This is a genomic window from Anaerococcus vaginalis ATCC 51170, from assembly GCF_000163295.1.
Lineage (GTDB): Bacteria > Bacillota > Clostridia > Tissierellales > Peptoniphilaceae > Anaerococcus > Anaerococcus vaginalis.
Genome location: NZ_GG700527.1, coordinates 948,348 through 1,006,018 on the forward strand (window position 1 = coordinate 948,348; position 57,671 = coordinate 1,006,018).

The 57,671-nt window shown below is 27.5% G+C and carries 58 protein-coding genes, 2 tRNA genes, 1 other RNA gene and 2 riboswitches (1 of these 63 only partly in view); of the genes, 14 read left to right on the forward strand and 47 right to left on the reverse strand.

Going from position 1 to position 57,671, the window contains the following annotated elements; genetic code table 11:
* The first annotated feature begins 124 nt into the window (after window positions 1-124).
* Window positions 125-200, forward strand: a tRNA-Thr gene (locus HMPREF0078_RS04515).
* Window positions 201-400: 200 nt separating this feature from the next.
* On the opposite strand, the gene uraA is transcribed toward HMPREF0078_RS04515, so the two are convergent.
* From uraA to HMPREF0078_RS04550, 7 genes are all read right to left on the reverse strand, one after another.
* Window positions 401-1,666, reverse strand: a complete 1,266-nt coding sequence (gene uraA / locus HMPREF0078_RS04520; protein WP_004838949.1) for a uracil permease — start codon at window positions 1,664-1,666, stop codon at window positions 401-403.
* A 152-nt stretch (window positions 1,667-1,818) separates the two neighbouring features.
* Window positions 1,819-1,995, reverse strand: a complete 177-nt coding sequence (locus HMPREF0078_RS04525) for an indolepyruvate ferredoxin oxidoreductase subunit alpha (protein ID WP_004813856.1) — start codon at window positions 1,993-1,995, stop codon at window positions 1,819-1,821.
* A gap of 95 nt (window positions 1,996-2,090) precedes the next feature.
* Window positions 2,091-2,909 carry a PSP1 domain-containing protein gene (locus HMPREF0078_RS04530; protein ID WP_004838950.1) on the reverse strand — a complete coding sequence of 273 codons (819 nt, stop codon included), beginning with the start codon at window positions 2,907-2,909 and terminating at the stop codon, window positions 2,091-2,093.
* A complete protein-coding gene (locus HMPREF0078_RS04535; protein ID WP_004838951.1) occupies window positions 2,884-3,714 on the reverse strand; it encodes a hypothetical protein in 831 nt (276 codons plus the stop codon). The genes HMPREF0078_RS04530 and HMPREF0078_RS04535 overlap by 26 nt, the downstream gene beginning before the upstream one ends.
* Window position 3,715: 1 nt before the next feature.
* On the reverse strand, window positions 3,716-4,045 hold the full coding sequence (locus HMPREF0078_RS04540; RefSeq protein WP_004838952.1) for a cyclic-di-AMP receptor: 330 nt from the start codon (window positions 4,043-4,045) through the stop codon (window positions 3,716-3,718).
* Window positions 4,042-4,671, reverse strand: a complete 630-nt coding sequence (tmk, locus tag HMPREF0078_RS04545) for a dTMP kinase (RefSeq protein ID WP_004838953.1) — start codon at window positions 4,669-4,671, stop codon at window positions 4,042-4,044. Before tmk ends, HMPREF0078_RS04540 begins: the two co-directional genes overlap by 4 nt.
* 196 nt (window positions 4,672-4,867) lie before the next feature.
* Complete coding sequence (locus HMPREF0078_RS04550) at window positions 4,868-5,515, reverse strand: 50S ribosomal protein L25 (protein ID WP_004838954.1); 648 nt, start codon at window positions 5,513-5,515, stop codon at window positions 4,868-4,870.
* 154 nt (window positions 5,516-5,669) lie between these two features.
* Here HMPREF0078_RS04550 and tpx point away from each other — a divergent pair, with 154 nt between their 5' ends.
* Window positions 5,670-6,182 carry a thiol peroxidase gene (gene tpx / locus HMPREF0078_RS04555; RefSeq protein ID WP_004838955.1) on the forward strand — a complete coding sequence of 171 codons (513 nt, stop codon included), beginning with the start codon at window positions 5,670-5,672 and terminating at the stop codon, window positions 6,180-6,182.
* 200 nt (window positions 6,183-6,382) lie between these two features.
* Here the strand turns inward: tpx and HMPREF0078_RS04560 are convergent, their stop codons facing one another.
* The 10 genes from HMPREF0078_RS04560 to pfkB all read right to left on the reverse strand — a co-directional run bounded on the left by HMPREF0078_RS04560 (window position 6,383) and on the right by pfkB (window position 18,276).
* Window positions 6,383-7,585: a carboxylate--amine ligase gene (locus tag HMPREF0078_RS04560; protein ID WP_004838956.1), complete on the reverse strand. Its 1,203-nt coding sequence runs from the start codon at window positions 7,583-7,585 to the stop codon at window positions 6,383-6,385.
* 75 nt (window positions 7,586-7,660) lie between these two features.
* On the reverse strand, window positions 7,661-8,452 hold the full coding sequence (locus HMPREF0078_RS04565) for a bifunctional 5,10-methylenetetrahydrofolate dehydrogenase/5,10-methenyltetrahydrofolate cyclohydrolase (RefSeq protein ID WP_004838957.1): 792 nt from the start codon (window positions 8,450-8,452) through the stop codon (window positions 7,661-7,663).
* A gap of 48 nt (window positions 8,453-8,500) precedes the next feature.
* On the reverse strand, window positions 8,501-10,129 hold the full coding sequence (locus HMPREF0078_RS04570) for a C40 family peptidase (protein ID WP_004838958.1): 1,629 nt from the start codon (window positions 10,127-10,129) through the stop codon (window positions 8,501-8,503).
* Between the two features lie 289 nt (window positions 10,130-10,418).
* An RNA gene (rnpB, locus tag HMPREF0078_RS08895) (RNase P RNA component class A) lies at window positions 10,419-10,754 on the reverse strand.
* Window positions 10,755-10,791: 37 nt separating this feature from the next.
* Window positions 10,792-11,559 carry a Nif3-like dinuclear metal center hexameric protein gene (locus HMPREF0078_RS04575; protein ID WP_004838959.1) on the reverse strand — a complete coding sequence of 256 codons (768 nt, stop codon included), beginning with the start codon at window positions 11,557-11,559 and terminating at the stop codon, window positions 10,792-10,794.
* Entirely contained in the window at window positions 11,537-12,232 is a 696-nt protein-coding gene (locus tag HMPREF0078_RS04580; protein WP_004838960.1) for a tRNA (adenine(22)-N(1))-methyltransferase, read from the reverse strand. Before HMPREF0078_RS04580 ends, HMPREF0078_RS04575 begins: the two co-directional genes overlap by 23 nt.
* On the reverse strand, window positions 12,233-14,077 hold the full coding sequence (gene rpoD, locus HMPREF0078_RS04585) for an RNA polymerase sigma factor RpoD (RefSeq protein ID WP_004838961.1): 1,845 nt from the start codon (window positions 14,075-14,077) through the stop codon (window positions 12,233-12,235). It lies immediately after the preceding gene.
* A gap of 26 nt (window positions 14,078-14,103) precedes the next feature.
* Entirely contained in the window at window positions 14,104-15,777 is a 1,674-nt protein-coding gene (dnaG, locus tag HMPREF0078_RS04590; protein ID WP_004838962.1) for a DNA primase, read from the reverse strand.
* Window positions 15,778-15,878: 101 nt separating this feature from the next.
* On the reverse strand, window positions 15,879-17,252 hold the full coding sequence (locus tag HMPREF0078_RS04595) for an aldehyde dehydrogenase family protein (RefSeq protein ID WP_004838963.1): 1,374 nt from the start codon (window positions 17,250-17,252) through the stop codon (window positions 15,879-15,881).
* A gap of 109 nt (window positions 17,253-17,361) precedes the next feature.
* Window positions 17,362-18,276 (reverse strand): 1-phosphofructokinase, encoded by a 915-nt coding sequence (pfkB, locus tag HMPREF0078_RS04600; RefSeq protein ID WP_004838964.1) that lies wholly within the window; start codon window positions 18,274-18,276, stop codon window positions 17,362-17,364.
* 207 nt (window positions 18,277-18,483) lie between these two features.
* Between pfkB and HMPREF0078_RS04605 the strand changes: the two genes are divergently transcribed.
* Window positions 18,484-18,825 (forward strand): phage holin family protein, encoded by a 342-nt coding sequence (locus tag HMPREF0078_RS04605; RefSeq protein WP_004838965.1) that lies wholly within the window; start codon window positions 18,484-18,486, stop codon window positions 18,823-18,825.
* Between the two features lie 45 nt (window positions 18,826-18,870).
* Here the strand turns inward: HMPREF0078_RS04605 and HMPREF0078_RS04610 are convergent, their stop codons facing one another.
* Window positions 18,871-19,137 carry an acylphosphatase gene (locus HMPREF0078_RS04610; protein WP_004838966.1) on the reverse strand — a complete coding sequence of 89 codons (267 nt, stop codon included), beginning with the start codon at window positions 19,135-19,137 and terminating at the stop codon, window positions 18,871-18,873.
* 115 nt (window positions 19,138-19,252) lie between these two features.
* On the opposite strand from HMPREF0078_RS04610, the gene HMPREF0078_RS04615 reads away from it, so the two are divergent.
* From HMPREF0078_RS04615 to HMPREF0078_RS04625, 3 genes are all read left to right on the forward strand, one after another.
* Window positions 19,253-21,790, forward strand: coding sequence for a heavy metal translocating P-type ATPase (locus tag HMPREF0078_RS04615; protein WP_004838967.1), 2,538 nt, complete (start codon window positions 19,253-19,255; stop codon window positions 21,788-21,790).
* Window positions 21,790-22,059 (forward strand): metal-sensing transcriptional repressor, encoded by a 270-nt coding sequence (locus HMPREF0078_RS04620; RefSeq protein ID WP_004838968.1) that lies wholly within the window; start codon window positions 21,790-21,792, stop codon window positions 22,057-22,059. The genes HMPREF0078_RS04615 and HMPREF0078_RS04620 overlap by 1 nt, the downstream gene beginning before the upstream one ends.
* A gap of 96 nt (window positions 22,060-22,155) precedes the next feature.
* Complete coding sequence (locus tag HMPREF0078_RS04625) at window positions 22,156-22,575, forward strand: Asp23/Gls24 family envelope stress response protein (RefSeq protein ID WP_004838969.1); 420 nt, start codon at window positions 22,156-22,158, stop codon at window positions 22,573-22,575.
* A 67-nt stretch (window positions 22,576-22,642) separates the two neighbouring features.
* On the opposite strand, the gene HMPREF0078_RS04630 is transcribed toward HMPREF0078_RS04625, so the two are convergent.
* Window positions 22,643-23,143, reverse strand: coding sequence for a QueT transporter family protein (locus HMPREF0078_RS04630; RefSeq protein WP_004838970.1), 501 nt, complete (start codon window positions 23,141-23,143; stop codon window positions 22,643-22,645).
* Window positions 23,144-23,318: 175 nt separating this feature from the next.
* Between HMPREF0078_RS04630 and HMPREF0078_RS04635 the strand changes: the two genes are divergently transcribed.
* Together HMPREF0078_RS04635 and HMPREF0078_RS04640 are read left to right on the forward strand one after the other, a co-directional pair.
* Window positions 23,319-23,394: transfer RNA gene (locus tag HMPREF0078_RS04635), tRNA-Lys, on the forward strand.
* A gap of 175 nt (window positions 23,395-23,569) precedes the next feature.
* The gene (locus HMPREF0078_RS04640; RefSeq protein WP_004838971.1) at window positions 23,570-24,304 is read left to right on the forward strand and encodes an ECF transporter S component; all 735 of its coding nucleotides are present in this window, start codon (window positions 23,570-23,572) and stop codon (window positions 24,302-24,304) included.
* Window positions 24,305-24,381: 77 nt separating this feature from the next.
* Here the strand turns inward: HMPREF0078_RS04640 and HMPREF0078_RS04645 are convergent, their stop codons facing one another.
* The 20 genes from HMPREF0078_RS04645 to HMPREF0078_RS04740 form a co-directional block, all read right to left on the reverse strand.
* Window positions 24,382-24,687, reverse strand: a complete 306-nt coding sequence (locus tag HMPREF0078_RS04645) for a DUF4298 domain-containing protein (protein WP_004838972.1) — start codon at window positions 24,685-24,687, stop codon at window positions 24,382-24,384.
* Window positions 24,688-24,805: 118 nt separating this feature from the next.
* The gene (locus HMPREF0078_RS04650; protein ID WP_004838973.1) at window positions 24,806-25,744 is read right to left on the reverse strand and encodes an L-lactate dehydrogenase; all 939 of its coding nucleotides are present in this window, start codon (window positions 25,742-25,744) and stop codon (window positions 24,806-24,808) included.
* Window positions 25,745-25,839: 95 nt separating this feature from the next.
* Window positions 25,840-26,367 carry an NUDIX hydrolase gene (locus HMPREF0078_RS04655; RefSeq protein ID WP_004838974.1) on the reverse strand — a complete coding sequence of 176 codons (528 nt, stop codon included), beginning with the start codon at window positions 26,365-26,367 and terminating at the stop codon, window positions 25,840-25,842.
* 87 nt (window positions 26,368-26,454) lie between these two features.
* Window positions 26,455-26,730, reverse strand: coding sequence for a DUF1294 domain-containing protein (locus tag HMPREF0078_RS04660; RefSeq protein ID WP_004838975.1), 276 nt, complete (start codon window positions 26,728-26,730; stop codon window positions 26,455-26,457).
* Window positions 26,720-27,616 carry an alpha/beta fold hydrolase gene (locus HMPREF0078_RS04665; RefSeq protein WP_004838976.1) on the reverse strand — a complete coding sequence of 299 codons (897 nt, stop codon included), beginning with the start codon at window positions 27,614-27,616 and terminating at the stop codon, window positions 26,720-26,722. Before HMPREF0078_RS04665 ends, HMPREF0078_RS04660 begins: the two co-directional genes overlap by 11 nt.
* A 37-nt stretch (window positions 27,617-27,653) precedes the next feature.
* Window positions 27,654-28,859, reverse strand: coding sequence for a cation:proton antiporter (locus HMPREF0078_RS04670; protein ID WP_039920518.1), 1,206 nt, complete (start codon window positions 28,857-28,859; stop codon window positions 27,654-27,656).
* 46 nt (window positions 28,860-28,905) lie between these two features.
* Window positions 28,906-28,978: riboswitch (Fluoride riboswitch) on the reverse strand.
* Window positions 28,979-29,001: 23 nt separating this feature from the next.
* Window positions 29,002-29,688, reverse strand: a complete 687-nt coding sequence (gene gloB / locus HMPREF0078_RS04675; protein WP_004838978.1) for a hydroxyacylglutathione hydrolase — start codon at window positions 29,686-29,688, stop codon at window positions 29,002-29,004.
* Between the two features lie 260 nt (window positions 29,689-29,948).
* On the reverse strand, window positions 29,949-30,848 hold the full coding sequence (sdaAA, locus tag HMPREF0078_RS04680; protein ID WP_004838979.1) for an L-serine ammonia-lyase, iron-sulfur-dependent, subunit alpha: 900 nt from the start codon (window positions 30,846-30,848) through the stop codon (window positions 29,949-29,951).
* Window positions 30,848-31,513: an L-serine ammonia-lyase, iron-sulfur-dependent subunit beta gene (gene sdaAB / locus HMPREF0078_RS04685; RefSeq protein WP_004838980.1), complete on the reverse strand. Its 666-nt coding sequence runs from the start codon at window positions 31,511-31,513 to the stop codon at window positions 30,848-30,850. Before sdaAB ends, sdaAA begins: the two co-directional genes overlap by 1 nt.
* A gap of 130 nt (window positions 31,514-31,643) precedes the next feature.
* On the reverse strand, window positions 31,644-32,381 hold the full coding sequence (locus HMPREF0078_RS04690) for a YwaF family protein (protein WP_004838981.1): 738 nt from the start codon (window positions 32,379-32,381) through the stop codon (window positions 31,644-31,646).
* A gap of 142 nt (window positions 32,382-32,523) precedes the next feature.
* Window positions 32,524-33,558, reverse strand: a complete 1,035-nt coding sequence (locus HMPREF0078_RS04695; protein ID WP_004838982.1) for a serine hydrolase — start codon at window positions 33,556-33,558, stop codon at window positions 32,524-32,526.
* Between the two features lie 155 nt (window positions 33,559-33,713).
* Window positions 33,714-34,409 (reverse strand): LemA family protein, encoded by a 696-nt coding sequence (locus HMPREF0078_RS04700; RefSeq protein ID WP_004838983.1) that lies wholly within the window; start codon window positions 34,407-34,409, stop codon window positions 33,714-33,716.
* A 238-nt stretch (window positions 34,410-34,647) separates the two neighbouring features.
* A complete protein-coding gene (locus tag HMPREF0078_RS04705) occupies window positions 34,648-35,031 on the reverse strand; it encodes a hypothetical protein (RefSeq protein WP_004838984.1) in 384 nt (127 codons plus the stop codon).
* 473 nt (window positions 35,032-35,504) lie between these two features.
* Window positions 35,505-35,684 (reverse strand): 30S ribosomal protein S21, encoded by a 180-nt coding sequence (rpsU, locus tag HMPREF0078_RS04710; protein ID WP_004838985.1) that lies wholly within the window; start codon window positions 35,682-35,684, stop codon window positions 35,505-35,507.
* A 39-nt stretch (window positions 35,685-35,723) separates the two neighbouring features.
* Window positions 35,724-36,065: a histidine triad nucleotide-binding protein gene (locus tag HMPREF0078_RS04715; protein WP_004838986.1), complete on the reverse strand. Its 342-nt coding sequence runs from the start codon at window positions 36,063-36,065 to the stop codon at window positions 35,724-35,726.
* A gap of 64 nt (window positions 36,066-36,129) precedes the next feature.
* Entirely contained in the window at window positions 36,130-37,494 is a 1,365-nt protein-coding gene (gene brnQ / locus HMPREF0078_RS04720) for a branched-chain amino acid transport system II carrier protein (RefSeq protein ID WP_004838987.1), read from the reverse strand.
* Between the two features lie 198 nt (window positions 37,495-37,692).
* Complete coding sequence (locus HMPREF0078_RS04725; RefSeq protein ID WP_039920521.1) at window positions 37,693-38,964, reverse strand: ClC family H(+)/Cl(-) exchange transporter; 1,272 nt, start codon at window positions 38,962-38,964, stop codon at window positions 37,693-37,695.
* 11 nt (window positions 38,965-38,975) lie between these two features.
* Entirely contained in the window at window positions 38,976-39,782 is an 807-nt protein-coding gene (locus HMPREF0078_RS04730; RefSeq protein WP_004838989.1) for a C39 family peptidase, read from the reverse strand.
* A 186-nt stretch (window positions 39,783-39,968) separates the two neighbouring features.
* Entirely contained in the window at window positions 39,969-40,865 is an 897-nt protein-coding gene (locus HMPREF0078_RS04735) for a diacylglycerol/lipid kinase family protein (RefSeq protein ID WP_004838990.1), read from the reverse strand.
* Window positions 40,866-41,006: 141 nt separating this feature from the next.
* The gene (locus tag HMPREF0078_RS04740; RefSeq protein WP_004838991.1) at window positions 41,007-41,834 is read right to left on the reverse strand and encodes an exodeoxyribonuclease III; all 828 of its coding nucleotides are present in this window, start codon (window positions 41,832-41,834) and stop codon (window positions 41,007-41,009) included.
* A 133-nt stretch (window positions 41,835-41,967) separates the two neighbouring features.
* Between HMPREF0078_RS04740 and ypfJ the strand changes: the two genes are divergently transcribed.
* Window positions 41,968-42,825 (forward strand): KPN_02809 family neutral zinc metallopeptidase, encoded by an 858-nt coding sequence (gene ypfJ, locus HMPREF0078_RS04745; protein WP_004838992.1) that lies wholly within the window; start codon window positions 41,968-41,970, stop codon window positions 42,823-42,825.
* A gap of 90 nt (window positions 42,826-42,915) precedes the next feature.
* Here the strand turns inward: ypfJ and HMPREF0078_RS04750 are convergent, their stop codons facing one another.
* The gene (locus HMPREF0078_RS04750; protein ID WP_004838993.1) at window positions 42,916-43,251 is read right to left on the reverse strand and encodes an ArsR/SmtB family transcription factor; all 336 of its coding nucleotides are present in this window, start codon (window positions 43,249-43,251) and stop codon (window positions 42,916-42,918) included.
* Between the two features lie 146 nt (window positions 43,252-43,397).
* Between HMPREF0078_RS04750 and HMPREF0078_RS04755 the strand changes: the two genes are divergently transcribed.
* The 3 genes from HMPREF0078_RS04755 to HMPREF0078_RS04765 are packed head-to-tail and all read left to right on the forward strand — an operon-like array spanning window position 43,398 to window position 46,185.
* Window positions 43,398-43,616 (forward strand): hypothetical protein, encoded by a 219-nt coding sequence (locus HMPREF0078_RS04755; protein ID WP_004838994.1) that lies wholly within the window; start codon window positions 43,398-43,400, stop codon window positions 43,614-43,616.
* Between the two features lie 9 nt (window positions 43,617-43,625).
* Window positions 43,626-45,509 carry a heavy metal translocating P-type ATPase gene (locus tag HMPREF0078_RS04760; protein WP_004838995.1) on the forward strand — a complete coding sequence of 628 codons (1,884 nt, stop codon included), beginning with the start codon at window positions 43,626-43,628 and terminating at the stop codon, window positions 45,507-45,509.
* A gap of 4 nt (window positions 45,510-45,513) precedes the next feature.
* On the forward strand, window positions 45,514-46,185 hold the full coding sequence (locus HMPREF0078_RS04765; protein ID WP_004838996.1) for a YjjG family noncanonical pyrimidine nucleotidase: 672 nt from the start codon (window positions 45,514-45,516) through the stop codon (window positions 46,183-46,185).
* A gap of 35 nt (window positions 46,186-46,220) precedes the next feature.
* Here the strand turns inward: HMPREF0078_RS04765 and thiC are convergent, their stop codons facing one another.
* The 7 genes from thiC to HMPREF0078_RS04800 form a co-directional block, all read right to left on the reverse strand.
* Complete coding sequence (gene thiC, locus HMPREF0078_RS04770) at window positions 46,221-47,516, reverse strand: phosphomethylpyrimidine synthase ThiC (protein WP_004838997.1); 1,296 nt, start codon at window positions 47,514-47,516, stop codon at window positions 46,221-46,223.
* Window positions 47,517-47,743: 227 nt separating this feature from the next.
* Window positions 47,744-48,076, reverse strand: a complete 333-nt coding sequence (locus tag HMPREF0078_RS04775; protein WP_004838998.1) for a hypothetical protein — start codon at window positions 48,074-48,076, stop codon at window positions 47,744-47,746.
* Window positions 48,069-49,025, reverse strand: a complete 957-nt coding sequence (locus HMPREF0078_RS04780) for an L-lactate dehydrogenase (RefSeq protein WP_039920522.1) — start codon at window positions 49,023-49,025, stop codon at window positions 48,069-48,071. Before HMPREF0078_RS04780 ends, HMPREF0078_RS04775 begins: the two co-directional genes overlap by 8 nt.
* Before the next feature lie 154 nt (window positions 49,026-49,179).
* Window positions 49,180-50,592, reverse strand: a complete 1,413-nt coding sequence (locus HMPREF0078_RS04785) for an alanine/glycine:cation symporter family protein (protein WP_004839000.1) — start codon at window positions 50,590-50,592, stop codon at window positions 49,180-49,182.
* A gap of 251 nt (window positions 50,593-50,843) precedes the next feature.
* Window positions 50,844-52,436 carry a Na+/H+ antiporter NhaC family protein gene (locus HMPREF0078_RS04790; RefSeq protein ID WP_004839001.1) on the reverse strand — a complete coding sequence of 531 codons (1,593 nt, stop codon included), beginning with the start codon at window positions 52,434-52,436 and terminating at the stop codon, window positions 50,844-50,846.
* A gap of 85 nt (window positions 52,437-52,521) precedes the next feature.
* Window positions 52,522-52,691, reverse strand: a riboswitch (Lysine riboswitch).
* Window positions 52,692-52,790: 99 nt separating this feature from the next.
* On the reverse strand, window positions 52,791-54,203 hold the full coding sequence (locus HMPREF0078_RS04795; protein ID WP_004839002.1) for an alanine/glycine:cation symporter family protein: 1,413 nt from the start codon (window positions 54,201-54,203) through the stop codon (window positions 52,791-52,793).
* 163 nt (window positions 54,204-54,366) lie between these two features.
* Window positions 54,367-54,828, reverse strand: a complete 462-nt coding sequence (locus HMPREF0078_RS04800; RefSeq protein WP_004839003.1) for a GNAT family N-acetyltransferase — start codon at window positions 54,826-54,828, stop codon at window positions 54,367-54,369.
* Window positions 54,829-54,910: 82 nt separating this feature from the next.
* On the opposite strand from HMPREF0078_RS04800, the gene HMPREF0078_RS04805 reads away from it, so the two are divergent.
* Window positions 54,911-56,458 (forward strand): NAD(P)/FAD-dependent oxidoreductase, encoded by a 1,548-nt coding sequence (locus HMPREF0078_RS04805; RefSeq protein WP_004839004.1) that lies wholly within the window; start codon window positions 54,911-54,913, stop codon window positions 56,456-56,458.
* Window positions 56,459-56,620: 162 nt separating this feature from the next.
* On the forward strand, window positions 56,621-57,671 hold the 5' portion of the coding sequence (locus HMPREF0078_RS04810; protein ID WP_004839005.1) for an ATP-binding cassette domain-containing protein. 710 nt of this gene lie beyond the right edge of the window; the window shows 1,051 of its 1,761 coding nt (coding positions 1-1,051); its start codon is at window positions 56,621-56,623; the stop codon falls past the right edge of the window.

A 57,671-nucleotide genomic window follows, 5' to 3' on the forward strand; every position in this document is an offset into this window, starting at 1 on the left:
TATTATAAGTTTACTATACCATAAATTTCATAAATTTACTACAATTACCCCTATTATACCGTTTTTATTGTATAATTTAAAATTATTTGCAAAAATATTTTTTCTATGGTATATTACATTATGTGCCACTTTAGCTCAGTAGGTAGAGCGCATCCATGGTAAGGATGAGGTCCTCAGTTCGATCCTGGGAAGTGGCTCCATTTTTTTGCCCATTTTTAATTTTAAAATTTTAAATTTTATAATTTTTACATTATTAAATAAATTTATTTCTTTTTTTGTTTATCCAATTTTAATAAAGAGACTTTTAAAAAATAAATTTATTTCATTTTTTATTAGTCTCTTTTTGAATTTTTATTACTAAAAAAATCAAGCCATAAATTTACAGCTTGATTTTTATTTTTTATTGATTTATTAAATTTAATTTTCTAAGCAAGGTCATAAAAGCTGATAAGAGGACTGCTACTACTGAAGCTAGTACCATACCTTGTAATTGAATTGAACCAAATTTTATTGATAGGCCTGATAATCCTGCTATAAATATTGTTGATGTTAGGATTAAATTTATTGATTTTGAATAGTCTACTTTTTGATCTACTAATAATCTTATACCGCTTGTTCCTATCATTCCATATAACAAGAAGGTTACTCCTCCTATTACATCTCCTGGTATTGTTTGAATTAAGGCTGCAAGTGGTCCAACAAAGGCCATTAATATTGATATAACTGCTGCAGCTCCTATTACTTGAACTGAATATACTCCTGTTATTGCCATAACTCCTATATTTTCTCCATAGGTTGTTGTTGGTACTCCTCCTACTAATCCTGAAAGGGCTGATGAAAAGTTGTCTGCAAATATTGACCTGTGTAGACCTGGATCTTCTAATAAATTTCTTCCTATAATATTACTTGTTACAACTTGGTGGGAGATGTGTTCGCTTGTTATTACTAATATTACTGGTAGCATTGATAAAATTGCTTCTATTGAAAATTTTGGTGCTGAAAAGTTTGGTAGGGTAAATAATTTTGCTTCTAAGACTGGTGTAAAATCTACCATTCCAAAAAATACTGAACAAATATATCCTACTACTATTGCTATTAGGATTGGAATTGTTGATAAAAATCCTTTGAATGATACTGAACCGATTATGGCTGTAAAAAGTGTAATTCCAAATATTATAAAATCTTTATAACTTGCTGTATCTGTCATCAAGTTTGCTCCGATTGAACCGCCTGTTACTGTATTTCCTGCAAGCTCAAATCCTATTAGGGCAACGACTGAACCCATAGCTGCTGGTGGCAATACTACATCTATCCATCCTATTCCAAATTTATAAATTATATATGCCAAAAAACATCCTAGAGTTCCGACCACAATAAAAGCACCTTGCGCATATTGAAATCCTTGACTTGCAATAATAGCTGTTCCTGGTGCTAAAAATGCAAATGATGATCCCAAATAAGCAGGTGCTTTCTTTTTGGTAATTAATATAAATAATAATGTTCCGATACCATTCATAAAAAGTACTATTCCTGGATTTATTTTAAATAAAATAGGGACCAAGACACTAGCTCCAAACATTGCGAATGTGTGTTGGATTGAAAGTGGTAACAATAATTTAAATGGTAACTTATCTTCTACGTGGTAAATTTTTTTAGAATTTTTCATAATGCCTCCTTGTTTACATCAAAAGATATATTAGCAAAAAATGTAAAAATTGTCAATTATTTTTGTAATTATTAATTTTGTCATTTTTAAAGATTTTAAGCAATATAAAAGACTCAGTATAAACTGAGCCTTACTTTTTATATGTATATATCTTATTCTGCTGGTGAGATTGCTTCTACTGGACATACAGCTGCACATGATCCACAATCGATGCAAGCATCTTCGTCGATTTCGTATGCTGCGTCTCCTTGTTCAATTGCTTGAACTGGACATTCACCTTCGCATGATCCACATGATATACATGTATTTTCATCTATTCTATAAGCCATAATTTTACCTCCTAATTTGTTATATTAATATTATAGTAGTTAAATTAACTAATGTCAAATGATAGTAAATCTCAATATTTTCTCATTTTTATCAATTATTTGTCAACTATTCTTCTTATATCCTTTGGGCAATAAGATTTTTCGATTTCTGTATCGTCTTCTTCTATTCTTACTCTAATTTTACATTTTTCTTTTACATAGTTGTTTTCTACAACAACGCCAATTCCATCTTCTGTTTGAATTTTTTCGCCTACTTTTGGCATTGATTTTTTTGCTATTTTATAGCTTTCATTTTCGTAAGATAGACAACACATTAGCCTTCCACACAAACCTGAAATTTTATTTGGATCTAGGGTTATATCTTGTTCTTTTGCCATTTTTATTGATAAGGGTTGAAAATCGCTCAAAAATCTTGCACAACAACATTTTTGTCCACAAATTCCTACGCTTGAAACCAATTTTGCATGGTCTCTTACTCCGATTTGTCTAAGTTCAATTCTATTTCTATAAATTGATGCAAGTTCTTTTACAAGTTTTCTAAAATCCACTCTATTATTTGATGAAAAATAAATGAGTAATTTTTTTCTATCGAAAGTAAATTCTGCTTCAATAGCATGAAGATTAAGTCCAAGATTGTCTGCCTTTTCTTGGCATATTTCTACAGCCTCCAAGGCATCTTTTCTATTTCTTTCTTCTTCAACTAGATCCTCTTTACTGGCTTTTCTAATAATTTCATTTAATTCACGGTCAAAATCGCTTTTATTTATTTCTTTAATTGGCGTTTTAACTATTCCCATTTCAAGACATGAATTAGAATCAACTATGACCATATCTCCAATATGTAAATCAAAATCTAGTGGATTAAAATAATATATTTTTCCTGCTTTTTTAAAGCTTATCCCTACTACTTTCAATATTTCTCCCCTCTCTATATATAAAAATAAGGAAATTTTCAACTGCCATGTCGAAATTTACATTATTTTTAAATCCTTTTGTTATTTGTTCGGCTTTTCTTATTATCCTATCAATAGAATCAAAAGGTAAATTTTCTATTTTTCTCAAGTAAAATAAAACTTTCTTGTTCTCTTTTGCATTATTCTTGTAATATTTTAATTTTATCAAATTATTGAAAAAATTTAAAATTTCTACAAATAATTCTTCCTTATAATCTTTTGCCTTTGAAAAGAAATCTTTATTTTTGTAATAAAAAGAAAAATTTCCAGAAATTATTTCACTCAATATATAGGATAGTTTTTCCCTATCTACAAATTCATTTTCTATTTGACTTTTAAAACTTATGATTTGACATCTTGATCTTATGGTTTTTAAAAGACTATAAGCATTATTAGTTGTAAAAATTAAAATTATATAATCTTTTGCCTCTTCTATGCTTTTTAAAAGGGCATTTGAACTTTCAATGCTCAAATTTTCGCTATCTTTAATTATATAAATTTTAATTTTACCATTACTAGGTCTTAGATACATATCTTTTATCAAAATTCTAATGGTCTTTATGCTTATATTTTTTTCCTTGTCATCTTTTTTTATTATTTCAAAATCAGGATTTTCTTCAAGCTTGGTACTTATACCAAAATTATTAAAAACGCTCTTAGAAAATTCCAATGCCTTATCTAGATTATAAGAAGAATTTTTTGATTCAAAGATATAGGCATTGGAAAGTTTATCATTTTTTATTTGATTTTCTAAAATTTCTATCATTTCAGATTCTTATATATTGGTCAACATCCAAAATAAATACAGTAGCTCCACCAACATTCACATCAACTGGTGCGCTTGTTGCCAAAAGTGGAGAATCTGCCGTCGGATTAATTACTGATGATTGAGTTGTTCTTTTTTTACAATTATCTTCAATAATTTGCTTTACTTCATCAAGATTTTCCTCTTCAATACCAATAAGAAGAGTAGTATTTCCTTCTCTCAAAAACCCACCTGTTGTTGCAAGCTTTGTTACCCTATATCTTTTGTCTGTCAAAGAATCCATCAAAAAATTTGCATCCGCATCTTGAACTATAGCTATTAAAAGTTTCATTTTTTCTCCTTTAAATATGTTTTTATAGTAGCCAAACAATTATCTACAACCGTATCTATACTTTTGTTAGCATCGATTGAAATAATTTCATCCTTAAACCTTTTGGATAATTCTATATAGCCATCATAAGTTTTTTTGTGAAAAGAATCATCTTCGTTTTCCAAACGATCAGAAATGAAATTTTTCCTTTTTCTATCAATGGCAGTTTTATAGTCAATATTCAAAAACAAAGTTAAATCCGCCCTAATTTCTCCGATGGCAAAATCATTAATATTTTTAACTTCGTCTACACCAAGACCTCTTCCAATTCCTTGATAAAGCATAGAACTAAGAACAAATCTATCACAAAGAATTATTGAACCTTTTTCCAACAAAGGTCTAAGCTTCTCACCTACCAATTGAGCCCTACTTGCTGCATACAACAAGGCCTCACACCTTGGATTCATTTCTATATTTTCATTATCCAAAATAATTTCTCTAATTTTTTCTGAAATATCAGTTCCACCAGGTTCCCTAAACTTATATATATCATACCCATCTTCCAAAAGCTTATTATAAACTTTTTCCAAGACAGTAGTTTTTCCAGAACCATCAGGACCTTCAAATACAATTAATAATCCATTCATAATATTATTATATCAAATACTTCAAACATTTAATAGTTTTATAAAACATTCCTTGATTAAAAAATTTTTATAAATTCAAAAACAAAATTCGTAAGAAAATTTCAAATTTTTTTAAAAAATTCTAATAGAAAAATTTAAAATCAAAAATAATTTTTTGCAAAAAAAAAAGACCAGTAAAGGTCTTTGTTTCTTAGACTTATTCTTCGTCTTCTTTTTCTTCAGTTTCATTAACAGTTGGTACATCAGCTGCAGATTCACCTTCGCCATCTTCATCAACAACAACTTCTTCTTGAGGTTCTTGAAGTGAACAAACAACTTCATCTTCTTCAAGTAGAATATTGATATTTTCATCTTTTGCAATATCAAAATCAGCTACTGTGAAAGAATCACCAATTTGCATATCAGTAACTTCCAATTCTGCATATTGTGGAATATACATTGGTAAACATTCAACTTCAACTGAATCAATATTTTGAACTAATACAGAAGGTTCAACCCTAATGTCATCTCTTCCATTTAAGTAAACTGGAACAGTTACTCTGATAGCTTCCTTAGCATTGATTGCTTGGAAATCTACATGGAAAAATTGAGATTTAAATGGGTGCATTTGATAATCTTTAATAAGTACTGGTACCTTTTCTCCATCAATATCTAAGTCAATAATTGTAGTTGTACCTGCTTGAGACAAAACTTTTTCAAAATCTCTAGAAGTAAATTGTACATTTATATTTTCTTTATCTTTAGCATATACAACACCTGGTACAATAGCTTGTTGTCTAAGTTTATTAACTTTATTTTTTCCGACAGCTTCTCTTTTTTCTGAATTTAAAACTATATCTGCCATTGCTTCCTCCTTATTTTCTAACTTTCATACTGATTAATTATACCTTATTTAAAAGCATTTGACAATAATAATCTAATTATTTAAAATTTCTCCTACAAAATAAAAAAAATGGGTATATTAATATAGAAACAATTATACATTTTAGGAGGTATAAATGACAGAAAGAAAGAAAAAATTCGGTGAAGAAGAAATCACAGTAATAGGCGAAGAACTAAAAGTTGGAGATAGCGCTCCAAACTTTAAGGCAATAAATAACGACTTGTCAGAATATGATTTTTATAAAGAAGAAGAAGGAAAAATAAAAATTATATCAGTAGTACCATCACTTGATACATCAGTTTGCGAAATACAAACAACAAAATTCAACAAGGCTGCTGCAGATATAAGCCCTGATGTTTCAATCGTAACAATATCAAACGACCTACCATTTGCCCAAGCAAGATTTTGCTCAGCAAAAGGAATAGATCAAGTAAAAACAGTATCAGATTACAATTTCTTAGATTTTGCAGACAAATACGCAACCCTAATCAAAGAATTAAAACTACAAAACAGAGCAGTTTTTGTTGTAGATAAAGAAAATAAATTAGTTCATGTTGAATATTTAGAACAAAACACAGAATTACCTGATTATAAAGCTGCATTAGAAGCTGCAAAAAAATTAGTATAAAAATAAAATCTTTAAAATCACAAAAATAGCTAGAGGAATCTAGCTATTTTTTATGTAAAATAAAAAAGCAAACTCAAATTTGAATTTGCCTTTAAAAATAAATTTACAATTATATAATTACAAAAAATTATTTTATACTCTTAATCTAAAAATTTAAAATAAAATTATGCATACCTACATTAAAATCATATGCAATTTATTTAATTAGAAAATTTTTTATAGTATTTAATAGTTGAAAATCTTCTTCTCATATAATTAAGAAATCTTTTAAAATTTTTGTCATTTTTATACCAAGTTGTAAAAACATAGCCTTTTTTTAACATTTTTAAAGCCAAGTCTTTATCTTTTCTATTAACATATTTTTTCAAAACTGATGGATCAACATACAACCATAATCCATTTTCATATTCATAATAGCATGGTTCATCTTTATTAAAAATTAAATCATCTACAAGATATTTAATAAAATTATTATTGGCTGCATTCATATAAAAACTTGACCTGCCTTGTCTTATATTTATTTCGAATACCTTATACTTTCCATCTCTCTTATCATATTTTAAATCAAAATTTGCATAACCTGTATAAGAAATTTCTTCCAAAAATTTCTTATATTGCTTATATATATTGTCATCTCCCATTGTTACCAAAGCATTATAATTTCCGATATTTAAAGGTAAGACTTCATCTAACAAACACTTTCCAAGGCTCATCATTTTTACTTGTGAACTTGTATTTACATAAGCATTTAAAACATACATATCAGAGCTATCTCCCGGAATAAAATCTTGTGCTATCATTTTTCCAGTATATCCAGCATTATAAATTTGATTTAAAGTTTTCACTAATTCTTCATTATTGTGAATTTTATAAGCTTTTTTCTTCCCCTCAAAATGAGTATTATAAAATTCAATTGAATCATTTGCCTTTAATGCTATAGGATAAGACAATTCTGATTCAATTTTTTTAATTGATTCATCTGTATTGTCATTTGTAATAACTGTGTCAGGATAATCTAGACCATATTTTTCGCAAATTTCATAAAAATCAATTTTATTTTCTAATTTCTCTTGCATATATTTATCAACGTAATTAAATAAATAATAGTCTTTTAATTTTTCTTTATTATTAACAAGTAAGGATGAATAACCATCAGAACAAGAAATCAGAATCAATTCATAATCTTTATATTTTTTCTTTAATTTTATCAGCTCTTCTACAAAAACATTATCATCTTCAAAATTTTCATTTGTATGTACTTCACATATTTTAGAATCTCTTGTATCCCTTAAATTTTTTATTCCCATACATATAGATTTTATTCCATAAAGCTCATGCGCACTTCTTGCAACACCATAAGCATTTAAATCTGTACCTAAAATTACTAATTTAAATTTTTTCATATACTTCGCCTTTTATTAAATTTTTGCCATTTTAAATCACTTTATAATTATACCATAAAGAAAAATAAATGCTTTTCAACTATATAAAAGACTTTCTAATAACGATAAGGTTGTAATAGAGCCTACTCCATTTTTACAAGTAACAATTTTTATATCTAAATCTTTTATATATTCATAATCAATATCGCCGTACATATTTCCATCTACAAAACTTACTCCTGCATCAATTATTATTTGTCCATTTCTAAAATAATCTTTATTATAATAATTTGCTTTTCCAATTGCAGATATAAATATATCACAATTCTTAATTTTTTCTTTTTGATTTTTTGTTTTTGAATTAAAGAGTGTTACTGAAGCTTTTTTATAATTTAAATACATAGCTAATGGTTTTCCAATAATATTAGTTGAATTAGCTATTATTATATCCTTTCCCTCCAAGTCTAAATTCATATAATTAATAAATTTTATAATAGACTTTACTGTTTGTGGTAAATTCTCAAATTTTTTACTCATTATTTTTCCTAAAGAATCATACTTAAAGCCATCTAAATCATTAAAAGGAATATTTTCTCTTAAATAATCTAGATCTGTCGACTCTAAGAGAGGTTGGAGAACTATAAAACCATCAATATTTTTTAAATTATTACAATAATTTATTATATCTAAATGATTATCTTCTTTACTAAATTCTTTATCAATATAATCAATATTAAATTCATTACATCTTCTTATAATTGCATTTTTATATTGATTTACAGCTAAATCATTATTTTGAGATATTATTAATAAGCTTTTCTTTTTATTGCAATATTTTATATTTTTTAATATATCATTTTTTATTTCATTTGACTTAATAATCTTCATAATTTAATCCTAAAAAAACACCCCTAAGGGTGTTTTTAATTTATTTAATTAAAATATTCTTCTTGCTCCTGCAAATACTCTTTGACTCCATGAATTATAGATATTTCCAATTTGAACTCCAACTCCTGGACTTACTGCATGAACATAATTACCATTATAATCAACAATCATTCCTACATGGTCTATAGATCCACTTTGATTAAAGAATACAAGATCTCCTGGTTGCAAATTATTGATACCTACTGAATATCCATTAGAGAATTGTGCAGCAGAATTTCTATTTAAATTAACTCCAATTTGTTTATAAGCATAATAAACTAAACCTGAACAATCAAATCCACTTGGAGATGCTCCTCCCCACACGTAAGGATAACCAACAAATTGTCTAGCAATATTTGCAGCAGCTTGCCCACTTGCTGAAGCTTGAGGTGTTTGAGTTGCGGTTTGTTGTCCAATTGCATTATTATTTGATTTATTATTTTCTACAACTTGTTGTGGTTTAGCAACTTCTTTGCTTGAAAGTAGATTTGCACTTATATATCCACTTCTTCCATTATAGTTTACTTTCAACCATCCATTAGCTAATTGTCCACTAACTTTATCTCCCATAGTATAAGAGCCTATTATACTGTATGATGTTGATGCACCTGATCTAACATTTAATGCAGCTGTATTTACCCAACCTGTATAAGCTTGAGATTGAACTGTATTTTCTTGTTTTGCTGGTGTATTATTTTCTTGTTTTTTCTCAACAACTGGCTTTTTAACTTCTGTATTTGATAAACAGTTTGCAGATATATAAGCAACTTGTCCATTATAACTAATTTTTAACCAACCATTTTGAAGTGTTCCTGAAACTTTATCTCCTGTTGACAATGATCCAATAATGCTAGAACTTGTTCCTGCTCCACTTCTTACATTTAATGCACTAACATTTACCCAGCCAGTATAACTTGTTGCTTGGCTAGCTTGTGCTTTTTTAGCTTCTTCAGCTTTTCTTGCTTCCTCAGCTTTTCTTGCTTCTTCAGCTTTTTTAGCTTCCTCAGCTTTTCTTGCCTCTTCTTGGGCTATTAAATCTTCTTGGTTAGTATCTTCTACAGCTTGATCAGATAAAAAGTCTAATTTTATGTATCCTTTATCAGTTTTTAACCAACCATCTTCAACTTGTCCACTTACTTTAGTATTTTTATTTAATACGTCTATTACGTTATTTTCTTGATCATTTTTTGAAGATCTAACATTTAATGATTCTACAGCTACAAACTTTTCAACTACAGGGCTTTGTTCTAAAGCTTGTTCAACTGTATTTTGATTTTTATTTTGATCTTCTTCTTTATTTTCTTGAATTTTTTCATCTACAGCTTTAACTATAGCATCTTCACTTGATGATTCAAAAAGTGTAGGATCAGCCAAATTTCTTGTTTTAGATAATTTTGCATCTTTTTTTGTATCTGTTTTTTCTGCAAATTTAGTATTTTTAACTTCGTTAGAATAATCTTTTTTTACAGAATTAACTTTGGATGCATATTCTTTTTCAATATAAGATACATTATTTTCTAATACCTTTTTTGATTGATCTTCTTTATCTAAATTATTAATCGTAGAAGCATAAGCAGAAGCACCTATTGTAACTGCGGCTAACACTCCTATTGTCGATCCTATATTTTTCTTACTCATTGTTTCCTCCGTTTAAAATTTGTTTTTTTATCTGTTATGAAATCTAGAATTATAATATAACTTTTTAACAAAATAGTCAATAAGAAGTTACAAAAAAATTACACTTTTTGACATATTTTTTATGTTTATTTGTGAAAACACTTGTACAAACCCAATTTATTTAAAATATTTGAAAAATTATTTTTATTTCGTAACTTTTTCTATATTTTTTTCTTATTTGTTACAATTTATTTTTAAATTTTCCAATAAAAAAACTACCCTTTTATATTAGGATAGTTAAATTTAATAAAAATAGAGTAAATCTATAAGCCGTGTTCTGTTAAAAATAATCATCTATCTAGGCTAATTGTCACCAATTAGCTCAAGCGAACTACCATACTGGACTGTTTCGAGTAGAAATCCTAATGTCCCTTTTGTTCTTGCACCGGATGGGGTTTACACAGCATAATTATCACTAATTATCTGGTGAGCTCTTACCTCACCGTTCCACCCTTACCAAAAATTTTTGGCGGTATACTTTCTTTTGCACTTGCCTGAAGGTCACCCTTACTAGACGTTATCTAGCATCCTTACTCTGTGGTGCACGGACTTTCCTCGTCATTGACGCGATTATTCAATTTACTCCGTTATTTATTTTATCATAATTTTTTTATTTGTAAAGATTATATAAATTCTCTATATGAATCTTTTTTTGCGCATGCGTATATTCCTGTTGCAAAATTTTTTTCTAATAAATCTTTTATCATATAAATAATATGATTTTCGCTTGCGAAATGTCCTGGATCGACTATATTTATTTTTTTACAATTATCTATAGCCTCATGATATTTTACATCACTTGTTACAATAAGATCGCAATTTTTATCAATTGCATCATTTATAAAATCACTGCCAGCTCCTCCACAAAGAGCAACTTTTTCTATTTTTTTATCCTTATCTCCATAAAGTATAAGTCCTTTACAATTTAATTTTTCTTTTATATATTTTGAAAAATCATAAGCTGTTATTTCATCTGTATATCCAAATCTTGCCATAGGATTTTCATTATTTGTATCTAAATTTGAAATATCTCTAAGCTCTAAAAGTTTTGCTAAATTATCATTTACTCCGCCTTTACCTATATCAAGATTGGTATGCATGGCAAAAACTGTAATATCATTTTTAATTAAATCTTTAATTATCTTTCCCTTTTCTTCGTTTAAGTCTATTGATTTAATTGAAGAAAATAAAAATGGATGATGATTTATAATCAAATTACAAGATTTCTCTTTTGCTTTTTGTATTGTTTGTTCATCAAGATCCAAAGAAATCATTATGTTTGTTAGGTCATTTTCTATATTTCCAATTTGAAGTCCAGAATTGTCCCAATCTTCTTGTAGTGAAAGTGGAAATCTTTCTTCCAAAAATTTAATTACATCTTTTATTTTCATAATTTTTAACCTCTTCTATAGCTTTTAATCTTTCTTCAATAAGGTCTAATCCTTGTTTATTTTCTGAAAATTTTTCTATATTTTCTTTAAATTTTATATTTTTCTTATAAATTTGATCAAGTCTTTTTTTTAATAATGGATTGATATCTTGGTAGATAAATTTACCAAAATAAATTTCTCCCAAAGAAAGTTTTCTATCTTTTCCATTCTTAAATCTAATTATATCGTAATGTTTTCTACCATCTTTAATAAGAAAATCCTTATCAATAAAAAAATTATTTTCATTTAAAAATTTTCTTAATTTTTCATTTCCTATATTTCCTTCACCAATTACATAATCAAGTTTTCTTATCTTTTCTATATTATTAGAAATAATTTCAATTATAGTAACTGCACCCATTCCTGCAATTATGGCTATTTGATTGTCTTTTATTTCTATATCATTTAGTCCGTCACAAACTTTTGTTTTTATTATTTTTTTTAAATTATCATCTAGCTTTTCTTCTAGTTTTTGAAGGCTTTTTTTTGAAATGTCTGTTGCAAGAATTTCTTTTGATATTTCATTTTTTGCTAAATATAAAGGGACTAATCCATGATCAGTCCCAATATCAATTACTTTTTTACCTTCATCAACTAGCTTTGCTATTTTTTCTAGTCGTTTAGTAATTTTCATTTATAAAAAGTCTTTCAATAATTCACTCTTATTAGGCGATTTTAATTTTCTTAGCGCCTTTGCTTCTATTTGTCTAATTCTCTCGCGTGTAACATCAAATTCTTTGCCAACTTCTTCTAATGTTCTTGGAGTTCCATCTATAAGTCCAAATCTTAATTGTAAAACTCTTTTTTCTCTTGCTCCAAGACAAGATAAGACATCATTTAGTTGATCTCTAAGCATTGAATAATTTGCTGCATCATCAGGATTTATAGCTGTATCATCTTCTATAAAATCTCCCAAATGGCTGTCTTCTTCTTCGCCTATTGGCGTTTCCAAACTAACAGGTTCTTGGGCAATTTTTCTTATCTCTTGAACTTTTTCAACTTCAATTCCCATTTGCTCAGCAATTTCTTCGTTTGATGGATCACGACCTAAATCTTGAACTAATTGTCTTTGAATTCTAACTAATTTATTTATTGTTTCAACCATGTGAACAGGAATTCTAATTGTTCTAGCTTGGTCGGCAATAGCACGAGTTATAGCTTGTCTTATCCACCAAGTTGCATAAGTGGAAAATTTAAATCCTCTGTTGTAATCATACTTATCAACTGCTTTCATAAGTCCCATATTTCCTTCTTGAATCAAATCCAAAAAGCTCATTCCACGACCTACATATTTTTTTGCAATTGATACAACAAGCCTTAAATTTGTCTCTGCTAATTTTTGTTTTGCCCTATTTGCATCAAATATTGCCCTATTCAATCTTTTTACATCGTCTGCATCAAATCCTTGATCTTCAAAAATTTTCTTGCACAGATTTTTGGTTTTTGTAAATCTTTCCAAATCTTTTATACTTGATTCTGAAAGCGGCTTATATTCATAAACTTGCCTGGCTTTGTTTGAAAAATTTATTAAATCGTTAATTATCAGCCTATCATTGGTTTTTAAAATTTCATTTTCAGCTCCCTTTTTGTAAAGGTCTGAAAAAGCTAAATAAATTAGTGAAACTATATCGTCAGATTCTTTTGTTGCAACTAATTTTCCAAAATTATCAAATAAATCACACAAAATATTTGCTTCTTTTTCGCTTAATTCTTTGTCTGCTATAGATTTTTGTGCAATATTGCAAATTAGTATTTTAGATTTTATGGCTTCCAATTGCTCATCTGTTAATTCTTGGTTTAACATATTTTCAAACTGATTTCCAATTTCAATCAATGACTCAAGATTTGTTTTTGTTTCATCATCTAATTCTTTATTTTCTAAAATTGATTGATTTGCACCAAGTATAGTTAATGAAAGATCTCCATAAAATATATCTAAAGCAAGTTTTACTTTATTTTGTTTGGTAAGTTTTTTGCCACTTTTACTCCTGAAAGCAATATCTCCTAGCTCCATTTTTTTCGCCAAAAATATTTCTTCGTGAGCATCTAATAGCTTAACTTTTCCAATTTCTTTTAAATACATTTTTACAGGGTCATCCAACTTTATACCAGTGATAGCTTCATCTTGCATAAACTTTTTTTCTAACTTTTGCTTATTAGAAACTTTTTTCATGTGATCTTCAAGTTTTTCATCTGAAAAATCTTCATCGTCATCATTATCAAGATCTTCTCTGATTTCTTCGTCATCTTCATCTTCGTCCAAAACAGTTCTTTGTTCTTCAACAATCTCTATTCCATTGGATATAATTTGGCCTATAACATATTTTTTGCTTTCATCTTCCATTTCTTTAAAGGTCTCAAAAGTGTAAACTTGTTTGTAAGTTACAACCCCATCTTGAGATTCACTAATAGATTTAAATTCATCTATTATTTCCCTTAGAAGATCATCTTCTAGCATCTTTTCGTTATCACTAGTCATAAGTCTCCCCTCCAGCTTTGAAGTGATTAGTCTCTATTTCTTAACTTTTTTAAAAGTTTTTTTCTATTTTCTAAATTTATTTTTTCTATTAATTCTTTTCCTACAATCTTATTGGACTTATCTTTGATGTAATCTATAATAAATTGGTAGTCATTCGAAAAATTTTCGCTTATCTTATCAAAACCATTTTTGTCAATATATTCTTTTATTTCAAGCAATTTTTCATCCACTATTACTTGATCAAAAAACTCTTTATTTTCATCATACTCATCTTTTTGATTAAGATATAATCTTAATGCTTCAAGCTCATTTGTGGAAACAGAATATTTTTTTCTTTCAATAATTGTGTTTTGATTGGCGTTAAAATTTTTAAAATCATTTTTATTATAAAAACTATCTTTATTTTGATTTTTGTAAGTCTTTTTGTAGTTATCATTATACTTTAAGACAGATTCTTTTAAAGTAGATTTATCTATATCAAAAAGTTTGCTTACATTATTTATGAAAATTTCTCTAGTAAGATCTGATTTTATTGAAGATAAAAATTCTATAAATAAATTTAATTTTTCAAATTTTTCATTGTCCTTACTATCTGCATATAAGTCGAGAATTTTATTATACTTGTAATTGTAAACATCACTAGCCTCATCCATTTTTTTAATAAAAGCATCTCTGCCATATTTTTTTACAAAATCATCTGGATCAAGACCTTTTTCAAGGCTAATTATATTAGGTTTTATTCCTTCATCTAATAAAATTTCAATTGCCCTATCTGTAGCTTTTATTCCAGCATTATCTTCGTCGTAGCAAATATAAACATTTTTCGCATATCTTTTTAAAAGTTTTGCCTGATCATTTGTAAGAGATGTCCCAAGACTTGCAACAGCTTGGTCAATGCCTTGATTATTTAAACCAATTACATCCATATATCCTTCAACCAAGATAATATCTTTATTAGATTGTTTTTTGAAAATATTTAAACCATAGAGGTTGTATCTTTTTTTAAAAACTTGGCTTTCTGGTGAATTTAAATATTTTGGCATAGTAGAATCAATACTTCTTCCACCAAATCCAATAACTTTTCCATAGTGATTTATAATTGGAAAAATCAATCTATTTCTGTACTTATCATAATATTTTCCATTTTGAGATTTTTTAATTAAACCCAAATTTTCAATATCATCCAAAAGATAATCTTTATTTTTTACATAATTTAATAAATCATCCCAAGAATTTTTTGCAAAACCCAGCATAAAAGTATTTACAATATTTGATCTAAATCCTCTGTTTTTTAAATAAATTTGTCCCGCCTTATCAGTCAACAAATTTTTGTAAAAATACATCATTATATCTTTATTAATATCGTAATATCTATTTAAAATTTTATTTTCTTTAGAAGATTTTGTATCATCAAGTTTTATACCAGCTTTTTTAGCCAAATATTTCATAGAATCAATATAGGAAAGTCCTTCTTTGTGCATAATAAAAGAAACAACATCTCCACCTTCGCCACAACCGAAGCAATGAAATAATTGTTTCCTGTCATCAACTGTAAAGGATGGTGTCTTTTCGTTGTGAAAAGGACACAAACCCTTATAAGAGTTTCCAGATTTTTTTAAATCTACATAATCTCCAATAATTGCTACAATATCTGAATTTTCTAAAATTTCATTTTTCTTTTCATCAGATATAAACACCATTAAACCACCCCTTGATATAAAAGCTATTATACTTTTGTAATTTTTTTATTCAATAAATTAAAATAAAATAAAAAATAAGAATCCTAGATAAATTAGGATTCTTATTTGAAAATTTTTTTAATTATTTTTTCTTGACCTTTTGAATATGGTGGATATTTTATTTTTATATCAATATTGTTCGACCTAATCATTATAGATTTTCTGTTTGAAAAATTCATAAAACCAAATTTCCCATGATAACCACCCATTCCACTTTCTCCAACTCCTCCAAATTCTAAATTAGGATTTGTCAAATGCATTATTGTATCATTTATACAAACTCCACCAGATGACAAATCATAAGTTAGTCTATCAATATGTTCTTGGTCTTCACTAAAAATATACATTGAAAGAGGTTTATCCATAAATTTTAATTTTTCTATTACTTTAAAAATATCATCATATTCTATTACTGGAAGAATTGGTCCAAAAATTTCTTCTTGCATAATTTTATTTACAAAATCTACATCATCAATTATTGTAGGCTCAATTTTTAAAGTTTTTGAATTATACAAACCACCAGTGTAAATATTTTGACCTTCCATCAAATTAATTAGTCTTTCAAAAGAATTTTTGTCAATTATTCTTGGATAATCAGGATTTTCCAATGCTCTGTCGCCATAAAATTCTAATATTGTTTGTTTCATCAATCTCAAAAGTTCTTTTTTAACATCTTTATGAACCAACAAATAATCTGGAGCAACGCAAGTTTGTCCGCTGTTTAAAAGCTTTCCCCAAATAATTCTTTTTGCGGCAAATTTTAAATTTGCACTTTCATCAACTATACAAGGAGATTTGCCACCAAGCTCAAGAGTAACTTTTGTCAAATTTTCACTTGCTTTTTTCATAATAATTTTTCCAACTTTTTGAGAGCCAGTAAAAAATATATGGTCGTATTTGTAAGATAAAAGTTCATCATGACTTACTTTTTCATTATCAACGCAATAAATAAACGCCCTATCAAAACTTTCATCCAATAATTTTTTTATTATTTTTGATGTATAAGAAGATTTTTTTGAAGTTTTTAAAATTACAGTATTACCACTTGAAATTGCATTTACAATTGGATTTATTGCAAGCAAAAACGGATAATTCCATGGAGAAATAATTAAAGTCACACCCAAAGGTTCATATCTTGTAAAAGATTTTGCAGGCATTGCCTCCATATTTGTAATCTCTCTTGTATCTTTCATCCAATCTGATAAATTTTTTAAGGAAAAATCTATTTCTGCATAGGCACTTGCAATTTCTGAAATATAAGATTCTGTGCTTGATTTATTTAAATCCATTTTTAAGGCATAAATAATTTCTTCCTTATACTTATCAATAGAATTTTTTAAAGTTATTAAAGCTTTTTTTCTAAAATCTTCTGTATTGGTTAAGCCAGTTCTAAAAAATATTTTTTGTTCATTTATAATTTTTTCTAATTCTTTCATATCTTACCTCGCTTACTTTACCTATACCCAATTTTAAACAATAAAAAAACACCAGCTTAAATTATTAAGCTAGTGAAAAATTATTTTTTTGATTTTTAATCATATAGCTTTATTTCCATTCTTCAACATCAACTTTTTTAAAAATGTCATCTATAAGTTTTTTTTCAGCAATATCAGGACTAAAGGCTGTTGCACTTCCACAAGAGACTGCAAGTTTATATGAATCAAGTTTTGAAAATCCTTTCATATAGCCAAAAATATATCCTGCAACCATGCTATCTCCACTTCCAACAGAATTAATTAATTTTCCTTCAATAGGTCTTGCTTTATAAACTATATTACTATCAATAAACATTGAGCCATCTTTACCAAGTGAAACAATTACATTTTCAGCTCCTTGGTCAATTAATTTTCTTGCATATTTTACAATTTTTTCATCACTATCAATTTTATCTTCAAAAATTTCAGAAAGTTCATCCTTATTTGGCTTTACTAAAAATGGTTTATAAGATGAGAGTTTATATAATTTTTTACCAGAAGTATCTAGAGCAAATCTTACATTATCCATTTCAAGTAAATTTACAATAAACCTATAAAAATCATCTCCCAAAGATTTTGGAATTGAACCAGATATTATTACAAAATCATCTTCTTGTAATTGGTCTAAATAATTTAAAAATTCTTCAATTTCTTCTTCTTTAATTTGAGGACCTTGGGCATTAATTTCAGTTTCCGTTTCATATTTTAATTTCACATTTATTCTAGAATCATCTTCTATTCTCGTAAAATCTTCCTCGATTCCCAACTCATTTAATTTTTTTCTAATAAAATCTCCTGTAAATCCTCCAAGAAAACCAATATTTATTGAATTTTCTCCAAGATTTTTCAAAAGTTTAGAAACCATAATTCCTTTTCCACCAGGATATTTTTCTTCTGCATTACTTCTTAAAGTTTCTCCATCAGAAAACTGATCTATTTTTAAAACATAATCAATAGATGGATTTAAAGTAAGTGTATAAATCATTTCTTCTCCTCAATAATTTCATTTCTTTTTTATTTATTTTAGAAAATAAATATTTTTAATTTAATATCAACTCTTATCCAAAATAATGAGTCAAGATTATTATAGTACATTTCACATAGAAATGGAGCTTTTTACTTTAAATATTGATTTTTTTATTTCAACTTGTAAAGTCATTGTATAATAACTTATTGAATCGAGGTGAAAATAATGACATTTTTAATTCAATGGATTGCAAACGCAATTAGTCTTTATCTTCTTGATATTTTATTTGATGGAATAACTTTTACAGAAAATAAAGCAATAATAATTACTGCTTTAATATTAATGTTTGTAAATGCAATTATAAAACCAATTTTAAAATTATTATCTCTTCCATTAACAATTGTAACTTTTGGTTTATTTTCTTTTATAGTAAACGCAATTGTTTTACAAATTACATTTAATCTTGCAAGTGGTGCAAGCATAAATTCATTTGGAACTGCTTTAATTGCATCAATAATTCTTGCAATAATAAATCCTGCAATAAGCAATTTTTTCGACAAAAAATAAGACTCTTGTATTTTTGCAAGAGCCTTTTTTGTTACAATTTAATTTTTAAGACAATTTAAATTTTTCCTCATTATTTATTAATTCTTTTTCTTTAATTTCTATATCATCAATTCTTATAAATCTATCCATAGCCAATTTTTCCAAAAATAAATCTATTTTTTCTCTATCTCCTTGAATATTTAATTCAACATCTCCATCATATAAATTATTTACATCTCCAGTTAAGCCAAGTTCATTTGCAAGCAAATAAGATTTATATCTAAATCCAACTCCTTGTACTCTCCCTTTAAAAATCATATTATATCTTTTCATTTTTTACTCCTTATTTATTTTCTACCCATCAAAATTAAAAAATATTTCTTTACAAAAATTATTATAAGCATATAATAAAAATAACACCCCCACACGGTGTTAGTTAGGAGGTAAAATGAAAGAACGCTTTGATGTTAGTGGAATGACTTGTGCATCTTGTCAGGCAAATGTTCAAAAAGCTGTCGAAAAACTCGGCGTTGATTTTGTAAATGTAAATCTTATTTCGGAAACCATGACTGTTTCTTATGATGATGGAAAAATTTCTGAAAATGATATTATAAAAGCTGTTGAAAAAATTGGCTATGGAGCAAAGCCAAAAAATAAAAAAAATTTAAAAGAAAATAATAAAACTTTTGATGAAGAAAAAATTGTCAAAAACAGATTAATTATTTCTTTTATATTTTTGATTCCACTTATGTATGTTTCTATGGGACACATGATAAATCTTCCACTTCCTCATTTTTTAATGGGAGCGCGTGGCAGTGTAAACTTTGCTTTTTTGCAATTTTTATTAACCTTGCCAATAGTTTTTGTAAATAGAATTTTTTATATTTCCGGTTTTAAAGCTCTTTTTAACAAAGCATCTAATATGGATACTTTAGTAGGACTTGGATCTTTTGCCGCATTGATTTATGGAATATTTGCCATAATGAGAATGGCTTATGGTCTTGGCTTTGAAAAATTTGAAATTGTAGAAAATTATAGGCATAACCTATATTTTGAATCATCAGCAATGATTTTGACTTTGATTACTTTGGGAAAATATTTCGAAAAAAAATCTAAAGGTCAAACAAAAAAATCTTTGGAATCTTTGATGGATCTTGCTCCAAAAAAAGCTAGAATTTTAAAAGATAAAAATGAAGTAGAAATCTTGGTTGAAGATTTGAAAAAAGGAGATTTGATTTTAGTTAGACCAGGAGAGGCAATTCCTGTTGATGGAATTGTAAAAGAAGGTTCATCTCTTGTTGATGAATCTGCAATAACCGGCGAATCAATTCCTGTAAATAAAAATATTGGAGATGAAGTTATTTCTGCAACTTTAAATAAACAAGGCTCTTTTATATTTGAAGCTACAAAAGTTGGAGAAGATACTACGCTTTCAAAAATAATTGAACTTGTAAATCAAGCAAATGAAACAAAAGCACCGATAGCAAAACTTGCCGATAAAATTTCTGCAATTTTTGTACCAACTGTAATGATAATTTCTTTATTTACTTTTGTAATTTGGATGATTTTAGGATATGGATTCGAATTTTCTTTAAATTTTGCAATTTCTGTTTTAGTAATTTCTTGTCCATGCGCCTTGGGACTTGCAACTCCAATGGCAATTATGGTTGCTACAGGAAAAAGTGCCCAATTTGGACTCTTATTTAAAAATGCAGAAAGCTTAGAAAATCTTCACAAAGTTGATACAATTTTACTAGATAAAACTGGAACCATAACTGAAGGAAAACCACAAGTTACTTATATAATTTCAGAAATTGATGAAAATGAATTTATAAAAATTGCAAGCTCAATCGAAAATAATAGCGAGCATCCCCTATCACACGCCATAAGCGAATATGCAAAAGCTAAAAATATTCAAGCAAAAAATATAGAAGACTTTGAGGCGATTTCTGGTAAAGGAATAAAAGCAAAATATGAAAACAAAATTTATTATGGTGGAAATATTTCCTTGATGAAAGAAAAAAATATAGATTTAAAATCCTATGAGAAAAAAGCTGATAAATTTTCAAATGAGGGAAAAACCTCTATGTATTTTGCTGATGAAAAAAATGTAATCGGAATAATAGCCGTTCAAGATAAACCAAAAAATTTATCAAAAATTGCAATTGATGAAATGAAAAAAATGGGCTATGAAGTTAGGATGATTACAGGCGATAATGAAAAAACTGCTGAGGCAATAAAAAACGCCTTAAATATTGACGAAAAATACGCAGAAGTTTTGCCCCAAGACAAGGAAAAAGAAATTAAAAATTTGCAAAAACTAGGAAAAAAAGTCTTGATGGTTGGAGATGGAATTAATGATGCGCCAGCACTTGCAAGAAGTGATGTGTCAATGGCAATAGGTAATGGAACTGATGTAGCCATAGAATCTGCCGATATTATTTTAATAAACAATAATATTTTGGATATTGTATCAGCATTAAAACTTTCAAAATCAACCATAAAAATCATTAAAGAAAATCTTTTTTGGGCGTTTTTCTATAATATAATTGGAATCCCACTTGCAGCAGGTCTTCTCTATCCTGCTTTTGGGTTAAAACTTTCCCCAATGTTTGGAGCTTTTGCCATGAGTTTTTCATCAATATTTGTCTGTTTAAACTCACTAAGGCTTAGAAAATTTAAAGCAAATTTTGAAAACGAAGAAAAAATAAAAGAAGAAATTCAAAAAGAAAAAAATAAAAATATAAAGGAGAAAAAAATGAACGAATTAAACAAAATGATAGTAAAAGTAAATCAAATGAGCTGTAACCACTGCAAAAATCGTGTAGAAGAAATTCTTAAAAATATTTCTGGAATTGAAAATGCCGAAGTTAATTTAGATGAAAAACTAGCAGAAGTCGATTACTTTGGAGCTATTGATGAAAACGAAATAAAAGAAAAAATAAATGACGCTGGATATGAATTTGTTGGCATAGAGTATAAATAATGCAAGCTGACAAAGATAAAACCCTAAGAAAATTAAAAACAGTCAGAGGACAGTTAGACGGACTTATAAAAATGGTTGAAGATGACAGATATTGTATAGATATTTCAAATCAAATAATGGCATCAATTTCAATTTTGAAAAATATAAATTCCGACGTCCTCTCCTCCCATCTTGAACATTGCGTCTACAAGGCACTTGATAAAAACAATGAAGATGGAATAGAAAAAATCGAAGAAATCGAAAAAATAATAAAAAAATTATCCAAATAATTTTAAATCTTTGTTAAAAATTGTTTATTTTGAAAAACTTCGGGTAAAAATATAAGGTAAACAAGTTAATAAGTTGAATTTTAAAAGGAGAAAATTATGGATAGAATTGAAAACAAAGAAATTCAAGCAGAATACGCAAACGAAGTAAGTGAATATACAATTAACGACAATGTAATAGCAAAAATCGCAAAAAAAGTTTTAACAAAAACAGACGGAATTTTAGAATTGAAAAAAAATGTATTTTCATCAATAGCTGATAACTTTACAGACGGAGAAAATACATCAGGAATTTCAATCGACGTTGACGATGCAAAAAATGCTGTAGTTCACACAAAAATAATTCTTGAATATGGCAAAAAAGCTCAAGAAGTATTCGCCTCATTAGATAGAAATATCAAAAAAGAAGTTTATAGCCTAACAGGAATAAACGTACAAGCAGTTAAAGCAGAAATAGTTGATGTTTTAACAAAAGAAGAATACGAAGAAAAAAATTCAAAAGATAAAGAAGATAAATAAGTAAAAATATTTAAGGGACTGTTGTAGAATTATGATTATTCATAATTTTCGCAACAGTCCCTTTTTCTTAGAAATTTTTAATCATATTCATAAAAGCAGAATTATTTTCTAAAATTTTAAAAATAAAAATGCCAATTACAGATACAACAATAAATTCACTCATCATAAATTGTCCAAGCATAATAATGAAAGCAGTTGATGAATCTAACAAAATATAAGTTCCAATAGCTGGAATAACCATAGATAAAACTGGAAATAAAGATGCTATGAACAAATTTTTTTGTCTAATTATCATCATAAAAGCCAAAAAAGATGCGAAAGTTCCAAAAATCACATCAAATACAGCAATATCAGACGCAAAATTAGCCAAAAAACATCCCAATAAAAGTCCCGGAATGAATCTTTTGTTATAAAAGACCAAAAGAACTAAAATTTCACTAAAACGTAATTGGATAGGTCCGTACGCAAGAGATGGGAACATTAAAGTGATTATTGCATACAAAGCCGCGATCGCAGCTGACTTAACTAAAAAATTTGTATCCTTAAAATTATATCCTTGACTAGACATAAATACCTCCTTGATTTTTTTCGGATGGGTCCCAAGTAAACATCCTTTTCACATTATAGCATATACAAACTTAATAATGAAATTAAAACAAAAAGATTTATAATTTCACTATTAAAAATTTCCCCTTGTTGACAAAAAAATTATAAGATGGTATTATTAATAAGTCAGCAAGTTAGTGCCATTAGCTCAGTTGGTAGAGCACCTGACTCTTAATCAGGGTGTCCAGGGTTCGAATCCCTGATGGCGCACCAATTTTAACGCAGATTTTTATCTGTGTTTTTTTATTTTAATTTTTTCATTTTATTTCTTATTGTTTCAAAAATGATTTTCACAAAATTCTTAGTTAATTTTTAGACATTTTATTTTTTTGGTATATAATAATTATATAATGAACGACATCCGTAAGGAGTTGTATCAGGAGGTAATATGAATAATAAAGAAAAAACTCGTAAAATGGTAACTGTTGCTATGCTTGGAGCAATCACTATGGTTTTAGGATTCACTCCGATGGGATACATTCCCCTAGGTTTAATTAATATTACGACCATGCACATACCAGTTATTATAGCTGCAATTTTGGAAGGACCAATCGTTGGTGGTCTTGTGGGATTTATTTTTGGTCTATCTTCTATAGCAAATGCTATGCTTAGACCTGGTCCAATTTCATTTGTTTTTTACAATCCAATAATTTCAGTTTTGCCAAGAATTTTAATAGGAATTTTTGCAGGACTTACTTTTAAAGGATTAAAAGATAAAAATAATGAAAAAATCAGAAAAATTTCTTTAATTTTGTGGACAATTCTTACAGGATTTTTAATTTATTTGGTATTTTATAATTTAACTCATCAAGCAAAAATATATCAAATTGTAATTTCTATAGTAATAACTATAATTGCTATTTGTATGCTTTATTTAACTTATAAAAATAAAAATTCAAATCTTTCTGTAGCTATTGCATCTTTTGTCGGAACAATGACTAATACTCTTTTTGTTATGGGCTTTATTTATTTGTTTTATGCAGAAAAATATGTAAGAGCCTTGGGTATTTCTGTTGAGGCTGCAAGGAGTACAATTTTTGGTGCAATAATTACAAACGGACTTCCAGAAGCTATTATGTCAATAGTTTTGGTTTCTGCAATTGTAAAAGCTGTTAGAAGATAATAAAATTAAATCCCCTAGCTTTTATATTTTTCTTATTGGCTTTGCCAGTAAAAAATTTAAAAAGCTAGGGGATTTTTTTAATTATTTTTAATTATTTTTGTTGCAAGCTCAAGCATATCAACTGCCAAATAATAATTATCTCCTAATAAATCATAAACTAAATCTTCTGAAAAAATCCCTTGACTAATTTCCGGATCAATTTTTCCTTTATTTGATTCTTCTAAATCTTTCATATATTCTTCTGACGAATAATAATCTGATAATTTTTTATAATCTTTTTGGATGTTTTTAAATTTTTCAAGCGCCTTTCTAAAATCTTCTACTTCTTTGGTGTTTTTGTTTAGAATTTCTTCCATTTCTTTTATTTTATTTATATCTGCCATTTTCTACCTTCCTTATAATAAATTATTCCTTATATTATTACCCTATTTGAATTTTTTAATATAAAAAGGACTGTTGCAAAGTTATAATTATCTATAATTTTACAACAGCTCCTAATTATTATATATTTGATTTATTTATTATTTCTTTTAATGTTTTTGCACTTTCTTTCATTCTTTCATCTTCTATATCAGTAAGTGGCACTTCAAGAACCCATTTTACTCCATTTTTTCCGATAACTGATGGAGCTCCAATAAAAATATCTTCTAAACCATATTCCCCATCAAGATATGATGAAGTAGAAAATACAGAATTTTGATCATTTATAATTGCTTCAACAAGTCTAGCAAGTGCCATGCCAATTCCGTAAAAAGTTGCGCCTTTTTTATCAATTATTTCGTAAGCTGCATTTTTTACTTTTTCAAAAGTATCTAAGAGTTCTTTTTCGTCAGTTTCGCTGTGGCTTTTAACCCATTCATACAAAGGCATACCGCCTACATTTGTGTGTGACCAAACTGCAAATTCGCTATCTCCATGTTCTCCCATTATAAAAGCTTCAACGCTTCTTGGATCAATTCCTATTAAATTTGCAATTTCTTTTTTAAATCTTGAAGAATCAAGAGTAGTTCCTGTGCCTATAACTTTATTTGCTGGAAATTTTGAATATTTCCAAGTTGCATAAGTCAAAATGTCAACTGGATTTGATGCAACTAAAAATATTCCATCAAAACCGCTATCTACAATTTGTCCAATCATATCTTTAAATATTTTAAGATTTTTTTCTATTAAATCAAGTCTAGATTCTCCAGATTTTTGTGGAATTCCAGCTGTAATCACAACTATTTCCGCATCTTTACAATCGCTATAATCTGCCTTGTAAATGTGTTTTGGATTTGTAAAAGAAAGCACATCGGAAAGATCCATCGCATCTCCCTCTGCCTTTTTTTCATTTATATCTATAATTCCCAATTCTCTTCCAATACCAAGAATTGTAGAAGCATAAGCAAAAGAACTTCCAACAGCTCCATCGCCAACTAAAATTATTTTACTATCTTTCATTATTCCTCCTAAAAATTTTATTCCTAGTTTTTTACTCTGATTTATAATAATTATTATACGCTTTTTTGAGGAAAATGATAATAATTATTAATTATTTAATCATTAACAAATAAATTTGAATTGTTTCTTAAATAAAATAGCAAATTAATATAATCTTTTTGATAAGGAACGAATTCTTTTTCGTCAATAATTTTAATTAGCTCATTTAAACTTACAAATTTTGCATCAGAAACTTCTTCTTTTTGCAATTTTAATTTATTTAAATCTATATTTTTATTACTTATTATAAAGACATCATCAATTCTAAATCCAGTATTTACCGAAATATTTGGATAAGATTTTGAAAAATCATATTTTATTCCAAGCTCTTCAAATAATTCTCTAGATGCAGCTAGTTGTGAACTTTCTCCGCTTGATACAGCTCCAGAGACTGTCAAGTCCCATAAATTTGGCCAAGATTTTTTTATTTTGCTTCTTTTTTGAATCAAAAGTCTTCCCTTTCTATCAAAAATTAAAACATGGATGATAAGTCGATAAAGACCTCTTGGCACAATATCTCTTCTTTCTATAATATCTCCAGTTTTATTTCTAAAATTATCGTACAAATCTACATACTCTTTCATCAATTTCTCCTTTATACATTAATTTATTCTTACCCTATTTGACAATTTAAAAGCGACAAATAATTGCCGCATTTAAATAATTTTATTTTAAATTCTATTAAATAAATAAAATCCAAGAAAAATATGTAATCCTATAAAAATTGGAATGCCTATCATAAATTTTTTGTGACGCGTTTTATGATGAATCAATTTCATGGAAATATACATAAAAAACGCTCCACCCATAAAGGCAAATAGCAAAAGAATATTTTCCCTTACTCTTTTCTTTTTAAATTTTTTTGAAGCAATTTTATCATAAATCACAAGAAAAATCGAAATTAAGGAAACAAATATAAAATAAATTATTAAATATTTAATTTTCATTTTTTATCAAATCTTCAAAAATTTCTACAAATTTTTCTTTTTCATCTACAAATACAGCATGACCAGAATTTTCAAATTTTATAAAATTAACCTTATTTGGAAAATATTCAATACTTTCTAAAGCATCGTCAATTGGTATAACCATATCTTTGTTTCCATGAATCCATGTGACTTTTTTATTTATTTTTTCAATCAAGCCACTTCCCTTTTCCTTGGTGTTATTGTAGGTTACCATAGCAAGGAGCGATTCCAAAAAACACCTTTGTTTTAGGAAATCTTCAGCCATTTTCCTTAAATCATCAGGATTTGGATCGTTGACATTATAAATTGTTTGCCTAAATAAATCTTCAAAAAAATCAATATCCTTATCTTTTATTCCATTTAAAATAGGAACAGTAAAAGAATGATCGTGTTTGATGTTAAAATTTTTCAAAAAATTAGGAAGTTTTAATTTTTTATCTTCATCATTTACATCTTTATCTTTTGGCATAACAAAACCCTTAACTCCAACAGAAGCTATCAAAATTAATTGTTTTATTTTTTCAGGAAACATTCCTGCAAAATCCATGGCAACAAGTCCTCCCAAAGACCAGCCTACAAGAGAAAAATTATCTATATTCAAAGAATCAGCAAAATATTTCAAATCCTCTGCCCACTCTTTCATTTCCTTGTGCTTATTTTCATAAGAGCTTTCCCCGTATCCAATTAAATCTGGAGCAAATACTTCAATTTTTTTATCAATATTTTCCAATAAATCTTCAAAAAATTGGGAAGATGATTGAAAACCGTGAATCAAAATAACTTTATTTTCTCCACAGCCCACATGTCTATAAGCCATGGTCTCGTCATTATCCAATTTTATTTTTTTAAATTCAATTTCACTCATTTTTTCCTCTATTTTTATATAATATACTGATATTTTATCAAAAATATGTCTTTGAATCTAATAATTTTTGGTTAAAATTATCAATAAATATTGCACCAATAGGAGCTGTAATTATAATCCCCAAGACTGCCATCGATAAAATTATTTCTCCACTAGAAAGCCCATTTGCAAGTGGAACTGCTCCAATAGCTGCTTGAACGGTTGCCTTTGGCATATAAGAAAAAACTGTAAACAATTTTTCCTTTTTATTTAAATTTGAGCCAGAAATTGAAATCATAGTTCCCAAAGACCTAATAATAAGCGCCAAAAAAATCATAACAATTGAAATAAATCCAAGTTTTGTTATATAAAAAATATTAACCTCAGCTCCAACCAAAACAAATAATAAAACTTCTGCAAAAATCCACAATTTTCCAAATTTTTCTGAAAGTCTTGAAGAAACTTCATAATTCGCTTTAATTTTGAAAATGCAACTCATAGCTATAACTGCCAAAAGAGATGAAAAAGCAATTTTATCTTTTAATAAATTTTCCATTGCAACTAACAAAAATGAAATAGCAAGAATTATTATAAGCTTAGTAGAATTTCTTATCATATCGCCTTTTTTATAAAAAAATTCAAAAACGATATATAAAATATAGCCAATAATAGCTCCTACAATAATTCCTAAAATTATAGAAATTGGAACATTTACCAAAGAAACCAAACTTACATCTTCTCCCTTTGCCATTGACAAAAATGATGAAAACAAAACAAGAACAAATATATCATCACAAGATGCACCAGCAAGAATCATTTGTGGAATTGATTTTTCAACTCCCCTTTTTTCCTCAATTAATTTTACCATTCTTGGCACAACAACAGCTGGCGAAACTGCTGCAAGAACCGAACCCATTAAGAGTGCATCAACACTTCTTATTTTGAAAAATATTCTTGCAAAAATAAAATAGGCTAATATTTCAAAACTTGCAGGCAAAAATGACAATAAAATTGCAGATTTTCCTATTCTTTTTAAATCAGAAATATCCAAAGAAAGACCAGCTTTAATTAAAATTACAATCAAAGCAATTTGCCTAAGCTCTGATGAAATATTCAAAGTCTTTGAATCAATTAAATTTAAAACATTAGGTCCTAAAATAATTCCAGTAAAAAGCATACCAATTAGAGCAGGTATTTTTAATTTTTTACAAAAAAATCCAAATATTAATCCAAAAATAATAATTAGACCAAAAGAAACTAACATAAATCCTCCTTTTTGGGACAAAAAAACTGATGAAATCTGTCCCCTAATAGTAACAGAAGTCATCAGCAAAATGCGGTTTTAGAAATAATCTAAGGGAGAACTTCATTCCCTTTTAGTATTATAAATTTTTTGAAAAAATATGTCAATTTTTAATTTTTATAAATTCCTTGAACTCTTCTAAATTTTTTGCCATAAAAAATGGATTGATTAAAAATTCTTTTTCAACACTTGTTGGAAGGCTAGGAAGAGATCTTGAAAGTTTTTCTTTGGCCTCACTTATTGCATCATCCATAATTTTATCTTTAATAATTCTTTTTGATGATTCTATGCAATCAATAGTGTATTCATGAGCTGGATAAATCAAAATATTTTTATCCAATTGTTTGATTTTTTGAACGGAATCAAAAGAACTTTGATAATCTCCAGTAAAAACTCTTCCACAACCCGAAGAAAATATGGTATCTCCACAAAATAAATTTCCATCTACCAAATAAGAAATATGTTCTTCAGTATGGCCATTAGTTTTTAAAACTATAAATTTATATCCAAAAATTTCAAATTCATCTTTATCTTTTAAAGTAATATCATTTAAATTTTTCGTTTCAGCCGGACCATAAACTCTTATATCTTTAAATTTTTCCTTTAATTTTTTCACTCCACCAACATGGTCCATATGTTTGTGAGTTAATAAAATTGCGTACAAATTTTTATCTTTCAAATAATCAAAACAAGGATTTGCCTCTCCTGGGTCAATTAAAATTACCTCATTTTCTTTTTCTATTGTCCAAATATAATTATCTTCAAAAGCTCTAATAAAATTTATTTTCATAAAAACTCCTCTCAAAAAATTTATACCCAAAAATCAAAATAAAAAAAGTAGGCAAAAGCCTACTAGATCATATACAAAGTCAGTTTAGTAATTCATTATTAATTCAAAAATAAAATTAAGCTAAAACCCATCTCGACTAAGTGAGTGAAGCGAACGCATGGAGAGATCTCATGAGATTTCTCCGCTCACTACGTTCGGTCGAAATGGGAATTTCCTTAGTTTATCAACAGTCTGAGTAGGCAAAAGCCTACTAATTTAATTTATTTATTTTCTTTTGTAGAGTCATTTCCAAGTGCGAAAAATTTCTTTCTAATTTTTCTTCCTGTTTCTGTTCCTGCTATTCCACCTATTCCTGTTTCTCTTAAAGCTTCTGGTAAAGTAGATCCAACTTCTCCTGCTGCTTTACAAACTTCATCAAATGGAACTATGCTTGTGATTCCTGCCATTGCCATATCAGCAGAAATAAATGCGTTTACAACTCCAGATGCGTTTCTAAAAGTACAAGGATATTCTACAAGTCCTGCAATTGGATCACAAACAAGACCTAGCACATGCAAAAATGCAAAACTTGCTGCGTGAAAACAAACTTCTGGGCTTTGATCATAAAGAAAACATGCTGCAGCCGCTCCCATAGCAGCTCCTGATCCTGTTTCTGCTTGGCAACCGCCTTCAGCTCCTGCAAAAGATCCATAATATCCAATTATTTTTCCAATTCCAATAGCTGTTAGCATTGCATCAACCATTTTTTCATCAGAAAATCCTTCACGTTTTTTTAGAGAATATAAAATTGCTGGCAAAATTCCAGAAGATCCCGCTGTAGGACTTGCTACAATTTCTCCCATTGCTGCACTTATTTCTAGAGTTGAAAATGCCATTGCCATTGCCTCTGTAACAAAATTTCCTGTAATGGATTTTCCTTCTTTTGAATAAGCGTTCATTTTTTTTGCAAATCCATCAATCATGCCCATGGCAGTTTTTGTTTCATGGTTTAAATTTCCTGTTGCAGATTCTTCCATAACCTTAAACATTTGTGTCAAATTAAATAAAATATCATCTTTATTAATTTGCGATGATTTTAATTCTTCTTCAAGAACTAAATCTTTGATGTGGACTCCTCTACTTTCACATTCTTCTATAACTTCAGATGCTTTTCTAAACATTATCTAACCCCTTCTATATAATTTGCGTAATCATATCTCTTATTATTTATGATCTCATCAATAATTTCTACTTCTAATTTTTCATTTAATTCAACTATTAATGTTACTTCATCGTCAGCTTTTACTGTTTTCATGCTTTCAATATTGTAATCATTAGTTGCTAAAAGCTTACTTACTTCATAAATTACGCCTTTTTGTTCTTTGTATCTTAAAATAATTGTTGGGAATTTTCCATTATAGGAAATTGACACATCATTAATTTCAATTATTTCTATATTTCCACCACCAATTGATGAGCCAGTAACTGATGATGTTGTTCCATCTGGATAATAAAAAACAATTTTTGCAGTATTTGGATGAACCGGTCCCAAATCATCTTTTATAAAATGATATTCAAGACCTTCCTCATCAGCAATTTTAAATGAATCTCTTAATCTTTTGTCATTTGGTCTAAAACCTAAAACTCCTGCAAGAAGTGCCTTGTCAGTTCCGTGTCCCTTATAAGTTTGAGCAAATGATCCATGAAGATGAAAATCTACCCTAGTAAAACCGTCTTTTACAATTGATATAGCAACTTGTCCAATTCTTGCAGCTCCTGCAGTATGAGAAGACGAAGGTCCTATCATAATTGGTCCAATTATATCAAAAACTCCATACTCTTTCATAATACCTCCATTCAATTATAAAAACCTTTGCATTATATTACAAAAACTTACATCTAATATTATATTACACTTTTTAATAAAAAAATAAAAGCCAATTGATATTATTTTGCTAAAATTTTGCAAAATAATGTCAGTTGACTTCGATTAGTTTTAATTTTTTAAAAATATAAAAATTTAAATAAATAGAAAAATTATATAAAATTGCAGCTATTAAAAAATAAATAATTGGTGGAAGTTTATTTAATAAATTTGTAAAAACTGGGCTATAAGAAAGATAAGCATAATTTAAATTAAATTTTAAATTTATTATTTCTGTTATTAGCAAAAATACATTTACAAGTATAAATAAAAATTTCAAATTTTCTTTTTTTATTTGAATTTTGTCGACTATTAGGAAAAATAGCGAAACCCAAAATACTAAAAAATGTGTCAAAAAGAAATTTACATACATAATATGAGGCCATGAATATGGCATTAAATCTGGAAAAATTAAGCCAATAATTCCACCTATTAGTCCCCAAAAAATTGTAAGAATTTTTAAATTATTTGAATTAAATATAAGTGCAAAAAATCCACTATAAATACTTATCCTACAAGTGTATAAGGGCAAGGCTTCATTTATTGTATCTTTTCTTACAAAACAAATAAAATATAAAAAACTTATCTGCTGAAATGCCAGCAAAAAAATAAATATAAGCCTTACATATTTATATATTTTTTTATTTTCTTTGATTTTTCTTCTGTATTTATATAATAAAATTGCTACAATTACCATAAAGGCAAATAAAATTAAATGCAAAAAACTATATGAATCAAAGACAAAACCATCTTCTTTTCTTCTAAAAAATTCATCCATAAAATTATTCATTACTACTCCTAAATTTTCTAGCTACTATCATATAATAATTTTTATTTTTAGTCTATTAATTTTTATAAATTAATAAAATAAAATCTTAATTTCTCAAAAAAAGCCAAAAGATTTTTCTTTTAGCTAATTTTTATATAAATTTTTAATTGTCCTTGTCAAAAGCTATAAATGCATTAGAAATTCGTCTTCCTAAATTATGCATTGATTCAAATTGTGGACTACCTCCATGACTTACTGGCTCATCAAAATCACTCAAAAATGAAATTGCAAAAACACTATCGCCAACATCGATTATAGCAATATCATTTTCTATTCCACCATCTGGATATTCTCCCGATTTATTTAATCCCTTAGCTTTTTTTGGCAAATCAGCCAATAATTTTATTTTTGATGTTGTAGTATTTTCAGACATTGCTTTCATTGCTATATCGCAATGCTCACGGCTAATAATTTCTCCATCATAAATTACAATCAATGCCTTATTAAGGTCTTTTGCATTTACAAGATTGGCTTTGCCTTTTCCATGCATTTTTGTATATAAGGCACATCTATTTTTTCCAGTTACTTTTTTTATCATTCTTCCTACATTTAAACGTGCAGTCTTCATATCATTATCGCCAATTTTATCTATTAGTCTATCTGTAGATTCATTATTGGAATCTCTTAGCATTAAATAAATATCATCTTCTACATCTTTTTCATCCAAAATTCCTTCTTCAACTTGCCTATAAGTTTCAAGTGCGATAAAAATTTTAATAGTTGATGCCGCAACTTGTGCATCATTTTCATCAGAAGATTTTTTCTCAATAGATATATTAGATTTTCCACTAATTGTATCAACAGCAACTTGCCAATCGCCCTTTAAATTTTCCGTTTCTTCATCAATTATTTTTTCAATTTTTGTATAAAGATAATCATCAGTTACTCTTTTATTTTTGAATTCATTAGAATCATCTTTATCCTTTTCATCAATAAAAGTTTCATTTGAATCATATAATTTTTCTATATCATTTAAATACTTATCAGATTTAAATCCTACTACACTATTTTTGGCAGGATGTGGTTTAATTTCTCCAGATTTTTTGTCTGACTTAGATAATTTAATAATAAGAATTAAAACAAATAAAATTATAATAGCCAAGGCAAAACTAGGAATATTTTTCTTGTTTTTTCTCATAGTTCCCCCAATAAATATGTACTTCTAATTTTATGCTAGCCCATTTGTAAATTAGTGTCAAATTTTTAGTATTTTTTTATAAAATTTATAAATTTAAAATAAAAAATTCTCCTATAAAAATAGAAGAATTAATTATTGTATATTAAATTATAAAATTAAATTCCTAACATTTCATCTGTTATTTGAACTTCTTCACGATAAAATTCTTTATCTGTAAATTTTAATGGTTTACGCAATAAAGTCAAAGGAAATTGATGAATTAAGCTGTTGTAACTCTCAATGCACCTATTTAGTTCAATTTTGCTATTAGATAAATAATTTTCGCTATTAATAATTTCATCTAATAAAATTTTTACATTTTGATTATTGCTAAGTTCTGGAAAATCATTAATAAATTTTCCAAATTCTTGTGAACTTGTTACAAGCACATCTTCATCGCTATAAGTTTTCAAACGATCTTTAGTATTTTTTTCGTGACGTTCTTCTTTTTTTGTATAACTTGCTTTTGCAATATCAATATAAGATTCTTTTTCGTTTTTTTGATGTTTATCTATCAAACGATTTGCCTTATCAACCAAATCACGATTTCTAATTTTTATAGATTCAAGACTGCTTGTATTACTATAAATTCTTTGCTCCAAAGACTTAGCACTGTTATATTGATATATAAAATTTGCAATAAGAGCACATGCAAATCCAAAAGTTACACTTGCACCACTAAAAGGCTCTACTGTCATCTCAGCATCATCTGGAGTAATTGTCATAGAAAAAATCATTAGCCAAACAATTGTCAATAAAAATCCTAATCCGACAAACACACATACAGATTTAAATACACTTTTTGATTTCATAATATCTCCTCAATTTTTTATACTATAAATATACAAAAAATACTTATTATAGTCAATAAAATTATGTATAAATGTAAAAACTAAATCAAAGAAAAAATTCAAAATAAAAACAAGATTTTGAAATGAGAGTAATTATTTCAAAAATCTTGTTTTTAAAAATCGAACAAAAAATAATTTTTAAAATTACTTTTCATTTTACATTTTAATAAGCTATTCATCTAAGGAGAAATCATAATTTTCATTTAATTTCTTGCTTATTTTTTTTAGGAACTTGTATAGCCATAAAAATTGAACCAGCAAAAAGAAGTACGCTTGCAATAATCATAAGATAAAAACCTGTTGTGGCAAATTCCATATATTGTTCAAATGATTGATATTGAAGAATAGCTATAGCTAAATTTAAAACCGAAAATACTATAGTAAGAATTTTTTTCTTCAATAAACATGAAAGAATTGCCAAAAGTGATAGACCAATCAAGATAATTCCAGAGCCAAAGCTATCATCAGGTTTTAATAAATTTATTTCTTGACCCAAAAATTCTGCCGCAGGAATTACAGTAGAAATACAAACAAGAACGCCAAATACAATTACTAAAATTTGGCTAGCATAAATTTTTTTCATAATTTTCTCCTTTTATAATTTTATTTTTCAAATAAATGTACCAAGATAAAAAGCAATACTCATAAAACAATTTTCCCCTTAGATTTTCAGATTAATACACGAAAATTTATAAAATACTTACCAATAAAAACTTTTAAAAAATTTAAAATAAATTCTAATGAAAAATTTTAGATACAAAAAAGCGCCTTCTGCAAAAATCGCAAAAAGGCACTCTAAAAAATATCCTCAAAATTTCGGATAAAATAATTTACTTTAAATTTTCTTATTTTACATAAATTCGCCATGAGCATAATTAACCTCTCAAAAAGCATTAATTTTTTTAATATTATAGCACTTTAATTGACAAAACACAATATAAAAATAAAAATTTTTTATATAAAATTATTTTTATTTTTCCACTTTATAAATTAATATTGTTTTTTAATACCAAAAATTATTGACAATAAAAAAAGACCCAAGTGGGTCTTAAATTACTATTTTCTTCTTTTTTTTCTCTTTGCAGCCTCAGATTTCTTTTTTCTTTTAAGGCTTGGCTTTTCGTAGTGTTCTCTTTTTCTGTATTCTGTTAGAACACCGGATCTTGCGCATTGTCTTTTGAATCTTTTAATTGCACTATCTATTGATTCGTTTTCTCCAACTTTGATCTCTGTCATCTCTATCCCCCCTCTCGTATCACACAATTAAGTTTGAAATCAACCTGGTGGCCATTGCAAGGATCTTTGTGCTAAAACATGAAAATGCATGTGCTTAACACTTTGTCCTCCATCTTCTCCTGTATTGTTGACTATTCTGTAGCCATCTTCTGCTACATTTAGATCTTGTGTTATTTTTTTAATAACCATAAAGATATGAGAAATTATATCCTTATCTTCCTCATCTAATTTAGCCAAACTTTCTATGTGTTTTTTTGGTATAACAAGAAAATGGATAGGTGCTTGTGGATCTAGATCATTAAATGCAATTACTTTTTGATCTTCGTAGATTATATCTGATGGTATTTCCCCATCAGCAATCTTACAAAATACACAGTCCATACTTCACCCCCATTGATAAATATAATATCATATTTTAATAAAAAGGTAAAATTTTTTATAATTTTTACAAATTTATTTCTTTTATCTTTTCTTTTTTTATAATACTTATTAATAATCCTAAAATAATTCCAAATATTGCTGGAATCAACCAGCCAAATCCTAGTTCAAATGCTGGTAAATAATTTTTTGCAAAATCTACAATTCTACTTATAGAATCCGTACTTGAAATATTTTTTGGCAAAGCTTTAAGCAAATCAAAAATTGAAAATATGGCCGTAAACAAAATAGTTAAAGAAAATATTCTCTTATTTTTGCCAATTATTGGATATGCCAATGATAAAAATATTAAAACTATTGCAAGCGGATACAAATACATCAAAACTGGTATTGACAAGCTAATTATTTTTTGAAGTCCCAAATTTGCTATCAAAAATGATATTAAGGTAAAAACTACAGCATAAGCTTTGTATGAAAGTGTATTTGGATACATTTGTATAAAAATTTCAGAGCAGGCAATGATTAGTCCAATAGCTGTTTTTAAACAAGCTACTATTACTATTGCAGCTAATAAAATCTTGCCGAAATTTCCCAAATAATAAAATGAAATATTAGATAAAATTCTTCCACCGTTATTGCCTAATTTCATTATATTTACAGAAGATGATGACATAAAAGATAAAGAAATATAAACTGTGCTCATAGCAATCAAGCAAATCACTCCACTTTTTAAAGTTTCTTTTGCGATTTGATTTGAATCTTTTACTCCAAGTTTTCTAATACTTGAAATAATTATTATTGCAAAAGCAAGACTTGCAAGAGCATCCATTGTATTATATCCATCAAGAATTCCTGTAAATAATGGATTTTTTTGGTAAATTTTAGTAGGTTGATTTTTTGCCAAAGCTCCCATTGGTTTAATGATTGCAAAAATAACCAAAACTGACAATAAAATCAAAAAAGTTGGCGTCAAAATTTTTCCTATATTATCCATAACTTTGCCAGGTTTTAATGCGAAAGCTAAGACAGCAAGGAAAAATATTAATGAAAAAACAAATAAAAATAATTTTATTTTATCTTCAGAAATATTTGGAGCAATTCCAACTTCAAAAGCTACCGTTGACGTTCTTGGAATTGCAAAAAATGGTCCAATCGTCAAATACAAAGCTGTTGTAAAAAAATATGCAAATTTATCACTTACAGTCTTTCCCATTTCAAACAAACTATCATTTTTTGAAATAGCACTTGCAACAACTCCCAAAATTGGAAGTCCAACCCCACTAATTATAAATCCCAAAACAACTTTATAAAGATTAGTTCCAGAATTTTGTCCAAGCTCAATTGGAAAAATTAAATTTCCAGCTCCAAAATACAAGCCAAACAACAAAGAACCAACTAATAAAGTTTGATTAAAACTAAGTTTTCTTTTCATATTATTCCCCTATCTTTTCAAAATTAATATTTATATAAATATTCCTAATTTTATACAAAATATTACTTAGATGAATTATAACACAAGAAAAAAAATTATAAAAGCAAATCTACATATTTCTATCAAATTTCCCAAAAAATTTTAAAAATCAAAAATAAAAAAGAGCTATCAAAAAGCTCTTTTAAATCTTACAAATATTTATGATTTATTTTTTATCATAATCTCAAGAAGAGATTCATATATTGGTTCATTATTGAAATTTTCTGTTAGTAAATAAGCCACAAGACTTACAATTATAATTGGCAAGAAAAAATCAATCCTTCCTCCTGTCATTTCAATTATTAAAAACATTCCTGTCAAAGGCGCTCTAACAATTGATGCAAAATGAGCTGCCATTGCAAGCATTGAAAAAATTATAATTTCATTTTCGCCAACTAAATTTAATTCAAATAAAATACAGCCATAAAAATTTCCAATTAATGAACCCATAGCAAGCAAAGGAAAAAATATTCCGCCTGGAATTCCAGAGCAAAAAGCAATTAACAAGAGCAATAATTTCATAAAATAAAAATATATTAAAGTTGAAATTTCATAATTATCTCCTTGGGCAAGAGAAATAAAATTTTCTCCACTTCCCAATAATCTACTATCAAAAAGTAAAAAAATACTTGTGATAAAAAACGGAATTATAGATTTTATACTTTGAGAAATAGGCAAATTTTTATATAATTTTTTTCCAGACAATATACTCTTATTAAATAAAATTGATGAAAATCCTACTAAAATTCCCAAAAAAATTAAATAAATCCAAAATCTCATAGATAAATTTAGATGATTTTTAATTTTTATTACAGGATCATTTCCTATAATCAAACTTGTTACGATACTTGAAGAAATAATTGTTGATGTTATGTAAATAAAATTAATTCTAGAAGTTTTTTTCATAAGCTCTTCAAGGGCAAAAGCAATAGCAGAAATTGGTGCTGTAAAAGCACTAGTAATTCCAGAAGCAGATGAGCCAATAATCATTATTTTTTTATCATCGTCATCTAATTTGAAAATATTTGCCATAACTTCACCAAGAGAGCCTCCTATTTGAACAGAAGGACCTTCCCTTCCCAAAGTTAAACCAGAACCAATAGCAAGCAAGCCTCCAATAATTTTATTAATCAAACAAGACAAGGCACTATAATCCAATTTATCATGCAATTTCCCTGAAATTTGAGGAATTCCGCTCCCACCAATCATCGGCTCCTTGTTTACACAAATCGAAACCAAAAAACCAATAAATATAAATGTAAAAACAAAAATTATAGCATTTAATAAATTTTTTTGACCAAAAATTATTAAATTAGAAATGACAAACATAACTTTTGGAATTAAAAGTCTAAATAAACTTACTACAAGACCTGCACATAAACCAATTATAATTGAAATCAACAATAATTTATAAGAAATACGTTTTTTCATTCTAACCCCATTTAATAAACTAACCAAATATTTGCAATTTGATCTTTTATGCTATTATATGACCAAGATTTCTCAGAATTTTTCATAGAATTTGGATCATTTATAACAAATCTTCCATTTTTATAAGAATCAATAACCAAAATATGTCCAAACAAAGTAAAATATCCCTTATTCACAGAAACAATAAGACTTCCCCTGTCAAGAGCATTAATCATAGCGTCTTTATCATTTTCAATATTTTCAATATTATGGCCATATTTATTAGCCTCATCAGCAAAAAATTTCCACTCAATGCCTTCACTTCCCATATAAGATTGAGCATCCTGAGCAATATTTAATGGACTAATATCCAAATTTGGATTTAATCTTTTTAAAACCATAGCCATAGAAGTAGGACCACAACCCGCAAATCCAATATTAGAATTTCCCAATTTATTATAGGCCCACCTATTATCCCATTGTAAAAAATAAGGAGTAAGTCTTCCATAATTTACACTTTCACCAGGATAATATTCAAAATCAACTATTCCATTTTTCAAATTATAAACAAACTCACAAGTATCTATATCATTTCCAACAAGATAAATTTCACTGTCAGTTAAGCTATCAAAATTCTCATAAAGCCAATTAATTTTTTCATTATCATCTTTGTGTTTTTCAATATTTTTATATAATTCATCCATATCATCAGTTTTTTCCTTATTAAAAACAAGGCCAATCAAATCATCAACCCCTCCCGTAATCGAACTTGATTTAACTAATGAAAAAAAAATTACAACTAAAAAAATAAGAAAAATAAATTTTAAAAATTTTTTCATATTATTAATATATCATAAGCACATAAAATTTAATAGTAGACATAATAATTGTTTTAATTCTAATTTTTTATTTTTAAAAATTTATATGCCATTTGAAATTTAAAATAAAAAAGAAGGTGTTACCCCTCTTTTTATTAATTACTATTTAAAATTATAAAAATATTTCTAATCTTTATTTATTTGAATCTAATTATTTTTAGGCATATAAATTTCTACGTGTTTTTCTAATATTTCTATTTGGCATGGAAGTTTTTCGTTTATTTCTCCATCCATGTCTAATTCTATTTTTTTATCTTCCAAATTTTTTATTGAAAGCTTTTTGCAGGTAAATGATTTTATATTTTCATTTTCGTCTACTTTACCAAATAGCATATCTTTTGCCGCATCTACTTTTGACATTATTCCTTCGTCTGTCATCACAAATACATTTAAATATCCATCGCTAAGATCCGCATCATCTTTAGAAAATTCTAAATTACCAATTTTATTTACTGTCATAACATATACCAAAGATGCTTTGCACTCAAAAGATTTATCTTCGTATTCAATTTTTATATCTACTGTTTCATCTTTTGGTAATGTTTTTAAAACATTTTTAACGTAAGCAAATCCTCCCAATTTTTCTTTTTCTTTTGAATCTGTTGATGTTGTTGCTTCTATTAATTTTCCAAAACAAACATAATACGAAAAATATGTGTCGTTACATTTTCCTATATCAACTTTTTTTATTTTTTCAAATGATAATTTTTCAATCGCCTCACAAAGATCATTTGAACCACCTATTAATTGCATATAGGTGTTATTTGTTCCACCTGGCAATAAACCGATTTTTGGTCTGTAGTCCATTTTGGAAACTCCATTTATTACTTCATTAAATGTTCCATCTCCTCCTACTACAAATATTGAATCAAATTTTTCTTCGCATGCTGTTTTTGCAAAATTTTCTCCGTCATTTTCTTTTTGTGTTTTTTTATCAATAATTTCATCAAATTCATCTTGTAATTTTTCTTTTAATTTTTCCATAAATTCATCGTTTTTGCCATCGCCTGAATTTGGATTTTCAATTAGCATACATTTTTTCATAATATCTCCTAGTGTGAGTTAATTTAAATTTTTTATTTCTTTCTACTTTTAAAATATACCCAAATTTAAATCAATTAAAAAACAGAATAAAACATTTAAAAATTTTTCAATTTCTAAATATTTTATTCTGCAAATTTAAAATTATATATCTATTGATAAATATATTGGTGTATGATCTTGTCTGTCTCCAGAATCTATCATATTAGATTCTTTTATTTTATCTTTTATTCTGTCTGATACTATAAAATAATCTATTCTCCAGCCAGAATTGTTAATCTTACTTGTCTTTACTCTTTGTGCCCACCAAGTATATTTTCCTTCAACATCTCCATGAATATATCTAAATGTATCTACAAAACCTTTGTTTAATAAATTTGTAAATCCATTTCTTTCTTCATCTGTAAAGCCAGCTGATTCATGATTATTTTCTGGATGTTTCAAATCAATTTCTTTGTGTGCAACATTAAAATCTCCGCAAGCAATTACTGCTTTGTTTTTGTCTAAATTTTCCAAATAATTTGCAAATTTTTCATCCCAAATTTGTCTTAAGCCAAGTCTGTTTAGACCATTTCCTGCATTTGGTGTATAAACTTGTGTCAAATAAAATTTTTCAAACTCTAAAGTAATAATTCTTGCTTCTTGATCCATTGTATCTGGAGCATCCAAAACTGGGAAAGTAATTTTTGTTTGAAGATTTTTTTTATAAAGCGTTAAACATCCTGCGTATGATTTTCTTGCAGGCTCTTGAGAGCTTACCCATGCGTAATCATAAGATGGAAAATATTCTTCTAAAATTTTTTGATGTTTTTTGCTAGGACCAGTTCTTGGTAATTTTGTTTCTTGAAGACAAATCACATCGGCGTCTTCACTAATTATAGTTTTTAAAACATCCCTAGACATAACAGCTCTATTTGAATCACTTGTAAGAGCAGCATTTAGGGAATCTATATTCCATGAAATAAACTTCATTGTATCTCCTTTAATTTATATTATTAAAAATATTTTACCAAAACTTTAAAATATTACCAATTTATTATCAAAAATAAATATTAACTTGTTTAAATTAGGGTATTAATTTAATAGAAAAAAATTGGAGGTTAATATGAAATGGAAAAATAGGAGAAAAAGTTCCAATGTAAATAGAGGCTCTGGTGCACCAGTTGTTTTTGGTGGTGGAATTGGTGGACTTATTTTAGTTCTTATTTTATATTTTCTTGGAGCAGATCCTTCTGTTATAAATAATAAAAATGTAAATGAAACACAAGAAAATAGGTATGAAGAAACTATTTCTGAAAATCAAAAAGAATTGGAAGATTTTCTTTCTGTTGTTCTTGCTGATACAGAAGATATGTGGCATGAAAAATTTTTTGAATATAATTTGACTTATAAAGAACCAAGTATGACTCTTTATACAAAAACAACAAAGTCATCTTGTGGAATAGCTCAATCTGGTATGGGACCATTTTATTGTCCCCTTGATGAAGCGATTTACATTGATGTTTCTTTTTACGATGAATTAAAAAATACATTTGGAGCTGGTGGAGATTTTGCTTTTGCTTATGTCCTTGCTCACGAAGTTGGCCATCACGTTCAAAATGAATTAGGAATATTAAATCAAACTCAACAACTTCAAAAAGAATTATCCGAAAAAGATTACAATAGATATTCAGTAGCTCAAGAATTGCAAGCCGATTATTTTGCGGGAGTTTACGCATATTTTTCAAAAGAGAAAGGATATTTGGAAAAAGGAGATATTGAAGAAGCAATGAAAGCTGCCTCATCAATTGGTGATGATAAAATTCAAAAAATGTCTGGCTCAAGTATAAATCCAGATAGATTTACTCACGGCTCAAGCAAAGATAGAAAAAATGCTTTCGATATGGGATATAAATATCATGACATAGAACATTCCATGGAATTTTACAAAAATTTGGATTATGAAATTAAAATTAATATTTAAAATAAAAAAGATAAGCTTTTGAAGTGAACCTAAAAATCCAGAATACGGATTGAGTAGTTCACTTCATTTTTTAGCTTATCTTTTTTATTCCTATAAATTTTTAGTATCTAAAATTACATTAAACATAAATTCGCTTAGTTTATTGTCGTTTGCCTTATAAAACATTTCTTTGCCTTCTCTTTTTGATGAAATAAGTCCTGCTGTTTTTAAAATTTTTAGGTGATGGCTTATAGCAGGAGATGACATTCCCATAATTGCTGCTATATTTATTACGCATTCTTTTCTATGGCATAAAAGCCAAAAAATTTGTAATCTTTTTGGATCTCCCAAATGTCTGAAAGCTTTAGAAATATCTGATGCCTTTTCTTCTTCTAATAAAAAATCAATTTTGTCATCGTTTTTATAATGTTTATGTGGTAATTTCATTTGTTCCTCTCCTTATTTATACTTTACCACAAAATTATAATTTAATTTAAATTTTTTTGTTGACTTTACATAAATAATCTTGTATTATGAACTTAGATACAATTAAATAATAATTTAATCGTAAATTTTAATTAAAGGAGAATTTTATGAAAAAATCTTACAAAATTGAAGTGGATTGCCCTTCATGTGCAAATAAAATGGAAATTGAAGCTAAAAATACTGATGGTGTAAAAGATTGCACCATAAATTTTATGATGTTAAAAATGAAAGTTACTTTTGAAGATGGTGTAGATGATAAAGAAGTTATGGAAAATGTCTTGAAAAATTGTAGAAAAATTGAAAAAGATTGTGAGATTTATTTTTAAGGATAAATTATGAGTAAAAAACAAAAGAAAAATTTAAGCAGAATTATTTTATCTGCTGTGATTTTAATTATTCTTCAATTTACAAATTTTGATAGAATTGTTAATCTCTTTTTGTATTTAATATCTTATCTTTTGGTAGGTTATGATGTTTTGCTTGAGGCATTTAATGGGATTAAAAATAAACAAGCTTTTGATGAATCTTTATTGATGTCGATTGCAACCATTGGCGCAATTATTCTTGCAATTTATACAAAAAGCAATGATTTTGTAGAGGCTGTTTCTGTTATGCTTTTTTATCAAATCGGCGAATTTTTTCAATCTTATGCTGTTGGCAAAAGTAGAAAATCTATTGCTGATTTAATGGACATTGCTCCTGATTATGCAAATATTGAAGATGAAAATGGAAATATAATTGAAGTTGATCCAGATGAAGTAGAAATCGGATCAATAATTATAATAAAGCCAGGAGAAAAAGTTCCTTTGGACGGAATTGTAATTGATGGAGAATCTTCTCTTGATACAAAAGCTTTGACTGGAGAATCTCTTCCAAAAGATGTTAAAAAAGATTCAGAAATATATTCAGGTTCAATTAATTTAAATGGATTGTTGAAAGTTAAAACTACAAAAGAATTTGGAGAATCTACTGTTACAAAAGTTTTAGAATTAATTGAAGATGCGTCTGAAAGAAAATCAAAATCTGAAAATTTCATTACAAAATTTGCAAGAATTTATACACCAGTAGTTGTTTATCTTGCACTAGCCTTAGCGTTTTTACCAGGAATATTTTTGTTTTTAATAGGTCAAAGTCCAAATTTTTCTTCTTGGATTTATAGAGCCTTGATATTTTTAATAATTTCTTGTCCTTGCGCTTTGGTAATTTCTATTCCCCTATCTTTTTTCGCAGGAATTGGAGCAGCAAGTAAAAAAGGAATTCTTGTTAAAGGCTCAAATTATATGGAAGTTTTGTCAGAAGTTGACCAAATTATTTTTGATAAAACCGGAACCCTAACAAAAGGTTCTTTTGAAGTAACAGCAATTCATCCAGAAAATTTATCAGAAAAAGAACTCCTCCATATAGCAAGTCATGTAGAAAGATATTCAACTCATCCTATTGCAGATTCTTTGAGAAAGGCATACCCAAATGAAAAAGATAATTGCAAAGTCGAAGATATAAAAGAAATTTCAGGATATGGAATTAGTGCAAAAGTAAATGGCGATTTGGTTTATGTTGGAAATACAAAAATGATGGATAAATTTTCTATAGAATGGAAAGCTTGTAAAAAAATCGGAACTATTATCCACGTTGCAATAAATAATGAATATCAAGGTCACATCGTTATTTCAGATACTATTAAAGAAAATTCCAAAAAAGCTATAAAAGATTTGAAAAATAATCATATAAATAAAACTATAATGCTTACAGGAGATTCCAAAAAAGTTGGAGAAAATGTGGCTAATGAATTAGGATTGGACGATTATTATTGTGAACTTCTACCTCAAGACAAGGTTCAAATTATTCAAAATATTTTAGAAAATAAAAATGATGAAAATAAAAAAATTGCCTTTGTTGGAGATGGAATTAATGATGCCCCATCACTTACCAGAGCAGATGTAGGAATTGCTATGGGAGCTATGGGTTCAGATGCAGCAATTGAAGCTGCTGATGTTGTTTTAATGGATGATGATCCAGGAAAAATTCCAACGGCCATAAAAGTTTCAAAAAAATGTCTAAGAATTGTAAAAGAAAATATATATTTTTCAATCGGTGTAAAAATTATAGTTTTAATTCTTGGTGCTTTGGGTCTTACTTCAATGTGGGCTGCAATTTTTGCAGATGTTGGCGTTACAATTATAGCTGTATTAAATGCTATGAGATGTATGTATTTAAAATAGTAAAATGATTAAAGCAGTTTTAATTGATATAGATGATACTATTTTTGATTTTGAAAAATGTTCCAAAAATTCTTTTTTAAAAACTTTAGAAAAATTCAATATAAAATTTAAAGAAGAAGATTTTTCTTATTTTAATAGGGTTAATGATATTTTATGGACCAAGCAAAAATTAGGAGAAATTAATATAAAAGAAGTTTTTATAAAAAGAGATTATTTGATGGGAAAATATTTTAATATCGATATAGAAAAAGGCCTTTTCAATGATTTATTTGTAAAATTTTTATATGATGAAATTGAAATGGTCGATGGAATTGAGGATTTATTATTATATTTATCGGATAAATACAAAATTTTTACTGCAAGCAATGGGATATTTAAAATGCAGGAAAACAGGTTAAAAAAATCAAATCTTGATAAATATTTTGATAAAATTTTTGTATCAGATAAAATCGGTTATGAAAAACCAGATAAGAAATTTTTCCAAAAAATAATGGATCTTACAAAATTTTCAAATGATGATTTAATCATGATTGGAGATAGCATAAAATCAGACATAATTGGTGCAAAAAATTCAAAAATCAAATCTATTTATTTTAATAAAGAAAACAAAAAAATTTCAGATAAAAATTTCACTTACCAAGTAAAAAATTTGTCTGAAATTAAAAAAATACTGTAAAAAAGTGCGAGAATATTTTCGCACTTTTTTTAGTTTTATAATTTTATATCTTTTCCTTCAAGAATTAAATTCATATTTCTTGCTGAGCACATTGCCCCACACATGGTGCAAGTATTTTCTTCTTCTGGACTTGATGAAGCTCTATATCTCCTACATTTTTCAGGATCTATTGCAAGTTCAAACATTCCTTCCCAATCAAGTTTTTGTCTTCTCTTACTCATTTCAAGATCCCATTTGCTTGCGTCTTTTAATTTTGCAATATCTCCAGCATGAGCTGCAATTTTTGCCGCAATAATTCCTTCTTTTACATCATCAACATCTGGAAGTTTTAAATGTTCTGCTGGCGTTACATAGCAAAGAAAATCTGCTCCATGACTTGCTGCAATCGCTCCTCCTATTGCACTTGTAATATGGTCATATCCTGGAGCAACATCGCAAACCAAAGGTCCCAAAACATAAAATGGTGCGTTGTGGCACAATTTTTTTTCAAGTTTCATGTTCATTTCAATATCATTTATTGGAACGTGACCTGGTCCTTCAATTATTACTTGAACATCTTTCTCCCACGCTCTTTTTGTAAGCTCTCCAAGAGTAATTAATTCAGCAATTTGAGCAGGATCTGTTGCATCATGAATTCCACCTGGTCTTAGAGAATCTCCAAGAGAAAGAGTAACATCATATTCTCTTAAAATATCCAAAAGTTCATCATAATATTCATAGAATGGATTTTCTTTATCATTCATTTTCATCCAACCAAATAAAAGCGAACCACCACGAGATACAATTTCATTTACCCTTCTATTTCTCATGAAAATTTCAGCATTTGCCCTATTTATTCCACAGTGAATTGTAACAAAGTCAACTCCATTTTCTGCATGGTTTCTTACAACATCCAAAAATTCTTTTGCTTTTATAAAACTTAAACCCTTATCCAAAAAACCAACTGCATCATACATAGGAACAGTCCCAATCATTGCTGTAGATTTTTCAATTAATCTTTTTCTAAATTCTTGAGTTTTACCATAATTTGATAAATCCATAATTGATTCAGCACCCATTTTTAGTGCCATATCAACTTTTTGCATTTCAAGATCAAGATCGTTTAAGTCTTTTGAAATTCCCAAATTTACATTGATTTTTGTTTTTAATCCTGTGCCAATTCCTTCTGGAGAAATGGAATTGTGATTTTTATTTCTAGGAATTACAATCTCGCCTTTGGCTATTTTTTCTAAAAGAAATTCTTCGCTAACATTTTCTTTTTTGGCAACAATTTTCATCTCTTCAGTTACAAAACCATGTTTTGCAGCTTCCATCTGTGTCTTATATTTCATAAATTAAAAAAACCTCCTAAAATTACTTATAGGAGAATAAATATGCTTCATCCCTTGCAGGCATTATCCTGTCCGGTTTGATGGTCGAAGTCGAACTTCCTCTCAGCACATAGCTCCCATAGATCATTAATTTACAATTATCATTATATTAGAAAAAAGAAATTAAGTAAAATAAAGCTTAAATTTTTGCAAAAAAATAGAGCCATAATAATATGACTCTATACTAATTATTTATTTAAATAATTTTCTAAATTTTTAATAGCTTTTTTTATATTTTCAGCTTTAAATCCCTTATTTTCATTTCCAATGAGAATTTTTATATCATTTTCATCCATTTTACAAATATCTGATAATTGTTCATAACTTAAATTAGAATTTTTTGCTAGTTTTTTAAACTTATCTATACTTTTATAAAAAGATTTTTCATAAAATGCCTTGGACATATTAGATAAAAATAAGCCAAGAAGTCCAGCATAAATATTTATCATTTTATATAGAGCAAAGCAAATTATTATATCACAAATTCCAAAAAGAAAATATTTATAATATAATTTATTCATCCAAAACCTCTTGGGCAAGTTTATAATTTTCTTCAAGATCCTTGCATGATTTATCAAACATTTCTTGTTCCTTTTTAGAAATGTCCATCTCAAGAATTTTTTCACATCCATTTGCCCCAATTACTGCTGGAACTCCTGTGTATAAACCCTTGTTGTTATATTCTCCATCAAGATATGCTGATGTCATTATAATTTTCTTTTCATCAAGTAAAATTGCCCTTGTAAAATCAAGCAAGCAATTTGCAATTCCAAAATGAGTTGCACCTTTTCCTTTTATAATTTGAAAAGCCTTGTCTCTAATTTTTTCAGAAACTTCATCTTTAAATTTATCCTCATCTTCAATATTATTTAAAAATTTATCAATAGAAATTCCCTTAATTCTTGCATTTGACCACAAAGCAACTGATGAATTACCATGCTCTCCTATTACATAAGCTTCAACATCTTTTGGATTACAAGTTACTTCTTTTGCCAAATATTGGATAAATCTTGCAGTATCTAGATTTGTTCCACTTCCTACAATTTTATTATAAGGAAGACCTGAAACTTTTTGTACAACTTTTGAAATAACATCAACCGGATTTGTTGCAAGCAAAATTATTCCATCATAACCATTTTCAATAACTTTTGGAATTGTATCAAGGACCATCCTAGTTGCAATTTTTATATCATTTAGTCTATTTGTAAGATTTTTTTGGCTATTTCCATAACATAAAACAACCAAATCAGCATCTTTACAATCTTCGTAAGAACCTTCCTTAACCAAGGTTGGAGATTCGATTTTACAACTTGCATCCATCAAATCATTAACATCTGCAATCGCCTTATCCTTATCTATATCAATAATTGAAAGAGTACTTGCAAGTCCAGAATTAACCAAAGCAAACGCATAAGAAGATCCTACAAATCCACTACCAATCAAAACTACTTTTCTTCCTAACTTATTCATAAATACCTCCATTTACTTAACTTTACTTTTTGATTATACGATTTTATTTTTTAAATGAAATATTTTTTAAAATTTCTAGCTTATTTTACTTAACATATTTGTTAATATTTTGGAAAAATAAAAAATCCTAGCACAAGCTAAGATTTTTAGAATTTTATATTTTAAAATTTTTATATTCGCCCTCATCAGAATAAAGACTATTATTTTCCTTATCCCAAACAGGCTTTTTGCCTTCTTGTTTTTGTTTTTCATAATCATCTAAAACAGTTTTTACGGATTTAAACAAAAACATTAATGTTATTACATTTATAAATACCAAAATTCCTACAAAAACATCAATCAACCCCCAAACTCTATCAAGGGACATTTTTGTAGAAACTATAAACATAACAGCTGCAAAAATTCTATAAATCCAAAGTGGAATTTTAAAATTTTCTTTGAATATATGAATTACATTAGCTTCTCCATAAAACAAATCTGCAATTAATGTTGTAAAACCAAAAAATGCCATAGCAAAAGCAACAACCCATCTTCCAACTACCCCGATTTGTGCAGAAAAAGCATCTTGAACAAGATTTATTCCGTCAGATCCATTTCCCAAAACACCAGTTAATAAAATAGCGAAAGCTGTAAGTGAACAAATTATACAAGTTGTTACAAAGGTTCCAAACATTCCCAAAAATCCTTGTTCTGCTGGATGGTCAACGTCAGCTGATGAATGCATAATTCCTGCAATTCCATTACCTGCATCGTTTGAAAATAATCCTCTTGCAACTCCATTTCTAAAAGCTTGCATTACACTATGACCAACAATTCCTCCAACAGCTGCTTGTGGACTAAAAGCTGATTTAAAAATTAATGCAATAACAGAAGGAAGTTTACTAATATTTGTAATTATAATTATAAAAACAATTATTACATAAAAAGCTGCCATAATTGGGACCAAAAATCCTGTAACTTTTGTAAGTCTTTTTACTCCACCAATAGTAATTATTCCTGCAAGAATTGTTACAATCACTCCTACTATAATTGGATTAAAATCAATAACATCCTTAAATCCATTTGCTATTGAATTTGTTTGCATAAAGGCTATACATAATCCTACACCAATTATATATAAAAATGCTGTTATAATTGATAAAACTCTTTTGCCCAAACCATTTCTAATATAATATGCTGGACCACCCCTATAAGTTCCATCAGATAATTTAACCCTATAAACTTGACCTAAAACTGTTTCGGCAAATGTGATTACCATACCTAAAATTGAAGTAACCCACATCCAAAAAATCGCACCAGGACCACCGGCTACAAGAGCAGAAGCAACTCCTACCAAAGAACCTGTTCCTACTTGTCCACCAACAGCAGCAGCCAAAGCTCCAAAACCTGAAACATTATCATCACTTTTTAAATTTTTCTTCAAAACATCTTTTATATCTTTAGCATATCTTATCTGAGGAAAACCTAATCTTATTGTATAATAAAGACCTACTCCTAATAAAACATAACCAATAATATTGCTCCACAAAAAATCTGCAATACCAATTATGTTATCTAATAAAAACATAAATCCTCTCTTTCTTAAATATCAATTTTATCCATATTTTTTATGTTAGTTTCTAATTATACTTGACTTAATCTTTAATGTAAAATAATTTATTATTTAATTAATTTTTTCAAAAAATAAATTACAGTAAAAAATCTCTTACAAAATAAAAAATCGCCCCTAATTAGAAATAAATCTTAATTTTTAAAAATTTTTAAGATAAAATTCTAATTAAGGACGATTGTAATTATACTTTTACAAAAATCACAAAATTATTTCTTACTTTTATTTAAATATAGCATGACAATAAAAATTACAATCGCTCCAAAAGCTATTGAAATTAAAGCTGATTGTGTAAAGCCTGCTATTATAAAAGAAACTGTAGCTATTGATGCAACAGTTATTCCATAAGGAAGTTGAGTTCTTACATGATCGACGTGAACGCATCCTGCGCCTGCTGATGACATAATTGTCGTATCAGAAATTGGAGAAATATGATCTCCGCAAACCGCTCCCGATAGACAAGCTGAAATTCCTATAAAAAATATTGGATCAGTTGGATCAAACATTGATGCTACTATAGGAATCAAAATTCCAAAAGTTCCCCAACTTGTTCCAGTTGCAAATGCTAATAAAATTGCTACGACAAATATAACAGCTGGCAAAAATGTGCTAAGTCCACTTGCTGCATTTGTCATAAGATTTCCGACAAATTTTGTTGAGCCTAACAAATCATTTGAAATATTTTTTAAGCTTGTAGCCATTGTCAAAATCAAAATCGCAGGAACCATTGATTGAAAACCTTCTGGGATTGCTTCCATGGATTTTTCAAAACTAATAACTTTTCTTATCAGAAAATAAATTATCGTAATAATTAAAGCTATAATTGCTCCCATTGGAAGAGCAACTGTTGAATCTGTATTTGCAAAAGCATTTACAAAATCCATATAAAATTCACTAGATTTATCAAAAAATCCACCAATATGAACTAAAGACAAAACAGAAATTATAATAAGACTTAAAATTGGAAAAACTAAATCAATAACTTTTCCTTCAGGATTACCATCTTCTGCACTAACTTCTGATTCTACTATATTTCCCAAATCTCCATCATTAATTGCCCTATCTTCAAATTCTTTCATAGGACCATAATCTCTTCCAAAAAGAATAAGAGATATAACAAAAAACAAAGTTAAAATAGAATAAAAATTATAAGGAATTGCCCTTATAAATAATTCAATTCCAGAAAGACCTGTGCCTTGTGCATATCCAGAAACTGCTGCAGCCCATGATGAAATTGGTGCAATCATACAAATTGGAGCTGCTGTTGCATCTATAAGATAAGCAAGTTTTGCTCTAGAAATTCTGTGAGAATCAGTAATTGGTTTCATTACAGAACCTGATGTCAAACAATTAAAATAATCATCAATAAAAAGCATAATGCATAAAAAATATGTTGCAAGTTGTGAGCCTTTTCTTGATTTTATCTTTTTATCAGCCCATTGTCCAAATGCTTTTGACCCTCCAGAATGATTTATTAACACTACCAAAATTCCCAAAACTATCAAGAAAATAAAAATTCCTGAAGTTTGTGAAATAGAATTAGTTAGACCTTTTACAACAATATTATCTAAAAATTTTGCCAAAGATCTTTTTGATGCTAGTATTGCTCCTATTACAATCCCCAAAAATAAAGAAGAATATACTTCTTTTGTCATAAGGGCCATTAAAATTGCCACAACTGGGGGTAATAACGCCCAAATACTAGCATAAGTTTCAATACCACTTTCTACAATAAATATTGAAACAATTATCGGTGCTAAAGAAATTACCAAAAGTAATGGTAATTTTCTTTTTTTGTTCATTTTAAAACTCCTCTCGAATTTAAATTGCAAAAAAAGTCATGACGCATGCCATGACTTAAATATTAAACTATATAAAATAATTATAAACCACGACAGCTCTCCATAAAAATATGGCAGTACGACAGATATTCTCCAATCGTCCCGGCAACTTTAAGCCTTGGGCAGACTCAAAATCCCTCGGTGGATTACCCTTTCAAATATTTTCGATTCCCAAAAAAATATTTTACTAATGTTTTCCGCACCTCTATCACGCTTGTTCAATTGCACTATGAATACTACCATTATTGAGTTGTTTTGTCAAATTGCAACAATCTTTAACAAGCTAATGGTTAAAATTTATTTATTTTTTTGTAATTAATTCCAATAATCAAGTTTTTCTTTCATACCAATATCTTTTGCTTTAAATATTGGATTTTTTCCACTTCTTTTTTGCTTTTCATAATCTTTTAAACAATCAATTGCTTTTTTAGATAAAATTAGAATTGAAGGTAAATTTATTAAAGCCATTATTCCCATCAACAAATCAGAAATATCCCAAGCAAGTTTAACTTTACTCATAGCTCCCAATAAAATTACAATTACTGCAAACAATCTAAAAATTATCATAAAAATTTTTGATGGTGTTTTTTTATTTATATAAGCAAGGTTACTATCTACATAAAATAAATTTCCAATCAAGGTTGTAAAGGTAAATAAAGCTAAGGAAAAAGAAATAAAATAATTTCCAAAGCTACCCAACAAAGTTGAAAGACTTTCTTGAACATAAGGAGCTCCACTTAAAGCCTCGCTTGGTTCAATTCCAGAAGAAAGACACATAAAAGCTGTAGCTGAACAAATTAAAAGCGTATCAATAAAAACTGAAAGCATTTGAACTAATCCTTGTTTTACAGGATGAGAAATATTTGCGCTTGCAGCAGCATTTGGTGCTGAACCAATACCAGCTTCGTTTGAATAAAGCCCTCTTTTTATTCCATACATCATTGAAGAAGATGCAAGTCCTGCAAAAATTGCTCTAAAATTAAAAGCATCCTTAAAAATATTTGAAAAAACAGTTGGAATATAAGAAATATTTACAACTATCATAATAATAGCCACCAAAATATAAATAATTCCCATAAAAGGAACTAAAGTTGATGTGAATTTAATTATTCTATCCCCACCACCAAAAATACAAATTCCAGTAATGATTGCAAGAATTAATCCAATAATAAATGGAGTTTTATTTGGATCATAAAAATCATAAGCAATAAAAGAAGTTTGAAGATTAAAAGATGCAAGCATATTAAAACCAATTGCATAAGTCAAAATCAAACTAATAGCAAAAATAATTCCAAGCGTTCTAGATTTTAAACCTTGTTCAATATAATAAGCAGGTCCACCGTAAGATTTATTATTTTCATCTCTTTTTTTATATATTTGTGCAAGAGTAGATTCAATAAAAGCACTTGCTCCACCAATTATCGCAACAATCCACATCCAAAAAACTGCACCATAACCTCCAAGGCAAATTGCTGTAGAAATTCCTACAATATTTCCAGAACCAACTCTAGATGCAGTAGAAACCATCAAAGCTTGAAAAGATGAAACGGCTCCTTCTTCTTCAGGTTTTTCCATTACAACATTAATTGATTCTTTCAATAATCTAACTTGTAAAAATTTAGTCCTAAATGTAAAATAAAGACCTATCAAAAGCAACAAAATTATTAATATCGGATAATAAAGAATTTCATTTATAGGCCCTATAAAATTACTAATTTTTTCTAACATATTCTCTCCTTTTTAATTTAATACAATAATACTAAGTTGTATTAAAGTTCTATGATTTAGTAAAATTATATCATAAAAAATATTTTAAGTAAATTTACGATAAAATTAATAAATATATTAAAATAGTTCATTTTTTCTTTTCAAATTTAAAAACATTTTTAATTCAATTAATACTTTTCACATAAATTTGGCAAGGATTTTCTTTTGACCAAATTTCTTCAATTACCTCAAATTTTCTAAATCCCAAAGCTTGATAAAATTTATTTGTTTTATCATATCCATCGTCTATTCCTTCTTTTAAAGTTTTTACTTGGACAAATTCATAATTATACTTTTTTAAAATTTCAATAGATTTTTCAAATAAATTTCTTCCTATATTTTCTCTATGATATTTTTTCAAAACTCCCATTACAAATATTTCAATAGTATAATCCGAAGTTTCTTTATAAACGATAAAACCAAAATTTTTTCCATTTTCACTTGCTTTGAAAAAAATATAATCTTTAGATTTTTCTATATAATTTTTTACAGCATCCTCATCTTCAAACCATAAATTTAAATCATTTAATATGTAGGATGAAATATTTTCTTTTTCTAATTTATTTTCAACTAAACTAACTTTCATAAGTTCCTCCTAATTAATTATATATGATTTTAAATTTATTTAACATGGAAAATCTGTTAAAATTAGTAAGAAAGGATGTCTTATGTATATAATTAGAAATATTAAAATTCCATACGATTTGGATAATGATGAAAATTTAAAAAAGGCTATTGAAGAAAAAATTAATAGAAAAATTGATTCTTTTAAAATTTATAAAAAGTCAATCGATGCAAGGCGTGGTATTTTTTATGTTTATCAAGTTTTGATTGATTGTGATATTGATAAAAAAACTAGGAAAAAATTAAAAAATGATATTGGGGAATTTGTTGAAGAGGATTTAGTTTTAGAAAATAAAAATAAAATAAATTCTGCTGTCATTGTTGGATCTGGTCCCAGTGGACTTTTTTGTGCATACGCTCTTTGTAAAAATGGTGTTAAAGTTACTATTATTGAAAGAGGAGAAAAAATTGAAGATAGGGTAAAAACTATCGATAATTTTATTAAAAATTTGAAATTAGATCCCGAATCAAATATTCAATTTGGCGAAGGAGGTGCTGGAACATTTTCTGATGGAAAACTTACTTCAAGGTCAAAGGATAAAAGATCTAGGGAAATTTTTAGAATTTTGGTTGAAAATGGAGCACCAGAAGATATTTTATACACCCAAATGCCACATGTTGGAACAGATCTTTTAAGAAAAGTTATAATAAATATTAGGAAAAAAATTATTGAAATGGGCGGAGGTTTTCATTTTAATGAAGTTTTTACAGATTTAAATATTGAAAATGGTAAAATAAAATCTCTTATTACAAATAAAAATGAATACCAAGCCGACGAATATGTGCTTGCCTTGGGCAATTCTTCCCGCGATACTTTTATAATGTTAGATAAATATATTGACATTAATCAAAAGAATTTTGCAGTTGGATTTAGAATTGAGCATTTGCAAAAAGATATTAATTTTAGCCAATATAAAATTATTGATGATAGACTTCCACAGGCTTCCTACGCCCTTAAATATTTTGATAAAAAGAAAAATATTTCTGTTTATACTTTTTGTATGTGCCCAGGTGGATACGTTGTTCCTGCATCAAGTGAAGAAAATCGTCTTTGTGTAAATGGAATGAGCTATCATGACAGGGGAAATTACAATTCAAATTCTGCTGTTGTTTGTGCTATTGGACCAGAAATTTTGGGAGATGATAATCTTAGTGGTATTAAATTTCAAAGAGAAATAGAAGAAAAAGCTTATATGCTTGGTGGAGGAAATTTTACCGCTCCTGTGCAAAAAGTTTGTGATTATATTAATGGAGTAGTTTCAAAAGATTTGGGAAAAATTAAGCCAACATACAAACCATCTTATAAGTTTGCTGATTTAAATAAAATTTATCCAGAAAAAATAAATGAGGCTATAAAACTTGCCCTAATTGATTTTTCAAAAAAAATGAAAGCTTTCTCCGATGATGATGCAATTCTAACAGGAGTTGAAACAAGAACTTCTTGTCCTATTAGGATTGAGAGAAATAAAAATTATTCAACTTTTAAATTTAAAAATCTAAGACCAATAGGAGAAGGTGCAGGTTATGCTGGCGGAATAATTTCATCAGCTCTTGATGGTTTAAAATGTGCAATAGAAATATTAGAAAATTGAGATGGTTTTTACCATCTTTTTTTGACTTCATTAAATTAAATTGCTAATATTAAATTAGCTTTAAAGAAAGGAGAAGAAAAATGAACAATAATATTAAAAATAAAGAGGAAATTTGTAACTTGTAAGTGAGGAAAAGCTCCTTGACTTACTACAACAAGGAGGATGCCGTTTAGGCTTTTTATGAAAGAATTAAAATATATTTTTAAATCAATGGCTAAGTATGAGCCAAGCATGTATTTATTAATCGTACTTTACTCCATATTTATCGGCTTAAAACCATTTATATGGATTATTTCGCCTGCCTACATATTGAAAAATTATCAAAATGGACTTGATTTTATGTTAGGCTTTTTTATTTTATTATTAGTCCTATCAACGATTATAAGTTTTTTTGAATCTTTTATCATGGGTACTTACCGTATGAAAATGAATAATATCAGATATAAATATATGAATATGGTAACAAAATATGCCCTCTACCTTCCCTATGAAGAAAAAATGAAAAAATCTGAATCTGAAAAAATAAATAGTGCAAATAAGGCTGTCGACAGTCCATATTTAGGAGCAGGTGCTGTAATGATGACTTTGCCAGAATTTTTAGCATCCCTAACTTCTATCGCAGGATTTTTGTGGATTTTTTTAAAAATTGGCGGAATCATTTTATTTTTGATAATTATTTTGACAATAATTTCAACTTATATTGCAAATAAAATTCCTAGAGAATTTTCTAAATTTTGGAATGACCAAAACGAAAACTACAATAAATTTACAAAATTAAACAACGAGCTAAGATCTCCCTTATCAAAACAAGATATACTTATTTTTGATTTTATAAATGTCTTTAAAAGTTTTTACAAAAAAACCAACCAAGATAGAATAGCCTATCTAGTTAGAACAGATAAAAAAACCTTTAAAATTTATAGCCTTGTAAGACTAATTAATTTTATTAGAGATGCTCTTATTATGTATTGGCTTATTAAAAATCTTATGAGCGGAAAGCTTGACCTTGGAGATTTTTATGTTTATTTTACAGCGATTTTAGCCTTTGTTAATTTTAACAATTTGTTTATGTGGATCTTCAATGATTTTTTTGATAATCTTACAAGATTTAAACCGTTTTTTAAAATTATAAATCCTTATCAAAAATCTTTTGAAAATAATAATTTACCAAAAAATTTAAAAATCGACTTAATAAATTTATCATTTAAATATC

What these genes read in the sequence shown, in the direction of transcription:
- uraA (WP_004838949.1), bottom strand. Translation starts at nt 1,666, where the DNA reads ATGAAAAATTCTAAAAAAATTTACCACGTAGAAGATAAGTTACCATTT.
- HMPREF0078_RS04525 (WP_004813856.1), bottom strand. Translation starts at nt 1,995, where the DNA reads ATGGCTTATAGAATAGATGAAAATACATGTATATCATGTGGATCATGC.
- HMPREF0078_RS04535 (WP_004838951.1), bottom strand. Translation starts at nt 3,714, where the DNA reads ATGATAGAAATTTTAGAAAATCAAATAAAAAATGATAAACTTTCCAAT.
- HMPREF0078_RS04540 (WP_004838952.1), bottom strand. Translation starts at nt 4,045, where the DNA reads ATGAAACTTTTAATAGCTATAGTTCAAGATGCGGATGCAAATTTTTTG.
- tmk (WP_004838953.1), bottom strand. Translation starts at nt 4,671, where the DNA reads ATGAATGGATTATTAATTGTATTTGAAGGTCCTGATGGTTCTGGAAAA.
- HMPREF0078_RS04550 (WP_004838954.1), bottom strand. Translation starts at nt 5,515, where the DNA reads ATGGCAGATATAGTTTTAAATTCAGAAAAAAGAGAAGCTGTCGGAAAA.
- tpx (WP_004838955.1), top strand. Translation starts at nt 5,670, where the DNA reads ATGACAGAAAGAAAGAAAAAATTCGGTGAAGAAGAAATCACAGTAATA.
- HMPREF0078_RS04560 (WP_004838956.1), bottom strand. Translation starts at nt 7,585, where the DNA reads ATGAAAAAATTTAAATTAGTAATTTTAGGTACAGATTTAAATGCTTAT.
- HMPREF0078_RS04565 (WP_004838957.1), bottom strand. Translation starts at nt 8,452, where the DNA reads ATGAAGATTATTAAGTCAAATGAAATAAAAAATGATATATTAAAAAAT.
- HMPREF0078_RS04570 (WP_004838958.1), bottom strand. Translation starts at nt 10,129, where the DNA reads ATGAGTAAGAAAAATATAGGATCGACAATAGGAGTGTTAGCCGCAGTT.
- HMPREF0078_RS04575 (WP_004838959.1), bottom strand. Translation starts at nt 11,559, where the DNA reads ATGAAAATAAAAGATGTAATTAAATTTTTGGAAGAAAGATTTCCACTT.
- HMPREF0078_RS04580 (WP_004838960.1), bottom strand. Translation starts at nt 12,232, where the DNA reads ATGAAAATTACTAAACGACTAGAAAAAATAGCAAAGCTAGTTGATGAA.
- rpoD (WP_004838961.1), bottom strand. Translation starts at nt 14,077, where the DNA reads ATGACTAGTGATAACGAAAAGATGCTAGAAGATGATCTTCTAAGGGAA.
- dnaG (WP_004838962.1), bottom strand. Translation starts at nt 15,777, where the DNA reads ATGGTGTTTATATCTGATGAAAAGAAAAATGAAATTTTAGAAAATTCA.
- HMPREF0078_RS04595 (WP_004838963.1), bottom strand. Translation starts at nt 17,252, where the DNA reads ATGAAAGAATTAGAAAAAATTATAAATGAACAAAAAATATTTTTTAGA.
- pfkB (WP_004838964.1), bottom strand. Translation starts at nt 18,276, where the DNA reads ATGATTTATACACTTACTTTAAATCCATCTATTGATTATGTTTTAAAA.
- HMPREF0078_RS04605 (WP_004838965.1), top strand. Translation starts at nt 18,484, where the DNA reads ATGACATTTTTAATTCAATGGATTGCAAACGCAATTAGTCTTTATCTT.
- HMPREF0078_RS04610 (WP_004838966.1), bottom strand. Translation starts at nt 19,137, where the DNA reads ATGAAAAGATATAATATGATTTTTAAAGGGAGAGTACAAGGAGTTGGA.
- HMPREF0078_RS04615 (WP_004838967.1), top strand. Translation starts at nt 19,253, where the DNA reads ATGAAAGAACGCTTTGATGTTAGTGGAATGACTTGTGCATCTTGTCAG.
- HMPREF0078_RS04620 (WP_004838968.1), top strand. Translation starts at nt 21,790, where the DNA reads ATGCAAGCTGACAAAGATAAAACCCTAAGAAAATTAAAAACAGTCAGA.
- HMPREF0078_RS04625 (WP_004838969.1), top strand. Translation starts at nt 22,156, where the DNA reads ATGGATAGAATTGAAAACAAAGAAATTCAAGCAGAATACGCAAACGAA.
- HMPREF0078_RS04630 (WP_004838970.1), bottom strand. Translation starts at nt 23,143, where the DNA reads ATGTCTAGTCAAGGATATAATTTTAAGGATACAAATTTTTTAGTTAAG.
- HMPREF0078_RS04640 (WP_004838971.1), top strand. Translation starts at nt 23,570, where the DNA reads ATGAATAATAAAGAAAAAACTCGTAAAATGGTAACTGTTGCTATGCTT.
- HMPREF0078_RS04645 (WP_004838972.1), bottom strand. Translation starts at nt 24,687, where the DNA reads ATGGCAGATATAAATAAAATAAAAGAAATGGAAGAAATTCTAAACAAA.
- HMPREF0078_RS04650 (WP_004838973.1), bottom strand. Translation starts at nt 25,744, where the DNA reads ATGAAAGATAGTAAAATAATTTTAGTTGGCGATGGAGCTGTTGGAAGT.
- HMPREF0078_RS04655 (WP_004838974.1), bottom strand. Translation starts at nt 26,367, where the DNA reads ATGAAAGAGTATGTAGATTTGTACGATAATTTTAGAAATAAAACTGGA.
- HMPREF0078_RS04660 (WP_004838975.1), bottom strand. Translation starts at nt 26,730, where the DNA reads ATGAAAATTAAATATTTAATAATTTATTTTATATTTGTTTCCTTAATT.
- HMPREF0078_RS04665 (WP_004838976.1), bottom strand. Translation starts at nt 27,616, where the DNA reads ATGAGTGAAATTGAATTTAAAAAAATAAAATTGGATAATGACGAGACC.
- HMPREF0078_RS04670 (WP_039920518.1), bottom strand. Translation starts at nt 28,859, where the DNA reads ATGTTAGTTTCTTTTGGTCTAATTATTATTTTTGGATTAATATTTGGA.
- gloB (WP_004838978.1), bottom strand. Translation starts at nt 29,688, where the DNA reads ATGAAAATAAATTTTATTAGAGCTTTTGAAGATAATTATATTTGGACA.
- sdaAA (WP_004838979.1), bottom strand. Translation starts at nt 30,848, where the DNA reads ATGTTTAGAAAAGCATCTGAAGTTATAGAAGAATGTGAAAGTAGAGGA.
- sdaAB (WP_004838980.1), bottom strand. Translation starts at nt 31,513, where the DNA reads ATGAAAGAGTATGGAGTTTTTGATATAATTGGACCAATTATGATAGGA.
- HMPREF0078_RS04690 (WP_004838981.1), bottom strand. Translation starts at nt 32,381, where the DNA reads ATGAATAATTTTATGGATGAATTTTTTAGAAGAAAAGAAGATGGTTTT.
- HMPREF0078_RS04695 (WP_004838982.1), bottom strand. Translation starts at nt 33,558, where the DNA reads ATGAGAAAAAACAAGAAAAATATTCCTAGTTTTGCCTTGGCTATTATA.
- HMPREF0078_RS04700 (WP_004838983.1), bottom strand. Translation starts at nt 34,409, where the DNA reads ATGAAATCAAAAAGTGTATTTAAATCTGTATGTGTGTTTGTCGGATTA.
- HMPREF0078_RS04705 (WP_004838984.1), bottom strand. Translation starts at nt 35,031, where the DNA reads ATGAAAAAAATTTATGCTAGCCAAATTTTAGTAATTGTATTTGGCGTT.
- rpsU (WP_004838985.1), bottom strand. Translation starts at nt 35,684, where the DNA reads ATGACAGAGATCAAAGTTGGAGAAAACGAATCAATAGATAGTGCAATT.
- HMPREF0078_RS04715 (WP_004838986.1), bottom strand. Translation starts at nt 36,065, where the DNA reads ATGGACTGTGTATTTTGTAAGATTGCTGATGGGGAAATACCATCAGAT.
- brnQ (WP_004838987.1), bottom strand. Translation starts at nt 37,494, where the DNA reads ATGAAAAGAAAACTTAGTTTTAATCAAACTTTATTAGTTGGTTCTTTG.
- HMPREF0078_RS04725 (WP_039920521.1), bottom strand. Translation starts at nt 38,964, where the DNA reads ATGAAAAAACGTATTTCTTATAAATTATTGTTGATTTCAATTATAATT.
- HMPREF0078_RS04730 (WP_004838989.1), bottom strand. Translation starts at nt 39,782, where the DNA reads ATGAAAAAATTTTTAAAATTTATTTTTCTTATTTTTTTAGTTGTAATT.
- HMPREF0078_RS04735 (WP_004838990.1), bottom strand. Translation starts at nt 40,865, where the DNA reads ATGAAAAAATGTATGCTAATTGAAAATCCAAATTCAGGCGATGGCAAA.
- HMPREF0078_RS04740 (WP_004838991.1), bottom strand. Translation starts at nt 41,834, where the DNA reads ATGAAGTTTATTTCATGGAATATAGATTCCCTAAATGCTGCTCTTACA.
- ypfJ (WP_004838992.1), top strand. Translation starts at nt 41,968, where the DNA reads ATGAAATGGAAAAATAGGAGAAAAAGTTCCAATGTAAATAGAGGCTCT.
- HMPREF0078_RS04750 (WP_004838993.1), bottom strand. Translation starts at nt 43,251, where the DNA reads ATGAAATTACCACATAAACATTATAAAAACGATGACAAAATTGATTTT.
- HMPREF0078_RS04755 (WP_004838994.1), top strand. Translation starts at nt 43,398, where the DNA reads ATGAAAAAATCTTACAAAATTGAAGTGGATTGCCCTTCATGTGCAAAT.
- HMPREF0078_RS04760 (WP_004838995.1), top strand. Translation starts at nt 43,626, where the DNA reads ATGAGTAAAAAACAAAAGAAAAATTTAAGCAGAATTATTTTATCTGCT.
- HMPREF0078_RS04765 (WP_004838996.1), top strand. Translation starts at nt 45,514, where the DNA reads ATGATTAAAGCAGTTTTAATTGATATAGATGATACTATTTTTGATTTT.
- thiC (WP_004838997.1), bottom strand. Translation starts at nt 47,516, where the DNA reads ATGAAATATAAGACACAGATGGAAGCTGCAAAACATGGTTTTGTAACT.
- HMPREF0078_RS04775 (WP_004838998.1), bottom strand. Translation starts at nt 48,076, where the DNA reads ATGAATAAATTATATTATAAATATTTTCTTTTTGGAATTTGTGATATA.
- HMPREF0078_RS04780 (WP_039920522.1), bottom strand. Translation starts at nt 49,025, where the DNA reads ATGAATAAGTTAGGAAGAAAAGTAGTTTTGATTGGTAGTGGATTTGTA.
- HMPREF0078_RS04785 (WP_004839000.1), bottom strand. Translation starts at nt 50,592, where the DNA reads ATGTTTTTATTAGATAACATAATTGGTATTGCAGATTTTTTGTGGAGC.
- HMPREF0078_RS04790 (WP_004839001.1), bottom strand. Translation starts at nt 52,436, where the DNA reads ATGAACAAAAAAAGAAAATTACCATTACTTTTGGTAATTTCTTTAGCA.
- HMPREF0078_RS04795 (WP_004839002.1), bottom strand. Translation starts at nt 54,203, where the DNA reads ATGTTAGAAAAAATTAGTAATTTTATAGGGCCTATAAATGAAATTCTT.
- HMPREF0078_RS04800 (WP_004839003.1), bottom strand. Translation starts at nt 54,828, where the DNA reads ATGAAAGTTAGTTTAGTTGAAAATAAATTAGAAAAAGAAAATATTTCA.
- HMPREF0078_RS04805 (WP_004839004.1), top strand. Translation starts at nt 54,911, where the DNA reads ATGTATATAATTAGAAATATTAAAATTCCATACGATTTGGATAATGAT.